Annotated in this window: 50 protein-coding genes, 1 tRNA gene and 2 pseudogenes (2 of these 53 running past the window's edge); 15 read left to right on the top strand and 38 right to left on the bottom strand. The window is 66.7% G+C overall.

Annotated features, from left to right (window positions below; all coding sequences use genetic code 11):
- Positions 1–465 carry the 3' portion of a DUF2780 domain-containing protein gene (locus AVCA_RS21560; RefSeq protein WP_012703189.1) on the top strand. 237 nt of this gene lie to the left of the window's left edge, so only the last 465 of its 702 coding nucleotides appear in the window; its start codon lies beyond the left edge, outside the window; the stop codon is at positions 463–465.
- Between the two features lie 61 nt (positions 466–526).
- On the opposite strand, the gene AVCA_RS21555 is transcribed toward AVCA_RS21560, so the two are convergent.
- Complete coding sequence (locus AVCA_RS21555) at positions 527–1,417, bottom strand: alpha/beta fold hydrolase (protein ID WP_012703188.1); 891 nt, start codon at positions 1,415–1,417, stop codon at positions 527–529.
- Positions 1,418–1,645: 228 nt separating this feature from the next.
- Here AVCA_RS21555 and AVCA_RS21550 point away from each other — a divergent pair, with 228 nt between their 5' ends.
- On the top strand, positions 1,646–2,233 hold the full coding sequence (locus tag AVCA_RS21550; protein ID WP_012703187.1) for a CGNR zinc finger domain-containing protein: 588 nt from the start codon (positions 1,646–1,648) through the stop codon (positions 2,231–2,233).
- Positions 2,234–2,284: 51 nt separating this feature from the next.
- Here AVCA_RS21550 and AVCA_RS26950 read toward each other — a convergent pair.
- Positions 2,285–2,464: pseudogene (locus tag AVCA_RS26950) on the bottom strand (3-oxoacyl-ACP reductase); the annotation flags it as partial.
- Here AVCA_RS26950 and AVCA_RS27310 point away from each other — a divergent pair.
- Positions 2,453–2,548, top strand: a pseudogene (locus AVCA_RS27310) (LysR family transcriptional regulator); the annotation flags it as partial. The pseudogenes AVCA_RS26950 and AVCA_RS27310 overlap by 12 nt on opposite strands.
- Before the next feature lie 55 nt (positions 2,549–2,603).
- Here the strand turns inward: AVCA_RS27310 and fecA are convergent.
- The 8 genes from fecA to AVCA_RS21510 all read right to left on the bottom strand — a co-directional run bounded on the left by fecA (position 2,604) and on the right by AVCA_RS21510 (position 12,796).
- Positions 2,604–4,958: a TonB-dependent Fe(3+) dicitrate receptor FecA gene (fecA, locus tag AVCA_RS21545; protein ID WP_012703186.1), complete on the bottom strand. Its 2,355-nt coding sequence runs from the start codon at positions 4,956–4,958 to the stop codon at positions 2,604–2,606.
- 86 nt (positions 4,959–5,044) lie between these two features.
- Entirely contained in the window at positions 5,045–5,986 is a 942-nt protein-coding gene (locus AVCA_RS21540; protein WP_012703185.1) for a FecR domain-containing protein, read from the bottom strand.
- Entirely contained in the window at positions 5,983–6,465 is a 483-nt protein-coding gene (locus AVCA_RS21535; RefSeq protein WP_012703184.1) for a sigma-70 family RNA polymerase sigma factor, read from the bottom strand. The genes AVCA_RS21540 and AVCA_RS21535 overlap by 4 nt, the downstream gene beginning before the upstream one ends.
- Before the next feature lie 119 nt (positions 6,466–6,584).
- Positions 6,585–7,382, bottom strand: a complete 798-nt coding sequence (locus AVCA_RS21530) for an ABC transporter ATP-binding protein (protein WP_012703183.1) — start codon at positions 7,380–7,382, stop codon at positions 6,585–6,587.
- Between the two features lie 11 nt (positions 7,383–7,393).
- Complete coding sequence (locus tag AVCA_RS21525) at positions 7,394–8,398, bottom strand: FecCD family ABC transporter permease (protein ID WP_012703182.1); 1,005 nt, start codon at positions 8,396–8,398, stop codon at positions 7,394–7,396.
- A gap of 27 nt (positions 8,399–8,425) precedes the next feature.
- On the bottom strand, positions 8,426–9,487 hold the full coding sequence (locus AVCA_RS21520) for an ABC transporter substrate-binding protein (protein WP_012703181.1): 1,062 nt from the start codon (positions 9,485–9,487) through the stop codon (positions 8,426–8,428).
- Positions 9,487–11,559 (bottom strand): TonB-dependent receptor plug domain-containing protein, encoded by a 2,073-nt coding sequence (locus AVCA_RS21515; protein WP_012703180.1) that lies wholly within the window; start codon positions 11,557–11,559, stop codon positions 9,487–9,489. The genes AVCA_RS21520 and AVCA_RS21515 overlap by 1 nt, the downstream gene beginning before the upstream one ends.
- A gap of 640 nt (positions 11,560–12,199) precedes the next feature.
- Entirely contained in the window at positions 12,200–12,796 is a 597-nt protein-coding gene (locus AVCA_RS21510; protein ID WP_012703179.1) for a hypothetical protein, read from the bottom strand.
- A gap of 329 nt (positions 12,797–13,125) precedes the next feature.
- On the opposite strand from AVCA_RS21510, the gene phnD reads away from it, so the two are divergent.
- From phnD to AVCA_RS21485, 4 genes are all read left to right on the top strand, one after another.
- Positions 13,126–14,007 carry a phosphate/phosphite/phosphonate ABC transporter substrate-binding protein gene (gene phnD / locus AVCA_RS21505; protein WP_072432467.1) on the top strand — a complete coding sequence of 294 codons (882 nt, stop codon included), beginning with the start codon at positions 13,126–13,128 and terminating at the stop codon, positions 14,005–14,007.
- Positions 14,004–15,557, top strand: a complete 1,554-nt coding sequence (vnfA3, locus tag AVCA_RS21500) for a vanadium-dependent nitrogenase transcriptional regulator VnfA3 (RefSeq protein WP_012703177.1) — start codon at positions 14,004–14,006, stop codon at positions 15,555–15,557. Before phnD ends, vnfA3 begins: the two co-directional genes overlap by 4 nt.
- Positions 15,558–16,049: 492 nt before the next feature.
- Positions 16,050–16,925: a manganese catalase family protein gene (locus AVCA_RS21490; protein WP_012703175.1), complete on the top strand. Its 876-nt coding sequence runs from the start codon at positions 16,050–16,052 to the stop codon at positions 16,923–16,925.
- A gap of 157 nt (positions 16,926–17,082) precedes the next feature.
- A complete protein-coding gene (locus AVCA_RS21485; RefSeq protein WP_012703174.1) occupies positions 17,083–17,574 on the top strand; it encodes a CinA family protein in 492 nt (163 codons plus the stop codon).
- A 33-nt stretch (positions 17,575–17,607) separates the two neighbouring features.
- Here AVCA_RS21485 and AVCA_RS21480 read toward each other — a convergent pair whose 3' ends face one another.
- The 10 genes from AVCA_RS21480 to rpsU form a co-directional block, all read right to left on the bottom strand.
- Positions 17,608–18,930 carry a PQQ-dependent sugar dehydrogenase gene (locus AVCA_RS21480; protein WP_012703173.1) on the bottom strand — a complete coding sequence of 441 codons (1,323 nt, stop codon included), beginning with the start codon at positions 18,928–18,930 and terminating at the stop codon, positions 17,608–17,610.
- Positions 18,931–19,032: 102 nt separating this feature from the next.
- A complete protein-coding gene (locus AVCA_RS21475; RefSeq protein ID WP_012703172.1) occupies positions 19,033–19,650 on the bottom strand; it encodes a TPM domain-containing protein in 618 nt (205 codons plus the stop codon).
- A gap of 12 nt (positions 19,651–19,662) precedes the next feature.
- Positions 19,663–20,376, bottom strand: coding sequence for a TPM domain-containing protein (locus AVCA_RS21470; protein WP_012703171.1), 714 nt, complete (start codon positions 20,374–20,376; stop codon positions 19,663–19,665).
- Entirely contained in the window at positions 20,373–20,930 is a 558-nt protein-coding gene (locus tag AVCA_RS21465) for a LemA family protein (protein ID WP_373860952.1), read from the bottom strand. Before AVCA_RS21465 ends, AVCA_RS21470 begins: the two co-directional genes overlap by 4 nt.
- A 236-nt stretch (positions 20,931–21,166) precedes the next feature.
- Positions 21,167–21,243: transfer RNA gene (locus AVCA_RS21460), tRNA-Ile, on the bottom strand.
- Positions 21,244–21,348: 105 nt separating this feature from the next.
- A complete protein-coding gene (gene cowN / locus AVCA_RS21455; RefSeq protein WP_012703169.1) occupies positions 21,349–21,642 on the bottom strand; it encodes a N(2)-fixation sustaining protein CowN in 294 nt (97 codons plus the stop codon).
- 72 nt (positions 21,643–21,714) lie between these two features.
- Entirely contained in the window at positions 21,715–22,377 is a 663-nt protein-coding gene (locus AVCA_RS21450; RefSeq protein WP_012703168.1) for a Crp/Fnr family transcriptional regulator, read from the bottom strand.
- A gap of 114 nt (positions 22,378–22,491) precedes the next feature.
- Positions 22,492–24,354: an RNA polymerase sigma factor RpoD gene (rpoD, locus tag AVCA_RS21445; RefSeq protein ID WP_012703167.1), complete on the bottom strand. Its 1,863-nt coding sequence runs from the start codon at positions 24,352–24,354 to the stop codon at positions 22,492–22,494.
- A gap of 64 nt (positions 24,355–24,418) precedes the next feature.
- Positions 24,419–26,335 carry a DNA primase gene (dnaG, locus tag AVCA_RS21440; protein WP_012703166.1) on the bottom strand — a complete coding sequence of 639 codons (1,917 nt, stop codon included), beginning with the start codon at positions 26,333–26,335 and terminating at the stop codon, positions 24,419–24,421.
- Between the two features lie 90 nt (positions 26,336–26,425).
- On the bottom strand, positions 26,426–26,641 hold the full coding sequence (gene rpsU / locus AVCA_RS21435; RefSeq protein ID WP_003085057.1) for a 30S ribosomal protein S21: 216 nt from the start codon (positions 26,639–26,641) through the stop codon (positions 26,426–26,428).
- Positions 26,642–26,846: 205 nt separating this feature from the next.
- On the opposite strand from rpsU, the gene tsaD reads away from it, so the two are divergent.
- Positions 26,847–27,872 (top strand): tRNA (adenosine(37)-N6)-threonylcarbamoyltransferase complex transferase subunit TsaD, encoded by a 1,026-nt coding sequence (tsaD, locus tag AVCA_RS21430; protein WP_012703165.1) that lies wholly within the window; start codon positions 26,847–26,849, stop codon positions 27,870–27,872.
- A 15-nt stretch (positions 27,873–27,887) separates the two neighbouring features.
- Here the strand turns inward: tsaD and plsY are convergent, their stop codons facing one another.
- A complete protein-coding gene (gene plsY / locus AVCA_RS21425) occupies positions 27,888–28,457 on the bottom strand; it encodes a glycerol-3-phosphate 1-O-acyltransferase PlsY (protein WP_012703164.1) in 570 nt (189 codons plus the stop codon).
- A 66-nt stretch (positions 28,458–28,523) separates the two neighbouring features.
- Here plsY and folB point away from each other — a divergent pair, with 66 nt between their 5' ends.
- Both folB and folK read left to right on the top strand, forming a co-directional pair.
- On the top strand, positions 28,524–28,877 hold the full coding sequence (gene folB / locus AVCA_RS21420) for a dihydroneopterin aldolase (RefSeq protein ID WP_012703163.1): 354 nt from the start codon (positions 28,524–28,526) through the stop codon (positions 28,875–28,877).
- Complete coding sequence (gene folK, locus AVCA_RS21415; protein WP_012703162.1) at positions 28,868–29,416, top strand: 2-amino-4-hydroxy-6-hydroxymethyldihydropteridine diphosphokinase; 549 nt, start codon at positions 28,868–28,870, stop codon at positions 29,414–29,416. The genes folB and folK overlap by 10 nt, the downstream gene beginning before the upstream one ends.
- Positions 29,417–29,429: 13 nt before the next feature.
- Here the strand turns inward: folK and AVCA_RS21410 are convergent, their stop codons facing one another.
- From AVCA_RS21410 to AVCA_RS21345, 14 genes are all read right to left on the bottom strand, one after another.
- Positions 29,430–29,810, bottom strand: coding sequence for a rhodanese-like domain-containing protein (locus AVCA_RS21410; protein ID WP_012703161.1), 381 nt, complete (start codon positions 29,808–29,810; stop codon positions 29,430–29,432).
- Positions 29,794–31,611: a SulP family inorganic anion transporter gene (locus AVCA_RS21405; protein ID WP_012703160.1), complete on the bottom strand. Its 1,818-nt coding sequence runs from the start codon at positions 31,609–31,611 to the stop codon at positions 29,794–29,796. The genes AVCA_RS21410 and AVCA_RS21405 overlap by 17 nt, the downstream gene beginning before the upstream one ends.
- Before the next feature lie 8 nt (positions 31,612–31,619).
- The gene (locus AVCA_RS21400; RefSeq protein ID WP_012703159.1) at positions 31,620–32,486 is read right to left on the bottom strand and encodes an MBL fold metallo-hydrolase; all 867 of its coding nucleotides are present in this window, start codon (positions 32,484–32,486) and stop codon (positions 31,620–31,622) included.
- A 200-nt stretch (positions 32,487–32,686) separates the two neighbouring features.
- A complete protein-coding gene (locus AVCA_RS21395) occupies positions 32,687–33,943 on the bottom strand; it encodes a multifunctional CCA addition/repair protein (protein ID WP_012703158.1) in 1,257 nt (418 codons plus the stop codon).
- A 104-nt stretch (positions 33,944–34,047) separates the two neighbouring features.
- Positions 34,048–35,610, bottom strand: a complete 1,563-nt coding sequence (locus tag AVCA_RS21390; RefSeq protein WP_012703157.1) for a SpoVR family protein — start codon at positions 35,608–35,610, stop codon at positions 34,048–34,050.
- Positions 35,607–36,881 carry a YeaH/YhbH family protein gene (locus AVCA_RS21385; protein WP_012703156.1) on the bottom strand — a complete coding sequence of 425 codons (1,275 nt, stop codon included), beginning with the start codon at positions 36,879–36,881 and terminating at the stop codon, positions 35,607–35,609. Before AVCA_RS21385 ends, AVCA_RS21390 begins: the two co-directional genes overlap by 4 nt.
- Positions 36,882–36,986: 105 nt before the next feature.
- Positions 36,987–38,909, bottom strand: a complete 1,923-nt coding sequence (locus tag AVCA_RS21380) for a PrkA family serine protein kinase (protein WP_012703155.1) — start codon at positions 38,907–38,909, stop codon at positions 36,987–36,989.
- A 345-nt stretch (positions 38,910–39,254) separates the two neighbouring features.
- Positions 39,255–39,593 carry a thiosulfate sulfurtransferase GlpE gene (gene glpE, locus AVCA_RS21375; RefSeq protein WP_012703154.1) on the bottom strand — a complete coding sequence of 113 codons (339 nt, stop codon included), beginning with the start codon at positions 39,591–39,593 and terminating at the stop codon, positions 39,255–39,257.
- A 70-nt stretch (positions 39,594–39,663) separates the two neighbouring features.
- Complete coding sequence (locus AVCA_RS21370) at positions 39,664–40,497, bottom strand: symmetrical bis(5'-nucleosyl)-tetraphosphatase (protein ID WP_012703153.1); 834 nt, start codon at positions 40,495–40,497, stop codon at positions 39,664–39,666.
- Positions 40,497–40,877 (bottom strand): Co2+/Mg2+ efflux protein ApaG, encoded by a 381-nt coding sequence (gene apaG / locus AVCA_RS21365; protein ID WP_012703152.1) that lies wholly within the window; start codon positions 40,875–40,877, stop codon positions 40,497–40,499. Before apaG ends, AVCA_RS21370 begins: the two co-directional genes overlap by 1 nt.
- Positions 40,878–40,918: 41 nt before the next feature.
- On the bottom strand, positions 40,919–41,737 hold the full coding sequence (gene rsmA, locus AVCA_RS21360; protein WP_012703151.1) for a 16S rRNA (adenine(1518)-N(6)/adenine(1519)-N(6))-dimethyltransferase RsmA: 819 nt from the start codon (positions 41,735–41,737) through the stop codon (positions 40,919–40,921).
- Positions 41,738–41,872: 135 nt separating this feature from the next.
- The gene (gene pdxA / locus AVCA_RS21355; protein ID WP_175555862.1) at positions 41,873–42,853 is read right to left on the bottom strand and encodes a 4-hydroxythreonine-4-phosphate dehydrogenase PdxA; all 981 of its coding nucleotides are present in this window, start codon (positions 42,851–42,853) and stop codon (positions 41,873–41,875) included.
- A 2-nt stretch (positions 42,854–42,855) separates the two neighbouring features.
- The gene (locus AVCA_RS21350; RefSeq protein ID WP_012703149.1) at positions 42,856–44,154 is read right to left on the bottom strand and encodes a peptidylprolyl isomerase; all 1,299 of its coding nucleotides are present in this window, start codon (positions 44,152–44,154) and stop codon (positions 42,856–42,858) included.
- A complete protein-coding gene (locus AVCA_RS21345; RefSeq protein ID WP_012703148.1) occupies positions 44,129–46,888 on the bottom strand; it encodes an LPS-assembly protein LptD in 2,760 nt (919 codons plus the stop codon). The genes AVCA_RS21350 and AVCA_RS21345 overlap by 26 nt, the downstream gene beginning before the upstream one ends.
- 136 nt (positions 46,889–47,024) lie before the next feature.
- On the opposite strand from AVCA_RS21345, the gene AVCA_RS21340 reads away from it, so the two are divergent.
- The 5 genes from AVCA_RS21340 to AVCA_RS21320 all read left to right on the top strand — a co-directional run bounded on the left by AVCA_RS21340 (position 47,025) and on the right by AVCA_RS21320 (position 51,959).
- Positions 47,025–48,047: an aminoglycoside phosphotransferase family protein gene (locus tag AVCA_RS21340; RefSeq protein ID WP_012703147.1), complete on the top strand. Its 1,023-nt coding sequence runs from the start codon at positions 47,025–47,027 to the stop codon at positions 48,045–48,047.
- Positions 48,044–48,712: an N-acetylmuramate alpha-1-phosphate uridylyltransferase MurU gene (gene murU / locus AVCA_RS21335; RefSeq protein ID WP_012703146.1), complete on the top strand. Its 669-nt coding sequence runs from the start codon at positions 48,044–48,046 to the stop codon at positions 48,710–48,712. The genes AVCA_RS21340 and murU overlap by 4 nt, the downstream gene beginning before the upstream one ends.
- Before the next feature lies 1 nt (position 48,713).
- Positions 48,714–49,475, top strand: coding sequence for a DnaJ domain-containing protein (locus AVCA_RS21330; RefSeq protein ID WP_012703145.1), 762 nt, complete (start codon positions 48,714–48,716; stop codon positions 49,473–49,475).
- Positions 49,476–49,817: 342 nt separating this feature from the next.
- A complete protein-coding gene (locus AVCA_RS21325) occupies positions 49,818–50,591 on the top strand; it encodes an SDR family NAD(P)-dependent oxidoreductase (protein WP_012703143.1) in 774 nt (257 codons plus the stop codon).
- Between the two features lie 45 nt (positions 50,592–50,636).
- The gene (locus tag AVCA_RS21320) at positions 50,637–51,959 is read left to right on the top strand and encodes an MFS transporter (protein ID WP_012703142.1); all 1,323 of its coding nucleotides are present in this window, start codon (positions 50,637–50,639) and stop codon (positions 51,957–51,959) included.
- A 1,180-nt stretch (positions 51,960–53,139) separates the two neighbouring features.
- On the opposite strand, the gene AVCA_RS21315 is transcribed toward AVCA_RS21320, so the two are convergent.
- The 3 genes in view from AVCA_RS21315 to aroE are tightly spaced (at most 54 nt apart) and all read right to left on the bottom strand, a layout consistent with a single transcriptional unit that may run on beyond the window.
- Positions 53,140–53,631, bottom strand: a complete 492-nt coding sequence (locus AVCA_RS21315; RefSeq protein ID WP_012703140.1) for a GlcG/HbpS family heme-binding protein — start codon at positions 53,629–53,631, stop codon at positions 53,140–53,142.
- Between the two features lie 54 nt (positions 53,632–53,685).
- Positions 53,686–55,104 carry an MFS transporter gene (locus AVCA_RS21310; RefSeq protein ID WP_012703139.1) on the bottom strand — a complete coding sequence of 473 codons (1,419 nt, stop codon included), beginning with the start codon at positions 55,102–55,104 and terminating at the stop codon, positions 53,686–53,688.
- Positions 55,105–55,145: 41 nt separating this feature from the next.
- On the bottom strand, positions 55,146–55,508 hold the 3' portion of the coding sequence (gene aroE / locus AVCA_RS21305; RefSeq protein ID WP_012703138.1) for a shikimate dehydrogenase. Its footprint extends 453 nt past the window's final position; the window shows 363 of its 816 coding nt (coding positions 454–816); its start codon lies beyond the right edge, outside the window; its stop codon occupies positions 55,146–55,148.

The raw sequence follows: 55,508 nt of genomic DNA, 5'->3' as shown, positions 1-55,508 counted from the left end.
CTCACCGGGAGCGACTATGCGCAATTGAGCGAGTCGGTTCCGGGTATCGAAAAACTCACCGGCGACAATGCGCTGGACCAGCTCGGCGCCCTCGGCGGCCTCGGCGGCCTCGGCGGTCTCGGCGGCGGTCTCGGCGGCCTGCTCGGCAAGTCCGTCGGGCCCTCCGCCGAACAGTCCGCGCAACTGGAGGAAACCGGCGAACTGCTCGACAACGTGCAGAGCATGCAGGACGTCAACCAGGCCTTCTCGGCCATGGGCATGGATGCCGGCCTGGCCGGCCAGTTCGCGCCCATCCTGCTGCAGTTTCTCGGCAACCAGGGGGTGGCCGCTCCGTTGGTACAGAGTCTGGCCGGCATCTGGGGCGTGAGCGGCGCCGGCGTCATGCCCGGTACGGCAACCGGGGTCGGCACCGGCTCCGTTCCCGCCATGGCGCCGGCTACCGGCGTCGGTGGCGCCGGCTCCTGATCCGCGCGGAACGAGGCCCCTGGCCGGGAGGGCGCCTCGTTCCCGCCCCTGGCGGTATCAATCAGGCGACGGCACTGCCGATCACCTCGCGAATGCGCCGGGCAATGTGGGCGGCATGGGTTTCCAGGGCGAAGTGGCCGGTATCCAGCAACTCCACCACGGCGTCGGGGTTGTCGCGCTTGAACGCTTCGGCACCCGGCGGAATGAAGAAAGGATCGTGCCGGCCCCAGATCACCAGGGTCGGAACCCGACTGGTACGGAAGAACCTTTGGAAGTCCGGGTAACGCTCGAGGTTGTTGGCGTAGTCGAGGAACAGGTCCAACTGGATGTCCTTGTTGCCGGGACGCTCCAGCAGCAAGGCGTCGAGGGTATAGGCCTCGGGGGCGACGAGCGCCGGGTCGTCGACGCCATGCAGGTACTGCCAGCGGGTGCCTTCCAGATGGAGGATGGCGTCGCGGATGGCCTGGCGGTTTTCCGGGCTGGGCTCGCTCCAGTAGGCCCGGATCGGCGCCCAGGCATCGCCCAGGCCTTCCAGATAGGTGTTGCCATTCTGCGAGACGAGGCCGGTGACGCGTTCCGGATGGGCCACGGCCAGGCGCAGTCCGGTCGGTGCGCCGTAATCGAACACGTACAGGGCGTATCGCTTGAGGCCGAGCGCGTCGACGAAGGCGCCGAGGGTCCGGGCGAGGGCGTCGAAGCCGTAGCGGTAGTGGCGCTCGGCCGGCACCTCAGTGAAACCGAAGCCGGGCAGGTCGGGGGCGATGATGCGGAAACGGTCGGCCAGCAGCGGGATCAGCGTGCGGAACTGATGGGACGAGCTCGGGAAACCGTGCAGCAGGAGCAGTACCGGAGCGGCGGGATCGCCGGCTTCGCGATAGAACACGCGGACGCCGTCGGCATCGGCGAAACGGTGATGGATGACGGTTGCGGCGCTGGAAGGGACAGTGGTCATCTGGCGAGTCCTCTGTAACTTTTGATTTTCATTTAAGCGGTTACTGGAGAGTCATTCTGTCCTGTATTTGTAACCTGTCAAATTATTTTTAATGGTTTCATTGCCGTTCGTCGGCTTTTTCCTCCACCTGAACGGGTGGCGGGGATTGTCGGCGCCGGTTCGCTCCTATCGGTAACTTGAAAAAATGTGTATTAAGGTTACGATGGGCCGTCGCGATGGAGAATCGAAATGACCGCGAAACCTGGCGATACTCCGGCCGAGCCCTATGTCCTGGCCGATCATCCGGTGCTCGACATGCTGAATACCGTGGCTCGCGTCGACGGTGTTCCCCATGACTTCTGGCAATCCGACGCGGACGTGCTGCGCTGGCTGGAACGCCTGGGAATGGCCGCCGCGGGCGAGGCGCCGAGCCTGCCGGCAGGGGCCTTGCTGGCAACGGCGCGGGCGTTGCGCGAAGTCGTCCGCGATCTGGTCGAGCGGCGCAAGAACGGCGAGCCCGGCGATCCGACCGAGCTGAACCGCTTCCTGGCGCAGGCCGCCAGCTACCGCCAGGTACGCTGGGATGGCGATGCAGGTCCGCGGCTGGAGACCGTCGGCGAACGCAAGTCCGCCGCCCAGTTCCTGGCGCCCCTGGCCGAGCGGGCGGCTGAGCTGCTGTGCGAGGGCGACTTCTCGCTGATACGGGTCTGCGAGCACCCGCAGTGCATCCTCTGGTTCTACGACCGCACCAAGGCCCATCGCCGGCGCTGGTGCAGCATGGCGCTCTGCGGAAACCGCGCCAAGGTGGCCGAGTTCCGCAAGCGCAAGCAGAAGTGAGCAGCGTTTGCCCGCCACGGGAGCGAAGGACGGCATGCCCGTCGGGAACTGCCAGTTGCCCGAACTCGTGCCGCCATCCATCGGCGGCACCACGCCCGTGGTGAAGTCGGTGTCGCTCGGATGGAGCACGGCATCGGCGCTTTCCTCGACCCGGCCGATCCGTCCGGCCGGTTGCAGGCCTTCGAGAAAACGCCGGGCGTCCGGATCGTGCATCGGCGTGTCGACGATGCCGCGCTGGTGGTCGTCGCGCCAGGCTATCTGGCTCGCGCCGGAATTCCGCAGGCGCTGGACGATCTCGCGCGTCATGAGTGCATCTGCCCGGTAGCGGTCGCGTTGGCGCCATGCCGTCTGGATGGCCGGCAGGCGTCGTTCAGAAGCCCATGGACGTCTGCAGGTATACCGTGCGTGGCTGGCCGAGGTTCTTGCCCTTGTTGTTGTCGTCGTAGGAGCGGGTGAAATACTCGGTGTCGAACAGGTTCTTCACCCCCAGCGCCACCTTGAGGTCGGCGGCCCCGGGGCCGAAGTCGTAGGCCGCGCGGGCGTTCCAGATGACGTGGCCGGGAATCCGCCCGGTGCTGCCGTCGAGGCTTTCCTCGACGGTGTTGGCGTTGTCGGCGTATTGGCTGGACTGGAAGGTGCCGTCCAGGTCGAGGCGCAGCCCGTTGCGCGAATAGCCCAGGCCGAAGGTGCCCTTGTGCTTGGACGAGAAGGGCACGCGGTTGCCCTGATTGGGCCCGGACTCGCGGATGGTCGCGTCGACGTAGGCATAGGTGGCGTAGACATCGAGGCCGGCGAGCGCCGGGTGCAGGTCCGACAGTGCGTAGGCCAGGCTGCCCTCGAAGCCGCGATGGCGGGTTTCGCCGCGGGCGATGATGCTGTCGTTGGTCTGGTTGCTGTCGTACTGGTTGTCGAAGTCGATCAGGAAGGCGCCCAGTTCGGCCTTCAGCACTCCGTCGTCGTAGCGGGCGCCGATCTCCCAGGTGCGGGCCTTTTCCGGCTCGATCTCGTTGGTCTGGGCGCGGTTGGGCATCTGGCTGTACTGGATCGAGCCGAAGGATTCCTCGGTGTTGAAATACAGATTGAGGCTGTCGGTCAGGCGGTACAGCACGTTGAGCGCCGGCAGCGAGGTGTTGTAGTCCGCGTCGTATTCCACTCCGCTGAGCTTGTTGGTCTGTTCCGAACGGATGCGCTCCAGACGCAGGCCGGGGGTGATGGTCCAGCGGCCGATGTCGATGCGGTCGTCGATGTAGAAGGCGTTGGCGTGGGTGTAGCCGCGGGTGTCGCGGTCGTTGCGGCTGCCGGTGTCGGGCAGGCCGTTGCCCTGCGCCTCCCGGTAGCGCAGCTCGTGGGAGGCCTCGCTGATGAAGCGGTGGCCGATGCCGACCTCGTGCCAGCTCTCGCCCAGGGCGAAGCCCTGGGTGAAGCGGGTTTCGATGCCGCGTACCCAGTAGTAGCGCGGCGACAGGGAAACGAAGCTGCCCTGGTCCAGGTAGCCGCTGCGCAGGGTCCGGGTGAAGAAGCCGTTCACCGAGAACTTGCGGGCCTCTCCCGTGTAGTCGTAGCCCAGCCCCACCAGGGTGCGCCTGCCCCAGAATTCGTCGAGCGGACGGCTGGAGCGGTAGGGATTGTCGTCGAAGTCGGCCTTGCTCAGGCCGCCGGGCATCTCGGCCTCGCCGTCGTAGTACTGGACGATGCCATGCAGGCTGTGGGCGCCGTTCGGCTGGTAACGGGCCTTGAGGATCATGTCGTCGATGCGGGTGTCGCTGTGCTCCCGGTAGTCGCTGCCGCGCACCCCGGAGTAGAGCAGCACGCCGCCCAGGCCGTTGTCGCCGGTGCCGCCGAGCAGCAGGTTGCCGGTCCGTTTCCAGGCGTCCTGGCTGGAGGAGGGGCTGACCTCGCTCTGGATGCCGCCCTCGAGGCTGAAGTCCTCGGGAATCGCGCGGGTCACGAAGTTGACGATGCCACCCACGTTCTGCGGTCCGTAGCGGACCGCGCCGCCGCCGCGCACCACGTCCACCGCATCCATGTTGCCCATGGACACGGCCGCCAGCGACAACTGCGGCTGGCCGTAGGGCGCGAAGGGCACCGGGATGCCGTCCATCAGCACCGTGGAGCGGCTGGCCAGGCGCGGATTGAGGCCGCGGATGCCGAAGTTCAGCGCCATGTCGTGGCTGCCGGTGCCGTTGTTCTCCGGCGCGTAGACTCCCGGAATGCGGTTCAGCACTTCCCGCGCGCTGCTGGCGCCGAAGCGCTCGAACTGTTCGCGGCGGATCACGTCGCGCGCACCGGGGTGGTTGAAAACGTCCTCTTCGTCGCCCGCGCCGAGCCAGTCGCCGACCACCGTCTCGGCGCCCAGTTCGAGCGGGGCCCTGGCGGCGGAGGCGGCTTCCGCCGGCCGCAGGCTGAAGCCGGCGCCCTGGGCGACCGCCTGCAGGCCGCTGGTGGCGAGCAGGCGGTCGAGCGCCTCGCGTGGCCCGTATTCGCCCTGCAGGCCCGGACTCCGGCGGCCTTCGGTCTGTTCCGGGGTGAAGGCGATCAGCAGTCCGGCCTGCCGGCCGAACCGGTTCAGCGCCTCGTCCAGCGGGCCGGCCGGAATGGCGAAGGACTGGCGGGCCGCGATGGCCGGTGCCTCGCTCGCGGGCTGGGCTGGAGCGGGCAGGGCGGTGCAGGCGATGGCGCCGAGCAGGACGGGGCGGAGGAGCGGCGAGCGAAAGCGTGAAGGCATGTGACATTCCCGAATAGGTGGTCTCTGCCTTCCTTGTCACGCGAGACGGCGAAACGGCTCAGCCCGGCGGAAGAATTTTTCCGGCCTCAAGCGTGGCGGGGTTGGACGCTGATCCACCAGCGGGTGCGTTGGCTGATCCGCACCGGCAGGGCGACTTCGAGCATGGCGAGGATCGCCAGGCTGTCGCGCAGGGGATAGGTGCCGGACAGGTGCAGGTTGGCGACGCGCGGATCGCAGCCGAGCCAGCCCCGGTGGTAGCGGCCGAGTTCGTCGAGGAAGTCCGCCAGGCGCATGTCGCGGGCCACCAGCATGCCGTCGCGCCAGGCGGCGACGGCGGCGTCCAGGGGCTGCGGTGCGCCGAGCCGCTGACTGTCGAAGCGGATCTGCTGGCCGGCGGCGAGGCTCGCCTGCAGGTCCGGGTGTCCGGCGCAGCGTACCCGTACCGTGCCGTCGAGCACGCCGAGCCGGCAGTGGTCGGCGTACTGGCGCAGGTTGAAGCGGGCCTGCTCGACCAGCAGCGAGCCCTGTGCGGTGGCGATATGGAAGGACGCCGTGCCGGGCGCGACCTCGAGCTGGATCTCGCCGCGCAGCAGTTCGAGCCAGCGCGAGTCGCTCGCCAGGCGCAGGTTGACCGCGCTGTCGGTGTTCAGGCTCAGCCGGCTGCCGTCGGCCAGGCCGATGTCACGGCGCTCGCCCACGGCCGTGCGGTAGTCGGCCAGCCAGGGCCTGGCCCGGCCGCCGGCCAGCCACAGGCCGGGCACGGCGACGGCGGCCAGGCCGAGCATGCCCAGCACCTGGCGGCGGCCGTGTAGCGGTGCGCCCTCCACGGCGGCCCGCGCCGCCGCCGGCGGCAGGCCGCGCAGGCGCCGGTTGACGCTCTCGATGCGCTGCCAGGCGCGTTCGTGTTCGGGGTCGGCCGCGCGCCAGCGCTGCCAGTCCCGGCGCAACAGCTCGTCGGCGTCGTCCTGCAGCTCGACCAGCCAGCGCACCGCCTCCTGCGCGACCCGTTCGGAGACCGGCCCCTTCATTCGTACGACTCGGCGAAGTAGCAGCGCTGCGCCGCCTTGGCGATGTAGCGCTTGACCGTGGCCAGGGAGATGCCGAGGCGCGCGGCGATCTCGGCATAGGACAGGCCGTCGAGCTGGGCGTAGAGGAACGCCTGGCGGACCGGCAGCGGCAGGTCCTCGAGCAGCCGCGCCAGCTCCAACAGGGTCTCCATGGCGATGGCGCGGACTTCCTCGCTCGGCTGCTCCGCCGCGGGAAGCGCGGCCAGGGCTTCGAGATAGGCGCGCTCGATATCCTGGCGGCGGTAGTGGTTGAACAGCAGCCGCTTGGCGATGGTGGTCAGGAAAGCCCGCGGCTGTTCGAGGCGCAGCAGATCGCGGGAGCCCATGACCTGCACGAAGGCGTCCTGGGTCAGGTCGTCGGCGCTGTGCGGGCAGCTCAGGCGGCGCCTGAGCCAGCCGTTGAGCCAGAGGCGATGGTCCAGGTAGAGGCTGTGCAGCACGCTGCGACGATCGGGATGGCCTGTGTCCACGGCGAGGCTCGGTTTCCGACATTAATGATAATAATTCTTATTATGCGGAAAGCGCAGCGGTACGTCACCCCCTTGCCAGATGGAATACCTCAGGGCGGCTCGCCCGGGCCGACGGCCGGCACGCACAGCCGGCTGCGGCCGCCGTCGCGGCGGCGGATGTCGTGGATTTCCGTTTCCACGCCATAGGTCCGGCGCAGGTAGTCCTCGCTGACCACTTCGTCCGCCCGGCCGATGCGCCAGTGCCTTTCCCGGTCCAGGGCCAGGACCCGCGAGGCGTGGAGCAGGGCGTGGTCGGGATGGTGGGTGGTGAGGATGACGCCCATGCGTCCGGCATCGGCGATCCGCCGGACGTGGCCCATGACCTTGAGCTGGTTGCCGTAGTCCAGGTTCGAGGTGGGCTCGTCCATCACCAGGATGCGCGGCTGCTGGGCCAGGGCGCGGGCGATCAGCACCAGTTGCCGTTCGCCGCCGCTGATTTCCGTGTAGCTGGCCTTGGCCAGGGCGCTTATGCCGAGGGTTTCCAGGGCTTCGGCGGCGACTTCCCGGTCCTCCTGGCCGGGACCGGAAAACAGGTTGCCGTGGGCCGTGCGGCCCATGGCGACGACATCCTCGACCTGAAAGGGAAAGGGCGGCGTATGGGCCTGGGGCACGTAGCCCACCCAGCGGGCGAACTCGCGCCGCGACCAGTGGCGGGTCGGCCGGCCGTCGAGGCGGATTTCCCCGGCGCGGGGCGGCAGCAGGCCGAGAATGGTCTTGAACAGGGTGGTCTTGCCGACGCCATTGGGACCCAGCAGGCAGAGCAACTCGCCCACTTCCAGGGTGAAGGAAAGATTCTCGAGTATGCTTCGGTGGCCGTAGCCGCAGGCCAGCGCTTGTACTTCCAGCATGCCCTTCCTCCTCAGGCCCAGGCCTTGCGGCCCTGGTTCATCAGATAGAGGAAGAAGGGCGCGCCGATGATCGAGGTCACGATGCCCAGCGGTACCTCCACCTCGAACAGGGAACGTGCCAGACCGTCCACCAGCAGCAGGAATCCGGCGCCGAGCAGCGCCGAGACGGGCAGCAGGACCCGGTGGTCCGGCCCGACCAGCATGCGCGCCAGGTGCGGCACGATCAGCCCGACCAGGCCGATGATCCCGGCGATGGCCACCGCCGCGGCGGTGACCAGGGTGGCGCTGACGATGATCGCCAGGCGCAGGCGGCCGGTTTCCAGCCCCATGGCCTTGGCTTCCTCGTCGCCGAAGCAGAGCACGTTGAGCGTCCAGGACAGGGCCAGCAGGACCGTCAGGCCGAAGAGGATCGGCGGGCTGGCGATCAGCAGGTCGGGCAGTTCCACCGAGGCCAGGCTGCCCATCAGCCAGAAGGTGATGGCGGGCAGGGTGTTGTAGGGATCGGCGACGAACTTCACCAGCGAGACGAAGGCGGTGAACAGCGTGCCGACGACGATTCCGGCCAGCACCATCACCAGCAGCGGATCGCCCCGCCGGCCCAGGCCGTTGCCGATGATCCAGGTCGTGGCCACGGCGACCAGCCCGCAGGCGAAGGCCAGCACCTGGATGCCGAACATGCCGTAGCCGAGCAGTATGGCCAGGGCCGCCCCCAGGCTGGCCCCGGCGGACACGCCGAGGATGCCGGGCGAGACCATGGGATTGCGGAACAGGCCCTGGTAGCTGGCGCCGGAGACGGTGAGCGCGGCGCCGACCAGCAGGGCGGCGAGGATGCGCGGCAGGCGGATGCCGAGCACCACCGCTTCGGTTTCCGGCGTCCAGTCGGGGGCGATGGGCAGGATCTTCGCGGCGAGGATGGCCAGCACGGTGTCGGGCGGCACGGGATAGCGGCCGATGCCGAAGGAGGCGACGATCAGCGCGGCGAGGGCCAGGGCGAGGAGGAAAAGAAGACGTGGCATTCAGGATCTCCGGGTCGGATTGGCGGACTAGCGTCCGGCCGCTGCCTGGGGGGTGGACAGGCCGAGCAGGTAGCTGACGTCGGCGGCGGAGATTTCCCGGTGATAGAACAGGCGGAAATACTCCCGGGTCAGGCTCGTCAGGTCGAGCGGGAAGACCTCCGGATAGAGGGTCCGGGCCAGCCAGAAGGCGCCGAGGATGCGGTTGCTGCCCGGCGGCCGGTCGAACCAACTGAAGGGAATCCAGGGGATCTGCAGCACCTTGCCTTGTTTCACGGCGTCGACCGGCTGCCAGAGCGGGTTCTCCACGACGGCTTTCCAGGTGGTCGACTGGTCGGCGGCCGGCGTCCAGGTCAGGATCAGATCCGGCTGCCAGAGGTAGAGCTGTTCGAGGGACACGCTGCTCATGCCTTCGTCGGGCAGGTTGACGACTTGGGCGACGTTGAGGCCGCCGACGAAATCGAGGACCTGGGTGTGGCTGGAGCCGGCCGGGTTGGTGGACAGGCCGTCCGGGCCCTCGGCGTAGTAGACCCGCACCCGTTTATCCGCCGGGATGCTCCTGGCCCTTTCCTCGATCGGGTCCAGGTGGGCGGCGACGAAATCGGCCAGGGCCCGGCCCTGTTCCGGGCGTTGCAGCACCTCGCCGAGGAAGGCGAACGCCGGCTTGTAGCTGTGCATGTCCTGGTCGATCAGCAGGACCGGCGCCTGCAGCCGGGCCGACAGGCGATCGGCGCGTTCCGCCGCGCCCGGCATGGCTTCCATGATCACCAGGTCCGGGGCCAGCTTGACCAGCTCCTCGTCGGACAGCATGCGCGAATTCACGCCGGGCACGACCTTGCCTTCGTAGAACTGCGGGGACAGGAAGCGCTTGGCCGTGTCGTTGAGGCGGAAGTTGTTGGCCAGCTTGTCCGGCGCCACGGCGCCGACCATGGGCACGCAATGTCCTACCGCGTAGACCCGCCGGACCTCGTCGGGAATCTTCACCTGACGGCCGGCCATGTCGGTGACCAGGCGTTCGGCGTGCAGCGGGCCGGCGAACAGCAGGGCGGCCAGCAGGCCGACGGCGCCCAGGGTGCGTTGTCGAATGTTCATCAGAAGTGATACCTCAGTTCGGTGCCGAAGGTGCGGCCGACGTCGCGCACGACGCCCCAGTTGGCGGTGGCCGGGTAGCCCTTGTTGTTGGTGCCGTACTCTTCGTCGAGCAGGTTCTGGCCGAACAGGGCGACGCTGAAGCCCTTGCCCAGTTCGCGGCTGAGGTTCAGGTTGACCGTGGTGAAGTCGCCCACGGTGTAGTCGTAGCTCTTGTAGGGCTCGACCCGCACCACGCTGAAGTTGGCGTTCCAGGGGCCGTGGCGCCAGCCGAGGCGGCCGTTGAACTTGTTGTCGGGGACTTCGCTGCCGGTGGTGCCGTTCTCGTCGTTGCCGTCGTAGTAGGTCCAGCCCAACTCGTAGCTCCAGGGGCCGGAATCGCCCTGCAGGCTCACCTCGATACCCTTGCGGATGACCTCGTCGACCGCCTTGTAGATGGTCACGCTGGTCTGGTCGCCGGTGCTCGGGTCGACGATCGGATTGCCCTCGGAGTCGGTGTCGATGGCGCCGTCGGATACCTTGGCGTTGCGCAGCACGTAGTAGAAGGGCGTCAGGCCGAGTCGCAGCGCCCGGCTGAAGTTGGCGTTGATGCCCAGTTCGTAGCGATGGCGCTTCTCGCCGGGCAGGTTCTCGTTGTTGCGGGTGCTGATCTGGTCCGGGGTCGGCGTGAAGTTGAACGAGTAGCGGGCGGAAACCCGCCAGACCGGATCGATCTGCCAGGCGGTGCCCAGGGAGAACAGGGTCGCGTCGTCGGTCCACTCGTCGTCGGAAAGCTCGGTCCTGGTGCCGTTGTCCAGGTACTTGTCGCCGCCCTGGATGATGTGCTTGCGGTCGATGCGGAAGGCGGCGTCCACCGACCAGCCGGGAGTGATGCGATGTTCCAGGGTGGTGTAGAGGCCGTAGACCTTCTCCTCGCGGGAACTGGTGCCGCCTTCGGTGAACTGGTACCACTCCACCGTCTGGCCGCCGAACTTGAGGGTGGTCTTCGCGGTGGCGATGGTGTGCGAGAGGTTCCACTCCTTGGCGCGGTCCTTGGCCTCGCGGCCGGCGACCGTGGATTTGTCGGTGGTCAGGCTGTAGGCGTACTGGGTGCCCTTGGCCTCGGTCCAGCCGTAGGTGAGGCTGGTGGTGTGCACGTCGTTCCAGGGCTTGGCCAGGTTCACCGCGATGACCCTGGTATCCATGGGCGTGTATTTCCAGATGTTCTTGTCCATCACGTGGTTGGGCGTGGGGCCGCTGACCGGGTAGCGGGTGGCGCCCGTGTAGGTCCCCTCGGCGCGCTGGATTTCCCGGGAGGCCTTGTTCAGGAAGAAGGAGGCCGAGGCGATGAAGTTCTCGTCCTTCCAGCCGCCGTTGGCCAGCCATGTATCGGAGTGGTATTCCATGTTCCAGCCCGGCCGGCCGTTGTAGTCGGAGCGCTGGTAGCCGCCGCCCAGGGTGAGCCGGTCGTCCAGCCAGGAGTCGCTGAGAAAGCCCAGGGTCTTGCGGTTGTCGAAACGGGCGTAGCTGGTCTTGAAGTCGCCGCGGTCCTTGCCGGGACCGCCCTTGCGGGTCTCGATGAGGATGAAGCCCTGGTTCGGCGAGCCGGCGTTGGCGGAGCCGAAGTCCATCAGCGGGCTGATGGTGATCACCGAGGAGTCGCGCAGGAAGCGGACCGAATCGATCATCTCCACCGGCAGGTCGCCGAGCACCCGTTGCGCCTCGGTCTGGGTCAGGTAGACGCCGTCGAGGATGATGCTGACCTTGTCGCCGCGGTTGTAGGAGAAGTTGTGCACCCGCGCGCCCTGGCGGCCGATGCTCATGCCCAGCGAGCCTTCGATCAGTTCGCTGACGTCGCGTGGCCGGATGGCCTCGATGTCCTCGCGGTCCAGGGTCTGCACGGCCGCCACGCTGCGCGGCAGGGCGAAGCGCTGGTAGGCGGGGATGGAGGCGCCGACCGGTTCGCTCCACGAGTCGTCCGCATCGTCTTCGACCGGCAGGGCGGCGAGCTTGAGATCGTCGGTTGCCTGGGCTGGGCCGCCGGGCAGGAGAAGTAGGGGGGCGAAGAGTAAGCAGGGGACCTTCAAGCGAGCCATGACGATGTTCCTGAGGCTTGTGGTTGGGATGACGCTTAATGTCAATCCCCGTGCCATGGCTCTGGAGCGTTCGAATGGGTACGGAGTGGGGCTTGGGTTCCTGGATGTCGAAAAAATCGCGGGAAAAGGCGGCATCGCCTGTACTGAAATGTCCTCCGGCGGACAGGGATGTTCGCCTGGGTAATTCGCGCAATGGTGCGAATGTGGTGCGATAAGCCAGGAAAAGATTGATTAACGCAGGTATCTTGCATGTATACGTTCGCCCTTACATGATCGTTCGGCGAGCCGTTCCCGCATGCGATTCGCTGGGTCGTGGGTGATGGCCGGCGGGGCTGGATGGATAGAGGGGCGGGGGAAATCGGGGAGCGTCGCCGGACATGCCTCGAGTCGTCCTGTCGAGGCTCCGCGACGGCGCCTGCCGATGCGTTGCGCATCGGCATCGCAACGGCCTGTAAACGATGCCTCGCCGTTCCGGGAGGATTGCGCGGTGTGGTTCATCGGCGCGACGCAGGGCGGTGCGCCGTGCCGGAACGGCGGTTCGCCCACCGTGGGTGCTTCGGGTCATGGCGGGCCGGAGAATTTCTCCGCGCTCCGCAAGGGCCCGCGATCGGCCGTGTCGACTCGACGGAGGACAGGGCGGTCAGCGTTCGCTCTGCTGCGGCGTTTCCCGCTGCACGAAGCGCCAGTTCTCGAACTCCTTGGGAAAGAGCATGCCGGCGTCGCCGCGCGGACCGCTGAACACCTGGCGCAGGCGGGGCGCGCCCAGCTTGCCGCTGGGGTCCAGTTCCTCCACCTTGTCCAGCGCCTCCAGGGATTCGGTCTCGCGGCCCAGGCGGGCCAGGTTGTAGGCGTAGGCTGTGAGCGACTGCAGCCAGAGGCGGGTGAAGGCGTGCCAGTGGACGAAGTCGGCCATGTCCGGACGGACTTCGCGCCAGTCTGCCGGCAGGCCGAGGCGCCGGGACAGCCACTCTATGCAGGCCAGCGCCCAGTGCGCGGCCTCCAGCGAACGGCGCCGGTAGAAGTAGAAGCGGTAGGCGACGATGCGCACGCCCAGGGTGTCGGGCGCCTGGTCGATGATTTCCCGGACCAGCGTTTCGGCTTTCTCGCTTTCATTCCAGTGGGCGAAGATTTCCTTCAGCTTGGCATGGGTCTCCGGCGGCAGGTTATGGCTGAAGTGATAGGGCTCGAAACGGTAGATCCGGGCGCTGGCTGGCTGCGGCGAAGCGGATTCGGACATGGCGGTTGCTCCTGGACAGGGGGACAGGCGCCCCTCGCAAGATCGGCGCCAGCGTCGCGGCCCTTCGCCCCTGCCGCTCGCCGCGTGGCCGGGGCCGGTGTCCGGCGGGCCTTCGCCGCCGCACTCGGCGGGCTCTTCCCCGCGTGTCGCCGGCCCGGGCTGTTCCGGCCGGTGCGCAATCGGCCGGTGTTTAGTTCGCGTTCGTGCATTCGGTCCCGATCGGCGACCAATCGAGAAGGCACGGCGACTGGAACGGAGCTTGCTGTATCTTCTGCGGATGCCGCCCAGGCGGCGTGAGCCCTGTCCGGAGATGCTTTAATTAACCGATTATGAAAGTTCTCAGATGCGGATTGCTGCCCGGTGAATCCCGGGCGGTGGTGGAACGACTCAACGAGCCCCTGCGCGCCAGTCTGGAGCGCCGCCTGGGTCTGCCGGTGAAGTTGCTGGTCGGTAGCACCTACGTGGCCACCGGCGAGGCCCTGCGCCGGGGGCAACTGGATCTGGCCTATCTCGGTCCGGTGACCTACATCCTGCAGAGTCGCCACGCCGGCCTGGAGCCTTTCGCCCGGCCCACCCACGGCGGCAGCCGGGGGCCGACCTTCCAGGCGGCGGTCATCGTGCCCGCCGACAGCCCGGTGGAAAGCCTCGAACAACTGCGCGGCGCGGAGATCGCCATGGGCGACCTGGCCTCCACGTCCGGCGCCTGGGTGCCCCGGCACATGCTGTTGCGGGCGGGGCTGAGCGCCGACCGGGACTATGTGCGTCGCACCCTCGGTGCCCACGATCAGGTGGCCGCGGCGGTGGCCGCCGGTCATTCGGCGGCCGGCGGATTGTCCCTCCAGGTCTTTCGCCGCCTGCTCGCCGAGGGGCGCCTGGAGCGGCGGGCCGTGCGCATCCTCGCCGAGTCGCCGCCGATTCCCGAATACCTGTGGACCTTCCGCGAAGGGTTGCCGATGGAGTTGCGCGAGGCCATACGCCGAGCCTTCTTCGAACTGCGCGAGCCGGCCGCGCTCGGCGCCTACGCGGCGGAAGCCTTCATTCCCGCGGTGGACGCCGATGTCGACAGGGTTCGCCACTGGATGGAGGAAATCCTCGAGGCCCGTCTGCAACCCGGCGGACTGAAGGCCGCCGAGGAGCAGCCGGCCCAGCCCCTGTCCCAGTTGAAGCTGCCCTGGCGACGCGCCAGCGGCGCATCCGGAGGTCGACCATGAAACCGCATTCGGCGAACGCGCGTCCCGGTCGGGAACTGCCGGTCCAGGACAAGCCCTGCGAATGGGACATGGGTGAATGCCGCACCGATCTGTTGCCGCTGCTCGGCGAACTGGGGCGCATCTCCAGCGAGGGCAGCGACCTGGCCGGCATCCTGCGGGTGCTGCTGGAACTGATGCAGCGCCATCTGAAGGTCGCGCGCGGCATGGTGACCCTGCGCGATCCGGAATCGGGGCGGATCTTCGTCCAGCAGGGCTGCGGCCTGAGCGAGGAGGAGGAGGCCTCGGGCAGCCTCGCCCACGGCGAGGACATCGTCGCCCAAGTGGTGGACAGCGGGCGGACGGTGCTGCTGCCGGGCGAGGCGGGCAGCCAGTCCTTCCTCTGCGTGCCGATCCGCCGCGACCGCAAGGTGCTGGGCGCCATCGTCGCCGAGCGCCACTACGCCAACCGCCAGATGCTCGAGCTGGACGCGGAGATTCTCGCCATTCTCGCCGCCACCACCGCCCAGGCGGTGGAGCTGCACCTGCAGGAGCACGTGCGCAAGGTCGCCCTGGAGGACGAGAACCGCCGCCTGCGCTCGGCCCTGCAGAGTCGCTTCAAGCCCAGCAACATCATCGGCAATTCGCGGCCGCTGCAGGAGGTCTACGGGTTGATCGAGAAGGTCACCCGCTCGCGGACCACGGTACTGATCCTCGGCGAGAACGGCGTGGGCAAGGAACTGGTGGCCAGCGCCATCCACTACAACAGCAGCAGCGCCGAGGGTCCCTTCGTCAAGTTCAACTGCGCCGCCCTGCCGGAGAGCGTCATCGAGAGCGAGCTGTTCGGCCACGAGCGCGGCGCCTTCACCGGGGCGGCGACCCAGCGGCGCGGGCGCTTCGAGGCGGCCGACGGCGGGACCATCTTCCTCGACGAGGTGGGCGAGCTGTCCCTGGCCATGCAGGCCAAGCTGCTGCGGGTGCTGCAGGAGAAGAGCTTCGAACGGGTCGGCGGCAACGTCACCCACCAGGTCGACCTGCGCATCCTCGCCGCCACCAACCGCGACTTGCGGGCGATGGTGGAGCAGGGCCGCTTCCGCGAGGATCTCTACTACCGGCTCAACGTCTTCCCCATCACCGTGCCGCCGCTGCGCGAGCGCGGCTCCGACGTCGCCACCCTGGCGGAGCATTTCGTCGCGCGCTTCTCCGGCGAGATGGGCGTCACAGTGGAGCGCATCTCCGCGCCGGCGATGAGCATGCTGATGTGCTACCACTGGCCGGGCAACGTGCGCGAGCTGGAGAACGTCATCGAGCGGGCGGTCATCCTCTGCGAGGATGCGGTCATCGAACCGCATCACCTGCCGCCTTCGCTGCAGACCCCGGCGGTTTCCGAGAGCCCGTCCGCCGGCGGCATTCTCGATGTCCGCCTGAGGCAGGCCGAGCACGAGATGATCGTCGAGGCGCTCAAGCGGCATAAGGGCAACATGACCGAGGCCGCCACCCATCTGGGTCTGACCCGGCGCATCCTCGGCCTGCGCATGGCCCGGCACAACCTGAACTACAAGGATTTCCGCTGAGGTCCGGCTGTACGGTGCCGTGGCCGCATCAATCCGCCAGCCGGGCGGTGAGTGCGATGATCGGCAGGGCCACCAGCGCCATGGCGGCGGCGGGCAGTGGACCGACCGTCCCGGAGGCGAGGCCCAAGGACTTGTCCGGGCCTGACCGGCGAGATGTCCCGTGGTGCGGTGCAGTCCTTCGACCGGCGCGAACAGGTTGTCCGCTTGACCCGGCGTCTCGTTCTCTGTGCTCTGCTGTCCCGCGCAGGCTTTTTTCGCCAGCAGGCGGTCGAGCAGCACGGGCATGAACATGCCGCCGACGGCGCTGAGGACGCCCGGCGGGCTGGCCAGTCGGCGCATCTTTCCACCATTGGGCATTCTCCCTGAACTATTGGCGATGGACGCCCCTCTACCCCCTGAACGAGGGGCATTCGTGCCACTCGCTTCGACGAAGTCCCGAGACACCGGGGGCGATGGAACAGGAGATTGCGACCAACCGTGTGAGGAGGATTTATGTTTGTCCACAACAAGCGTCTTCAATACACCGTACGGGTTGCGGCACCGAATCCTGGTCTGGCGAATCTGCTGCTGGAGCAGTTCGGCGGGCCACAAGGCGAACTGGCGGCGGCGATGCGCTACTTCACCCAGGGGCTGGCCGAAGATGACGCGGGCCGCAAGGATCTGCTGATGGATATCGCGACCGAGGAACTCAGCCATCTGGAGATCATCGGCTCGATCGTCGGCATGCTGAACAAGGGCGCCAAGGGGCAACTGGCCGAGGGTGTCGAGCAGGAGGCCGAGCTGTACCGTTCGCTGACCGGCGGCGGCAACGACTCCCACATCACCTCCCTGCTGTACGGCGGCGGACCGGCGCTGACCAACTCGGGCGGAATCCCCTGGAGCGCGGCCTACATCGACACCATCGGCGAGCCCACGGCCGACCTGCGCTCGAATATCGCGGCCGAGGCCCGCGCCAAGATCATCTACGAGCGGCTGATCAACGTCACCGACGATCCCGGCATCCAGGATGCGCTGAAGTTCCTGATGACCCGCGAACTGGCCCACCAGAAGTCGTTCGAGAAGGCCCTGCATGCGCTGCAGCCCAACTTCCCGGAAGGGAAGCTGGCGGGCATGCCCGAGTTCACCAACACCTACTTCAACATGTCCCAGGGCGCGGACGATGTGCGGGGGCCGTGGAACCAGGGCGCCGAATGGAAGTTCGTCGAGACGCCGCAGCCGGCTGTCGACGGCGGCGACGGCATGGCCACCGTGAACCTGCCCGACAAGGATGCGCAGGTCTGGAAGCAGATGGCCATGCGCACCCTGTCGAATCCGACTGCCGATCCGCTCACCGGCGCCGATCTCGGTTCCGGCAAGACCCAGCACTGAGGATATCGGCGCGAAAGCCGCACCCTTCGTTCCGGCGCATGCCGGGCCGAGGGCGGCTCGGTGCCGAGCATCTTCCCGCCGTGCACCGACGCCCGCCAAGGCGCCGGTGCCGGATCGTCGATGGCTGTCTTTCGGCGTTTCATCACGGAGAACGAGCATGGAGGATATCGGCGAACTGGTGGCCTTTCTCGAGGCGCGCCAACTGAAGCTGAGTACCGCCGAGTCCTGTACCTGCGGGCTCATGGCCTCGCTGCTGGCGAACGAGCCAGGCTGCGGTCAGGTGCTGGATTGCGGCTTCATCGTCTATTCGCCGCAGTCCAAGCATCGGCTGCTCGGCGTCGATTTCGCCACCATCGAGCGATTCGGCCTGACCAGCGAGGAAGTGGCCTCGGAAATGGCGATCGGCGCGCTTGAGGCCAGCCGCGCCGATCTGGCGGTGGCCAATACCGGCGTGGCCGACGAGTCGGAGGAGGACCCGGGCGGCACCCAGTGCTATGCCTATGCCCTGAGGCGGGGTGAGCGGCTGGCCGTGGTCAGCGAGACGGTGAAATTCGACGGAGACCGCGTCGAGATCCGCAAGCGGGCGGCCCATCACGGTCTGGCCAGGATTCCGGAAAAACTCGAAGCCCTGACGAAAAAACTCGATTGACCGCGATTTCCGCCGGTGGGCTGCCGAGCCCGTTCAGGGCGCCGGCGTGACCCGCCACACGGCATTCCCCACATCGTCGGCCACCAGCAGCGCTCCCGCCTTGTCCACCGTCACGCCGACCGGCCGACCGTAGGCCTCCTCCTTCTCCTCGTCGACGAAGCCGGTGAGGATGTCCTGCGGCGGCCCGGATGGGCGGCCCTGAGCGTCGAAGGGCACGAAGATCACCTTGTAGCCGCTGCGCGGCTTGCGGTTCCAGGAGCCGTGCTGGCCGACGAAGGCGCCGTTGCGATAGTGCTGCGGCAGCAGGTCGCCCTGGTAGAAGGTCAGGCCCAGGGAGGCGGTATGCGCGCCGAGGGCGTAATCCGGCACCAGGGCCTTGGCCACCAGGTCCGGGCGCGGCGGCTGGACGCGCTCGTCGACGTGCTGGCCGTAGTAGCTGTAGGGCCAGCCGTAGAAACCGCCGTCCCGGACCGAAGTCATGTAGTCAGGGACCAGGTCGCTGCCGATCTCGTCGCGTTCGTTGACCGCCACCCAGAGCGCGCCGCTCTGCGGCTGCCAGGCCAGACCGTTGGGGTTGCGTAGGCCGGAGGCGAACAGACGGGTGGCGCCGTTGGCCGGATCGACCTCGAGGATGGCGGCGCGGTTTTCCTCCGCCGCCATGCCGTTCTCGGCGACGTTGCTGTTGGAGCCGACGGTGACGTAGAGCTTGCTGCCGTCGCGGCTGGCGATCAGGTCCTTGGTCCAATGGTGATTCAGCGTTCCGGCCGGCAGATCGGCCACCTTCACGCCGGGCGCGTCGATCCGGGTCGTGCCTTCCTGATAGGGGAAGCGGACGATGGCGTCGGTGTTGGCGACGTAGAGCTGGTCGCCGACCAGCGCCATACCGAACGGCGAGTTGAGGTTCTCCAGCAGTATCGTGCGGATTTCCGCGAATCCGTCGCCGTCGCCGTCGCGCAGCAGGCTGATGCGGTTGGCGCTGGGCACACCGGCGCCGGCGCGGGCCATCGCCTTCTTCATCACCCAGCCGCGGATGCCCTTGCCGTCGTCGGGCTTGGGCGGCGCATTGGTCTCGGTGACCAGCACGTCGCCGTTGGGCAGCGTCAGCAGGGTGCGCGGATGCTCCAGTCCCCTGGCGAAGGCCTTCACCATCAGGCCGCTGGCGGCGGCCGGCATCTCGTCCCGTGGCCAGCCGACCGCCTTGGCGATGTGCACCGTGGGGATCAGAGTCGACTTCGGCTCGGGCAGTTTCGGCTGCGGACCGTAGCCCTCGCCGACCGGCAGTCGGGCGGTGTCGCCGCAACTGCCGAGGAGGAGCAGAAGTGGGGTACCGATGAGCAGGCGAGCGAGGCGCAACATGGTCGGTCTCCGCGTGGACGTTGATTGAAGGTTCGACTCGCGCAGTGCGGAAAGTGCTTCCGGCCCGGACGCCTTCCCGCCCGATGGGCACAGGGGCCGGTTCTAGGAGAGGATCACCAGGCGGTCGGGCAACTCGTTGCGTTCATGGGTGGCGGGCAGGTGTTCCTTGAGCAGCGCGCCGCAGGCCTCGATGCAGGACAGGAACCCCTGCAGCGTTTCGCCGCGCTTCACTTGAGCGGTGAAGGCCTCGACGATGGCCTGCCAGGCGGCGTCGTCCAGGCGGCTGGAGATGCCCCGGTCCACCAGAATCTCCACATAGCGCTCGGCTTCCGCGACGAAGATCAGCATGCCGCTCTGGGCCTCGGTGTGGTGCAGGCCGAGTTCGATGAACTGCCGCCGCGCCAGGTTGCCGGCGCGCCAGTGGCGTATCGGTCTGGGAATCAGCCGGGTGGTGATGGCGGGAAGACGGAACAGCAGGCTGGCCAGGATGAAGGTCGTCCACTGCGCCAGTAGCAGATGCCCGGCGCCCAGCCAGCCGCCGATCAGGTTCAGCGAGCCGGGCAGCAGCAGGGCGAGCAGCCCTGCCCAGAGCAGGGATATGTAGGTGTAGTCGTCGGCCCGCGCCGCCAGCACCGTCACCAGTTCGGCATCCGTCTCGCGCTCGATCCGTTCGATCGCCGCAGCCACCTGCCGTTGTTCGCTTTCGCTCAGCAATGTCATGGCTTCGCATCCTTACCAGCCACCGGAGGCTCCGCCGCCGCCGAAGCCGCCACCGCGCCCGCCGAAACCACCGCCTCCACCCCCACCGCCGCCATGGCGCAGGCTGCCGAGCAGGGCGCCGGCGATCAGCGCTCCTCTGCCGTGCCCGCCACGGAAGAGCAGCAGGATGATCGCCAGCAGCACGAGCAGGAGCAGTGGCGATGGTTCGTCCGCCTCCCGCGTGCCGGGCTCGCCCTGCAGAGGCTCGCCGCCCAGCACCTGGAGCATCGCGGTCACCCCTTCGGTGACGCCGCGGGCGAAGTCGCCCCGCCGGAAGGCCGGAACGATGAGGTTATGGATGATGAGCGCAGACTGGGCATCGGTCAGGCGCCCCTCCAGGCCATAGCCGACTTCGATGCGGACCTGCCGCTCGTCGCGTGCGACGATCAGCAGCGCACCGTTGTCCTTGCCCTTCTGGCCGATACCCCAGCGGCGGCCCAGTTCGACGCCGAACTCTTCGATGCCGCGCCCCTGCAGGTCCGGGACGGTGACCACCACCAACTGATCTCCGCTGGCCTGCTCATGGGCCGCCAGCATCTGCGTCAGGCGCGCCTCGGTTGCCGCATCGAGCAGTCCGGCGCGATCCACCACCCTTCCCGTCAGGGCGGGGAAGCCGGCCTCCTGCGCCTGGACGAGGGCGCAGGCGCAGAGCAGCAGAGCCAGAAAGACCCTGGGCGCCGGTGTCATCGGAACTGAACTTGCGGCGCCTGTTCCGCGCCCTGGGTCGTGGCCTCGAAGCTTTCGCGTACCGGCATGTCGCGGTAGAGCAGGCCGTGCCAGATGCGTCCGGGGAAGGTACGGATCTCGGTGTTGTAACGCTCCACCGCGGCGATGAAGTCGCGCCGCGCCACCGAGATACGGTTTTCCGTGCCTTCGAGCTGGGACTGCAGGGCGAGGAAATTCTGGTTGGCCTTCAGTTCGGGATAGCGCTCCGACACCACCATCAGCCGACTCAACGCGCCGCTCAACTGGTCCTGCGCCTGCTGGTACTGCTGCAGCTTCTGCGGATCGTCCAGCGTGCCGGCATCCACCTGGATGGACGTGGCCTTGGCCCGCGCCTCGATCACCGCCGTCAGAGTTTCCCGCTCGTGCTGCGCGTAGGCCCTGACCGTTTCCACCAGATTGGGAATCAGGTCGGCACGCCGCTGGTACTGGTTCTCCACCTGTCCCCAGGCCGCTTTCACCTGTTCGTCATAGGTGGGAATGTCGTTGATACCGCAGCCCGCCAGGAACCACGACATGAACAGGACCGTGGCCAACCGCCACGGGAGACGGGAGCTTTGTCTGAAATGAGTCATCCGCGTGTTCCGCCTTGCCGATTGACAGGGTGCCTACCGGTTGCGCCGGTCGGTCATTGGTAGTCTAGAGGCTTGCGGAGAGAGGTGTTTGGAAAGGCGTGGATTGGAGGCGGTAGCGCTTGAGGACAGTCGAGAGATTCTTTGCTCGGGAAGAGGAGGGATATTCCCCTGAACAAAGATGGTGGGCCCGCAGGGACTCGAACCCTGGACCAAAGGATTATGAGTCCTCTGCTCTAACCGACTGAGCTACAGGCCCCCAGAAGGCCGGCGGATTATAGCGGTGGCTTTCCGCCCGCGCCAAGCGACGGAGCGGAAAAGGGACGTATCCGCCAGGAAATCACGGCTCGGTCTTGCGGCGGGTTCAGCAGCAGTCGTCTTCGATCCGCTCCAGCAGGGCCAGGGCCTCCTGGTCGGCGTGGCGGGCGAAGAGTTCGTAGACGACGTTCACCTGGGCGTGCAGCAGCAGGCGGGCATCGCTTTCGCTGCCGTCGCGCGAGCCGATCTTTTCGCGGAAATAGGCGCAGATCGGACAATCGCCCCGGTCCTGCTGCACGTAGTGCTGGAGCCGCGCGTAGAGGGCGCGGATGCAGCGGTCGCAGTCGATGTAGGGCAGAGATTCTTCGCCGCAGATGCTGCGATAGGTGGTCGTGGACATGGGCTCCTCCGGCAATCGATGACGGGTGATATCTGGAGCGACCATGCTAGAAACCACGTCGGCGGCTGTCTGTCAGCCAGCGGACACCTGGCTGCGGGCTCGCAGGCGTTCGGCATCGTGGATGTCGAAGACGCCGTTGCCGACACGGCTGAGAATGCCCTCGCGGGCCATCCGGTTGAGCAGGGAGGAGACGGTCTGGCGGGTTGTGCCGAGCAGGCGGGCGATGTCCTCGGTGTTGAGGTCCAGTTCCAGGCGCAGGCTGTCCTGATGGGGGCGGCCCTTGCGCGCCAGCATGCCGTCGAGAAAGCGTGCCAGGCGGCCCTCGACGTCGCGGAAGGCCAGGTCCTCGATGATGCGCATGCAGTTGCCGAGGGTAGCGCCGAGCACGCGGATGATCGCCGGCACGGCGCTCGGCAGCGAGCGGAGGGTAGCTGTCATCTGCGCGGTGTCGCCCATCAGTACCTCGCTCGGGCGCACGGCCTGGACATAGGCCTGGCTGTGGGTGCTGTAGATACCGCCGGCTTCGAGGAAAGTGAGGGTGTATTCCTTGTCCTCGAAGGCGAGGAATACCCGGATGCGTCCGCTGTGCACGATGAACACGCTGTCGCGCTTGCTGTTCGGGCTGCCGAGCAGTTCGCCTTCGATCAGCTGGCGCCGATGAAAGCCCTGTAGCAGCGCTGCCTGGGTCAGTGCGTCCAGGCTGTCGAGCAGATTGCTGGCGTCGGGTCCGTGCATTGGGTCGTATCGCTGAGGTCTGGGCAGTCGGTCGATGCAGTATAAGACAGGACATGGCTACGTCCGCTCGGCGAGCTGGAAAGCAAGACCCCCGGCGAGCCGGGGGTCTTGCTGTCACTCGTCAAGGAAGGAGCGCAGGTGCTCGCTTCGCGAGGGGTGGCGCAGCTTGCGCAGGGCCTTGGCCTCGATCTGACGGATGCGCTCGCGGGTCACGTCGAACTGCTTGCCGACCTCCTCGAGGGTGTGGTCGGTGTTCATGTCGATGCCGAAGCGCATGCGCAGCACCTTGGCTTCCCGGGCGGTGAGGCCGGCGAGGACTTCGCGGGTGGCCTCCTTGAGGCTTTCCACGGTCGCCACCTCGATCGGCGACTGCATGGTCGAGTCCTCGATGAAGTCGCCCAGATGCGAGTCCTCGTCGTCGCCGATCGGGGTTTCCATGGAGATCGGTTCCTTGGCGATCTTCAGCACCTTGCGGATCTTGTCCTCGGGCATGTCCATGCGCTCGCCGAGTTCTTCCGGCGTGGGTTCGCGGCCCATCTCCTGGAGCATCTGGCGGGAGATGCGGTTGAGCTTGTTGATGGTCTCGATCATGTGCACCGGGATGCGGATGGTGCGCGCCTGGTCGGCGATCGAGCGGGTGATCGCCTGGCGGATCCACCAGGTGGCGTAGGTCGAGAACTTGTAGCCGCGGCGGTATTCGAACTTGTCCACCGCCTTCATCAGGCCGATGTTGCCTTCCTGGATCAGATCGAGGAACTGCAGGCCGCGGTTGGTGTATTTCTTGGCGATGGAGATCACCAGGCGCAGGTTGGCCTCGACCATTTCCTTCTTGGCGCGGCGGGCCTTGGCTTCGCCGATGGACATCTGGCGGTTGATGTCCTTGATTTCGGCGATGGTCAGGCCGACCTTCTGCTCGAGGTCGATCAGCTTCTGCTGGCACTGCTTGATGTCGTCGGCCAGATTGCCCAGGGCTTCGGCGTACTTGGCCTTGCCCTTGGCGAGGAGGTCGACCCAGTCCTGATCGGTCTCGTTGCCGGGAAACTGGCGCAGGAAGTCGGCGCGCGGCATGCGCGCATCGCGCACGCACAACTGCATGATCGCGCGTTCCTGGGCGCGCACGCGGGTCAGGGCGTCACGCACCTGCTCGACCAGGGTGTCGTACTGTTTGGGCACCAGCTTGATCGGCATGAACAGGCTGGCCAGCGCCTGCAGCGCCTCAAGGCCCTCGACGCTGTGGCGCCCGTGCCGTTCGAGAGCCACACGGGTCCTGCCCAACTGCTCGGCGACAGCGCCGAAGCGCTGGCGGGCGATCTCCGGGTCGGGACCACCGTCGCCTTCCTCGTCGTCGCTGTCGCTTTCCTCGCTCTCGTCCTCGTCCTCGTCCTCGGATGCGGCGGGGGTCGCGGCGCTCTTGCTCTTGAGATCGACGGGAACCTCGGCCTCGGCAGGCACCGCCGAATCGTCGTCGGGATCGATGTAGCCGCTGAGGATGTCGGACAGGCGGCCGCCTTCGCTGGTGACGCGCTGGTATTCCGCGAGGATGCCGTCCACGGTGCCCGGGAAGTGGGCGATGGCGCTCATCACCTCGCGGATGCCTTCCTCGATGCGCTTGGCGATCTCGATTTCGCCTTCGCGGGTGAGCAGTTCCACGGTACCCATTTCGCGCATGTACATGCGCACCGGGTCGGTGGTACGACCGATGTCGGTTTCCACGGCGGCCAGGGCCGCGGCGGCTTCCTCGGCGGCAGCTTCGTCGGTGTCGGCTTCGGCCAACAACAGGGCATCCGTATCCGGGGCACTTTCGAATACGTTGATCCCCATGTCGTTGATCATGCGGATGATGTCTTCCACCTGTTCCGGATCGGAAATATCCTCGGGCAGGTGGTCGTTGACCTCGGCATAGGTCAGGTAACCCTGTTCGCGGCCGCGAGCGATCAACTCTTTGATGCGAGACTGCTGTTGAGCTTTTACGGACATGACACCCTATCCACTGAATTTTCTGGCGGGCTGAAAAGCTGAATATTATAACGGATGCTTGACCTCACACGCCAGTTGAGGTCGGGGGGATGGGAGATACGTCGCGGCTGAGCAGGTCGCGCAATCGAATCTTCTCTTCGGCGCTCAATTCACCCTGGCGGGCCTTGCGAAGCAACTGTTCGATGCCGCGCTCGCGCTGCCGGGCCGCTAATGTATTTATAGTGTCGAAAAACTGTTGTTCAAGGTTGTCCGTCGAAATCAGCCATTCCTTCTCCGCCAGGGCACGCAGCAGACGGCCCTGTTCGGTGCCGTGCCAGCGGGCGATCAGTTGCAGGCTGCTGCTGCGCGGGTTTTTCTGCAGGGCTTCGAGCAGGGCGACCAGCAACTGGGCGTAGGGGTCCTCCTCGCTGGCGAAATGGCTGGCATCGGCGACTTTCTGCGCCAGTTGCGGATGCTGCAGCAGGGTGCGCAGCGCGCTCAGGTTGGGCGGCTCGACGCTGACGGCGGTACGCGGTCGCGGCGCAAAGTCGTCGCGGCCCTTGCGGTAGCCGCTGCGTCCCTTCCACTGGCCCTTGTCCTGAGCGGTGCGCCCGAAAGCGGAGCGCTCGGGCTCGATGAGGTCGGCGTAGCCGGGGTCGGCCTGGTAGTAGTGGGCATCTTCCACGCGCGGAACCGGGCTGGCGGCCGGTGAGTTCGGACTCGTGCCGGTCAGCCCGGTGATCTCGGCGAGGCGCTGGCGCATCAGGGCGCGCAGGTTGGCGCCGGGGATCTTCTCGATCAGCGGCGCGGCGAGGGTCGCCAGGTGCGCCTTGCCCTCCAGGGTGCCCGGGTCGGCTTCCTCGGTCAGTTGCCGGAAGAAGTAGTCGGCCAGCGGCCGGGCCTGTTGTTCCAGGCGGGCGAGGAAGGCCTCGCGGCCCTCGGCGCGAACCAGGCTGTCCGGGTCCTCGCCTTCGGGCAGGAACAGGAAGCGCGCGCGCCGGCCATCCTGCAGGCTCGGCAGGGTGGCCTCGAGGGCGCGCCAGGCGGCCTTGCGGCCGGCCTGATCGCCATCGAAGCAGAACAGCACGCTGGGCACCAGGCGGAACAGGCGCTTGAGGTGCTCCTCGCTGGTGGCGGTGCCGAGGGTCGCCACCGCGTTGCGCAGGCCCTGCTGGGCCAGGGCGATGACGTCCATGTAGCCCTCGACCACGATGATCTCGTCGAGGTCGCGGTTGTGCCGGCGCGCCTCGAAGAGGCCGTAGAGCTCCTGGCCCTTGTGAAATACCGGGGTCTCCGGGGAGTTCAGATACTTGGGCTTGTCGTCGCCGAGCACCCGGCCGCCGAAGGCGATGACCCGGCCGCGGCTGTCGCGGATCGGGAAGATCACTCGGTCGCGGAAGCGGTCGTAGCGCCTGCCGGTCTCGGCGTTCTCGATCAGGAGACCCGCCTCGATCATCGCCTTCTGCTGCAGGGCATCGCCGCCCAGGTGCTTGAGCAGGTTGTCCCAGCCGGGCGGGGCGAAGCCGAGGGCGAAGTCGCGGGCGATGACGCCGGACAGGCCGCGGCCTTTCAGGTAATCGACGGCGACTTGGCGCGCCGGATGGCTTTTCAGGGCCTGGCGGTAGTAGTCGGCGGCTGTGGCCAGCAGCGGATAGAGTGGCGAATCGGCGCTCTGGCGCGGTTGATGGGGGCCGCCGCGCTCCTCGCGGGGAACCTCCAGGCCGGCGCGCCTGGCCAGTTCCTCGACCGCCTGGGGGAACTCCAGGTGGTCGTGGTCCATGAGAAAGCCCAGCGCGTTGCCACCGGCGCCGCAGCCGAAGCAGTAGTAGAACTGTTTGTCCGGGCTGACGGTGAAGGAGGGGGTCTTTTCCTGGTGGAAGGGGCAGCAGGCGCTGTAGTTCCTGCCGGTCTTCTTCAACTGGACGCGCGAGCCGATCACCTCGACGATGTCGGTGCGGTTCAGCAGGTCGTCGATGAAGCCTTGGGGGATCAGTCCGGCCATGGGTGTTCCGGTTAGGTCGCCGGGTTGGTTCCAGAAACGACGAAAGCCCGGTACGTGGCCGGGCTTTGGGAGGCGGCGAAGCGCTGTAGCTTAGTACAGGCGCTCGCGGCGGCGCTGCTCGCGCTGAACCTTCTTCGCGTGGCGCTTCACGGCGGCGGCGGCTTTGCGCTTGCGCTCGGCGGTGGGCTTCTCGTAGAACTCGCGGCTGCGAACTTCGGCCAGTACGCCGGCTTTTTCGCAGGAGCGCTTGAAGCGACGCAGGGCTACGTCGAAGGGTTCGTTCTCTTTAACTTTGACGGCGGGCATCCAGGGCTACCTTAACTATTGACCGGTGGTGAACGCCCTCTCCGGACTCTGCTCGGGAGAACGTCGATTCTCAAGGGCTGCGGATGTTACCTCATCGGCCGCTTGCAATGCAAAGCCCGCGGCACGAAAAGCGCTGGTCTGCGGGGTGGTCGCCGATTATCATGCGCCCCTCGATTTGCCAGGCTAATCCATAAAGGTCGAACCCATGCTCGTTCTGGGGCTGGAAACCTCCTGCGACGAAACCGGCGTCGCGCTTTACGACAGCCGGCGCGGCCTGCTGGCCGACGCGCTGTTCAGCCAGATCGATCTGCACCGCATCTATGGCGGGGTAGTGCCCGAACTGGCCTCGCGGGATCACGTCAAGCGCATGCTGCCGCTCTTGCGCCAGGTGCTCGACGAATCCGGCTGCCGCACCGGGGACATCGACGGCATCGCCTATACCGCAGGACCCGGCCTGGTCGGCGCGCTGCTGGTCGGCGCCTCCTGCGCCCAGGCGCTGGCGCTGGCCTGGGGGGTTCCGGCGCTCGGCGTGCATCACATGGAGGGTCATCTGCTGGCGCCGATGCTGGAGGAACAGCCGCCGCAGTTTCCCTTCGTCGCCCTGCTGGTTTCCGGCGGTCATACCCAACTGGTGCGGGTCGACGGCATCGGTCGCTACCAGGTGCTCGGCGAGTCGCTGGACGACGCCGCCGGCGAGGCTTTCGATAAGACCGCCAAGCTGCTCGGCCTCGGTTATCCCGGCGGTCCGGAGATCGCCCGCTTGGCACAGGACGGCCGGCCCGGGCGTTTCGTCTTCCCGCGGCCGATGACCGACCGGCCAGGCCTGGAGTTCAGCTTCAGCGGCCTCAAGACCTTCGCCCTGAATACCTGGCAGCACTGCCGGGCGAGCGGCGACGACGGCGAGCAATCGCGCCGCGATATCGCTCTGGCCTTCCAGCAGGCGGTGGTGGAGACGCTGATCATCAAGTGCCGGCGGGCGCTGAAGCAGACCGGCCTGAAGCGTCTGGTCATCGCCGGCGGGGTGAGTGCCAACCAGGCGTTGCGTTCGGCGCTGGAGCGGATGCTCGGCGAACTGGATGGCCAGGTGTTCTACGCCCGGCCGCGCTTCTGCACCGACAACGGCGCGATGATCGCCTATGCTGGCTGCCAGCGTTTGCTGGCCGGCCAGCGGGATGGGCCGGCGATTCAGGTCCATGCGCGCTGGCCGATGGAGACCCTGCCGGCGCTCTGATCCTGCGGCGCAGGGCTAGAAATGTCTTTCCCGGCCGGCGAAGAGAGCATGCAGATTGCCGCGATGGCGCCAGACGATCACCCCATAGAGCAGCAGCATCGGCAGCAGGGCTTCGGGCTGCCGCCAGGCCAGCAGCGGCAGGCACAGCGGCGTGGCGGCCAGGGCGGCGAGAGAACTGGTGCGGGTGAAGGCGAAGACCAGCAGCCAGGCGGCGACGGCCGGCAGCACCGCTGGCGGATAGAGGCCGAGCAGCATTCCGGCGGCGGTGGCCACGCCCTTGCCGCCACGAAAGTTGAAGTACAGGGGATAGAGGTGGCCGGACACCGCGGCGAGGCCGATCCAGGCCTGCTGCTGGACGCCCAGGCCGGCGTGCTGGGCGATCAGTACCGGCAGCAGGCCCTTGCCGAGATCGCCGAGCAGGGTGAGCGCCGCCAGGCGCTTGCCGGCGATACGCAGCATGTTGGTAGTGCCGGGATTGCCCGAGCCGCAGGCACGCGGGTCCGGTCCGCCGCTCAGTTGGCTGAGCAGGATGGCGAAAGACAGCGAACCGAGCAGGTAGGCGAGGATCGCCAGCAGCCAGACCATGGGATCCGTTCCGGGGTGAGGGCGTCCCGATTCTAGCGGGGCCCGGCGCCCTTCGTGGAGATGAATTTGGATAAAGTGTTTATCGAGGGCCTGGAAGTCGACACCCTCATCGGCGTGTTCGACTGGGAGCGCGGCATCCGTCAGTGCCTGCGGCTGGATCTGGAGTGCGCCTGGGATGTCCAGGCGCCCGCCAGCGCGGACGAGCTGTCCCGTGCGCTCGACTATGCGGCGCTGGCGGCACGCATCCAGGCCTTCGCCGGCGAGGCGCGCTTTCTGCTGGTGGAGACCTTCGCCGAACGTCTGGCCGGCGCGCTGATGGCGGAGTTCGGGATTCCCTGGCTGCGCCTGCGGGTGACCAAGCCGGGCGCCGTTCCAGCGGCCGCCGGCGTCGGCGTGGAGATCGAGCGCGGATGTCGCTGACTCCCGTGTTGCTGGGCCTCGGCAGCAATATCGAGCGTGTCGCCCATCTCACCGCCGGCCTCGAAGCGCTGTCCGGCCTTCTGCGGGACATGCGCTGCTCGCCGGTGTTCGAGAGCCTGCCGGTGGGGATCAGAAGCGGTCCCTTCTTCAACCTGGTGGTGGCCGGGCGGACCGAGTTGCCGCTGATCGAGCTGGATCGCCGGCTCAAGTTCATCGAGGCGGACAACGGCCGTTACGCGCCGGAGCGCAAGGGGCTGCCGCTGGATATCGACGTGCTGACCTATGGCGAACGGGTCGGCAACTTCGACGGGCTGGTGCTGCCGCGCGCGGAAATCCTGAAGAACGCCTTCGTGCTCTGGCCGCTGGCGCTGCTGGTGCCGGAGCGGCGCCATCCCGGCGCTGGCCGGACCTTCGCCGAACTGTGGCGGGAGGCGCGGATCGAGCAGGTACTGTGGCCGGTTTCCTTCCACTGGCGCGACGTGCAACTGACCCCTCCGGCACTGAGCCGGGCCTTTCCCGCCCCGCCCTCCGCACCCTAGGCGAAGCGCCCGTCTATTCGAAGCTCGGCAGACTCGGCGTCGTCACCGCCTTGCCGGCCGCGCTCCAGGCATCGAAGCCGCCGGCGATCGAGCGTACTTTCCGGTAGCCCATGTCCTGCAGGGTCGCGGCGGCCAGGGCGGCGCGCCCGCTGGTCTTGCAGTAGAGGACGATGCCGAGGTCGCGGGCGGACAGCTCCGGCGCGTTGTCGATCTTGAATTCCAGTATTCCGCGCGGAATGTTCAGCGCGCCGGGAATGTGCCCGGCCTGGAATTCGTCGGCCTCGCGCACGTCGAGCAGCAGGTCGGCGTTGCGGATGGCCGCCTCGGCGGCCTGGAGTTCGACTTCATGGATGCGGGCCTTGGCTTCGGCCACCAGATCATGGGCGCTTTTCACTGTCGTTTTTCTTCCGTGTCGGTCGAAGGGGGGCGGCCGGGCCCCGGCGGTGCATGCCGAGGGCGCGCCGGGTGGTCTGCGGATCGAGTTCGGCCAGGGCCTCGAACTGGCTGATGAAGACCCGGCCGCCGAAGTGTTCGAGAAAGTCCGAGTGCCTGAGCCGGTCCATCACCGGCCCCTTGACCTCGGAGAGATGCAACTGGATGCCGGCGGCGTGCAGGTGTGCACCGATCTCCTCCAGGCTTTCCAGGGCGCTGGCGTCGATCAGGTTGACCCCCGGGCACATCAGCACCAGGTGTTCGGCCCGGGGATGCTGGCTGACCAGTTCGGCGACGCGGTCTTCCAGATAGCGGGCGTTGGGGAAATACAGGCTCTCGTCGACGCGGATCGACAGTACCTTCGGGCTCTCCACCACGGCGAAGCGTTTGACGTTGCGAAAGTGTTCGCTGCCCGGCAACTGGCCGACCACGGCGATGTGCGGCTGGCTGGTACGCCAGAGGAACAGCAGCAGGGACAGGCCGACCCCGATGAGGATGCCGGCCTCGACGTCGATCAGCAGCACGCCGAGCATGGTCGCCGCCATGGCCGCGGCATCCTGGCGCGAATAGCGCCAGGTGCGCCCGAGCGCGCCGAGATCCACCAGGGTCAGTATCGCGACGATGATGGTGGCCGCCAGCACGGCATGCGGCAGGTTGTGGAACAGCGGAGTGAAGAACAGCACGGTGACGGTGATGCCCACGGCGCTCAGGGCGCCGGCCATGGGCGTCTGCGCGCCGGCATCGAAGTTCACCACCGAGCGCGACAGACCGCCGGTGACCGGGAAGCCGCCGCTCAGCGCCGCAGCCAGATTGGCGGCGCCGAGACCGACCAGTTCCTGGTTCGGCTCGATGCGCTGGCGACGCCTGGCGGCCAGGGTCTGCGCCACCGACACCGATTCGACGAAGCCGATCAGGCTGATCAGGAGCGCCGCCGGCAGCAGTTCGCCGGCCAGCGCCGCATCCAGCGGCGGCAGCGCGAACGATGGCAGGCCCTGGGGCGTCTGGCCGACCACGCGTACCCCGGCGGCATCCAGGCCGAACAGCCAGACCAGTAGCACCGACGCCAGCAGCGCGACCACCGGACCGGTACGGACCAGGGTGCCGGCAATCTTCGCGCCGAAACCGCGGGCGAGTAACCAGCCATGCAGTCGCGAGCGGGCCAGATGGAGGAAAAACAGGCTGCCGATGCCGATGGCCAGGGTCGGCAGGTTGGTTTGTGGCAGGCTCCGGACCAGGGCCCCGAGCAGCTCGATGGCGTTCTCGCCGTCGGCTTCGATGCCGAGGATGTGCTTGAGCTGCCCCAGGGTGATGAGGATGCCCGAAGCGCTCATGAAACCGGAAATCACCGGATGGCTGAGGAAGTTGGCGAGAAACCCCAGGCGCAGCGCCGCCATGGCCAGCAGGACGATTCCGGAGAGCAGCGCCAGCAGCAGGGCGGCGGCGTTGTACTCGGCGCTGCCGGCGGCGAACAGCGGAGCGAGCACGCTGGCGGTGACCAGCGAGAGCACGGCCGCCGGACCGACCGCCAGGGTGCGGCTGGTGCCGAACAGGGTATAGGCCACCAGCGGCAGGATGCTGGCGTACAGTCCGGTGACCGGCGGCAGGCCGGCGAGCATGGCGTAGGCCAGGCTCTGCGGGATCAGCATCAGGGTGACGATCAGCGCGGCCAGGCCGTCCTTGCCCGCGGTTTCGTGGTCGTACCGGCGTGCCCATTCCAGGCACGGCAGGTGGCGGGCGAGCCGCCGTGGCAGCGAGGTATGCATGGCCGGACTCAAAGCGTGTCGAGCGGGATCTTCAGATAGCGGGTGCCGTTGCTTTCGGCCGGCGGCAACTCGCCGGCACGCATGTTGACCTGTACCGAGGGCAGGATCAGCGCCGGCATGTCGAGGGTGGCGTCGCGGGCCTGGCGCATGGCGACGAATTCCTCCTCGCCGATGCCCTCGCGGATATGCACGTTGTGCGCGCGCTCGGCGCCGATGGTCGTCTCGTACTGATGTTCCCGGCGTCCCGGAGCCTTGTAGTCGTGGCACATGAACACGCGGGTCTGGTCCGGCAGCCTGAACAGCTTGGCGTGGATCGAGCGGTACAGGGCGCGTGCGTCGCCGCCGGGGAAGTCGCAGCGGGCGGTACCGTAGTCGGGCATGAACAGGGTGTCGCCGACGAAGGCGGCATCGCCGATCAGGTAGGTCATGCAGGCCGGGGTGTGGCCGGGGGTGTGGAGGGCGCGGGCCTCGATGCTGCCGAGGCTGAAGCCTTCGCTGTCGTGGAACAGGTGATCGAACTGGCGGCCGTCGGTGGCGAACTCCGGCTCCGCGTTGAACAGCTTGCCGAAGGTGTCCTGCACCATGGTGATGCGGTCGCCGATCGCCAACCGGCCGCCGAGCCGTTCCTTGAGGTAATGGCCGGCGCTGAGATGGTCGGCGTGCACATGGGTTTCCAGAATCCACTGCACGCTCAGTTCCCGCTCGCGCACGTGGGCGATCAGGCGGTCGGCGCCCTGGCGCGAGGTTCGGCCTGCGGCGGGATCGTAGTCCAGTACGGGGTCGATCAGCGCGCAGCGGCGGGTTCGCGGATCGCTCACCACATAGCTGTAAGTGGAGGTGGCGGGATCGAAGAAGGCTTCGACATAGGCATTCATGAGGCGACTCTCCGTGCGTGTCCGGGATACCCGGAGACATTTCACGGGAATCAGCTTAATAGCTCGTTTAGGTCTATGAATATATTTTTATTTCATATACAAAATATTTTAAGTATCTCTCGCCAGGTTGGGTGTCCGCTCGGACATCGACGATGGCGGGATAGGCGATGTGCCATCTGCGCAGGTGGCGCGTCCAGCTATCACGAGGTCTCCGGAGGCTCGGCCCGCTCGCCCAGTACGTCGCTCTTGTAGGCCTTCAGTGCCCGCAGTCGCTCGCGCTTGAGCGCTTCGCCCAGGGCCGCGCCCGCGAGCCCCTTTTCCAGCAACGGTTGGACCGCCACTGCCCGGGCCGCGGCGGCGGCTCCGCGCAGGTAGCCGGCCTGTGGGTAATCGCGCCGTTCCAGGCCGAGACGACCGCGGGCATCCATCTCGCAGGCGGCGATGAACTCCTCGAAGCGTTGCGGACGGCGATAGACGTCGAACCGCTGCAGCAGTTCGAGCAGTGTGGCGGGGCGCAGTTCCAGGGCCCGGTGACAATGGCTGTGGTATTCGCCGACCAGCAGGGACAGTTCCTGGCAGTCGCGCGGAGCCTTGCAACGCGTGTTCACTGCGCGGATCAGTTTCAGGCCCTTGCGCTCGTGGGCGATGTGGCGCGGCCATTCCTCGGCGGGCGTCGTTCCCTTGCCCAGGTCATGGAGCAGGCAGGCCCAGCGCACGACCAGGGGCTGCCCGTGTTCGGCGCACTGGCGCAGCACGGCGAGCAGGTGCTCGCCGGTATCGATTTCCGGATGATGGGCGGCCGGCTGTGGAACGCCGAACAGGGCATCGATTTCCGGCAGCAGCTCATGCAGGGCGCCGCAGTCGCGCAGCGTCCGGATGAAGACATCCGGACGCGGCTCCAGCAGGGCGCGGGAGATTTCCTTCCAGCTGCGCTCGGCGGTGAGCGCCTGCAGTTCGCCGGACTCGGCGAGCTGGCGCATCAGCGCCCGGGTCTCCGGAGCCACGCGGAACCCCAGCGGTGCATAGCGGGCGGCGAAGCGCGCCACGCGCAGGACGCGCAGGGGATCTTCGGCGAAGGCGGGAGAGACGTGACGCAGCCACCTTTGCTCGAGATCGCGCCGGCCGTGACAGGGATCGATCAGCCGGCCCTGTTCGTCCTCGGCCATGGCGTTGATGGTCAGGTCGCGGCGCAGCAGGTCCTCTTCCAGGGTCACCTCCGGGCTGGCATGGAAGGTGAAACCGCCATAGCCGCGCCCGCTTTTCCGCTCGGTGCGGGCGAGAGCGTATTCCTCGCCGGTCCGCGGATGGAGGAAGACCGGGAAATCCGCGCCGACCGGGCGGTAGCCCAGGGCCAGCAGTTCTTCGGCGCTGGCGCCGACCACCACCCAGTCGACCTCGCTGACCGGCCGGCCGAGCAGCCGGTCGCGCACCGCGCCGCCCACTTTGTAGATTCGCATGTCCACCTCCTGGGCAGAGCATAGCGGGTAGGGGCGGTCGGGGGAACGATGAGGACGAGTTGCGAAAGGGAGGAGCCGCCGCCTGGAGGCTGGCGGCCGTTCGGTCAGATCGGCGGGATGGCCAGATCCAGGCGCGGGTAGTTTTCCTCGTCGCCGTCGCCCCTGGGCGGCATGTGGTAGCTGTTGACGATCCGGTCGCCCTGCATCGACTCGAGGTGGATATCGAAGCCCCACAGCCGATGCAGGTGCTTGAGTACGTCCTCGGTGGCGTCGCTGAGCGGCTTGCGGTCGTGTTGCTGGTGGCGCAGGGTCAGCGAGCGGTCGCCGCGCCGGTCGACGCTCCAGATCTGCACGTTCGGTTCGCGGTTGCCGAGGTTGTACTGGGCGGCGAGCAGTTCGCGCACGGTGCGGTAGCCGGCATCGTCATGGATGGCGGACACCAGCAGCTCGTCCTTCTGGTCGTCGTCGACGATGCTGAACAGCTTGAGGTCGCGGATCACCTTGGGCGAGAGGAACTGCAGGATGAAGCTCTCGTCCTTGAAGCTCTGCATGGCGAACTTCAGGGTGTTCAGCCAGTCGCTGCCGGCGATGTCGGGGAACCAGCGCTTGTCCTCCTCGGTCGGGTTCTCGCAGATCCGCCGGATGTCGCGGTACATGGCGAAACCCAGCGCATAGGGGTTGATGCCACTGTAGTAGGGGCTGTCGAACGGCGGCTGGTAGACCACGCTGGTGTGCGACTGGAGGAACTCCATCATGAAGCCGTCGGTGACCAGTCCCTCGTCGTAGAGGTCGTTGAGCAGGGTGTAGTGCCAGAAGGTCGCCCAGCCCTCGTTCATCACCTGGGTCTGGCGCTGCGGATAGAAGTACTGGGCGATCTTGCGCACGATGCGCACGACCTCGCGCTGCCAGGGCTCGAGCAGCGGCGCGTGCTTCTCGATGAAGTAGAGGATGTTCTCCTGGGGTTCGGCGGGCCAGCGCGTGCGGTCCTTTTCGCTGCCTTTTTCGGTCGAGCGGGGAATGGTCCGCCAGAGATCGTTGATCTGGCGCTGCAGGTGTTCCTCGCGGTCCTTCTGCCGGCGCCGCTCTTCCTCCGCGGAGATCGGATAGGGGCGTTTGTAGCGGTCGACGCCGTAGTTCATCAGGGCGTGGCAGGAGTCCAGCAACTCCTCCACCGCGTCGATGCCGTGACGCTCCTCGCACTGCATGATGTACTGCTTGGCGAACACCAGGTAGTCGACGATCGAGCTGGCGTCCGTCCAGGTGCGGAACAGGTAGTTGCCCTTGAAGAAGCTGTTGTGCCCGTAGCAGGCGTGGGCGATCACCAGTGCCTGCATGCACATGGTGTTCTCTTCCATCAGGTAGGCGATGCACGGATCGGAGTTGATCACGATCTCGTAGGCCAGCCCCATCTGCCCGCGCTTGTAACCCTTCTCGGTGGCGAGGAAGTGCTTGCCGTACGACCAGTGGTGGTAACCGATGGGCATGCCCACCGAGGCGTAGGCGTCCATCATCTGCTCGGCCGTGATCACCTCGATCTGGTTGGGGTAGGTGTCGAGCGCGTAGCGTTCGGCGATGCGGCCGATTTCCTTGTCGTAGACCTGGATCAGTTCGAAGCTCCACTCCGATCCGGTGGAAATCGGCTGGCCCTTTCTCTCTCTGGGGGTCATGTCGCAAGCCTCCGCTGGAAGAGTTCGCGGAACACCGGATAGATGTCGGCGGCCGACACTATCTGCTGCTGGGCGAAGGAGTCGGGAAACGCCTCGCGGACGCTCTCGTACTCGTACCACAGCGCCTGGTGTTCGCGCGGGGTGATTTCGACGTAGCTGTAGTACTGCACGAACGGCATGATCTGTTTGATCAGGATATCCCGGCAGATCGGCGAGTCGTCGTTCCAGTTGTCGCCGTCCGAAGCCTGGGCGGCATAGATGTTCCATTCGTTGAGCGGGTAGCGCTCGACCATCACCTCCTGCATCATTTTGAGGGCGCTGGAGACGATGGTGCCGCCGGTTTCCCGGGAATAGAAGAATTCTTCCTCGTCAACTTCCTTGGCGCTGGTGTGGTGGCGGATGAACACCACATCGATCTTGTCGTAGCTGCGCTTGAGGAACAGGTAAAGGAGGATGAAGAAGCGCTTGGCGATGTCTTTGGTCGCTTGGGTCATGGAGCCGGAGACGTCCATCAGGCAGAACATCACCGCCTTGGAGCTGGGGTTGGGCTGCTTGACCAGAAGGTTGTACTTGAGGTCGAAGGTGTCGAGGTAGGGCACCCGCTCGATGCGCATGCGCAGGCGGGTGATCTCCGCCTCCAGTTTCTGGATGTCGCCGAAGTTGTCCGGTTCCTCGATCTTCAGCCGCTCCAGTTCGGCCTTGGCCTCGCGCAGCTTGGCGCGGCTGTTGCCGGACAGGGCGATGCGCCGGGCGTGGGCCGAGCGCAGGGTGCGGACGATGTTGATCCGCGAGGGGTTGCCTTCGCTGCTGATGCCGGCGCGGACCGTCTTGAAGGTGTCTGCGCCGGTGATGTGGCGCTTGACCAGGTTGGGCAGTTCGAGGTCCTCGAACATGAAGTCGAGAAACTCTTCCTGGGTGATCTGGAAGACGAAGTCGTCTATGCCCTCGCCGCTGTTGCTGGCCTTGCCGGAGCCGCTGCCGCCGCCCCCGCCGCCTGACGGGCGCGGGATGCGTTCGCCGGCGGTGAATTCCTTGTTGCCCGGGTGGACGATGGTCTGTTTGCCGCCTCGGCCATGATGCAGCACGGGCTCGTCGATATCCCGCCCGGGAATGCTGATCTGCTCGCCATGTTCCATGTCGGTGATGGAGCGGCGGCTGACTGCCTCCTCTACCGCCTTCTTGATGTGATCACGGTAACGCCGCAGGAAGCGCTGGCGGTTCACCGTGCTCTTGTTCTTGCCGTTCAGACGTCGGTCGATCACATAACTCATAGACCCCTCCGGGGAGCTGCCAACCTCAGGCCACAAGCCGCAAGCGGAGCCGAACTCGGGGGCTTGCTTCCGCCTGCAGCTTGAAACATGGGGTTTGCGGCTGGATTACTGCGACTTCCGGACCCGCAGATACCACTCGGAGAGCAGCCTGACCTGCTTCTCGGTGTAGCCGCGTTCGACCATACGCTTGACGAAGTCGTTGTGCTTCTGCTGGTCTTCCTTGCTCGCCTTGGCGTTGAAGCTGATGACCGGCAGCAGGTCTTCGGTATTGGAGAACATCTTCTTCTCGATCACCACGCGCAGCTTCTCGTAGCTGAGCCAACTGGGGTTCTTGCCGTTGTTGTTGGCGCGAGCGCGCAGCACGAAGTTGACGATCTCGTTGCGGAAATCCTTCGGGTTGCTGATGCCGGCCGGCTTCTCGATCTTTTCCAGTTCCTCGTTGAGGGCCATGCGGTTGAGGATCTCGCCGGTTTCCGGATCGCGGTATTCCTGATCCTGAATCCAGAAGTCGGCGTAGAGCACGTAGCGATCGAAGATGTTCTGACCGTACTCGCTGTAGGACTCGAGGTAGGCGGTCTGGATCTCCTTGCCGATGAAGTCGATGTAGCGCGGCGCCAGGTATTCCTTGATGTAGCGCAGGTAGCGCTCGCGCACCTCCGGCGGAAACTGTTCCTGCTCGATCTGCTGCTCCAGTACGTAGAGCAGGTGCACCGGGTTGGCGGCGATCTCGTGCGGGTCGAAGTTGAACACCTTGGAGAGGATTTTGAAGGCGAAGCGGGTCGACAGACCGTTCATGCCCTCATCCACCCCGGCGGTATCGCGGTACTCCTGGATCGACTTGGCCTTGGGATCGGTGTCCTTCAGGTTTTCGCCGTCATAGACGCGCATTTTCGAGTAGATGTTGGAGTTTTCCGGTTCTTTCAGCCGCGAAAGCACGGAGAACTGGGCCAGCATCTTCAGGGTGTCCGGTGCGCAGTGGGCCTTGGCCAGCGAGCTGTGGGTCAGCAGCTTGTCGTAGATCCTGATCTCGTCGGAGACGCGCAGGCAGTAGGGCACCTTGACGATGTAGATACGGTCGATGAACGCCTCGTTGTTCTTGTTGTTGCGGAAGCTGTGCCACTCGGACTCGTTGGAGTGGGCGAGGATGATGCCGCTGTAGGGGATCGCGCCGAGGCCCTCGGTACTGTTGTAGTTGCCTTCCTGGGTGGCGGTCAGCAACGGGTGGAGCACCTTGATCGGCGCCTTGAACATCTCGACGAATTCCATCAGGCCCTGGTTGGCGCGGCACAGCGCGCCGGAGTAGCTGTAGGCGTCGGCGTCGTTCTGCGGGAATTCTTCCAGTTTGCGGATATCGACCTTGCCGACCAGGGCGGAGATGTCCTGGTTGTTCTCGTCACCCGGCTCGGTCTTGGCCACCGCGATCTGGTTGAGGATCGAGGGATACAGCTTGACCACGCGGAACTGGCTGATGTCTCCGCCGAACTCGTTGAGCCGTTTGGTCGCCCAGGGCGACATGATGGTGGAGAGGTAGCGGCGCGGAATACCGAAATCCTCTTCGAGGATCTCGCCGTCCTCGGCGGCGTTGAACAGCCCCAGGGGCGATTCGAACACCGGCGAGCCCTTGATCGCGTAGAAGGGCACCTTCTCTATCAGTTGCTTGAGCTTCTCGGCCAGGGAGGACTTGCCGCCACCCACCGGACCCAGTAGGTAGAGGATCTGCTTCTTCTCTTCCAGGCCCTGGGCCGCATGGCGGAAGTAGGAGACGATCTGCTCGATACTGTCTTCCATGCCATGGAAATCGGCGAAGGCCGGATAGCGGCGAATGACCTTGTTGGAGAAGATCCGCGACAGCCGGGAGTCGGTGGAGGTGTCCACCAGTTCCGGCTCGCCGATGGCCATCAGCATCCGTTCGGCTGCGGTGGCATAGGCGCTACGGTCCTGCTTGCACAGTTCGAGGTACTCCTGGAGGGAGTACTCTTCCTGACGCGTCGTTTCATAGCGTTGTTGAAAGTGGCTGAAGATACTCATGTCGTCACCTCGTTCGATGCTCGGAGCCGGCTTTGGTTTGAAGCTTTTGGGTGTTGGCGGTTCGCTGGCGTGGGCCAGCCGATGAAATCCCCCATGCCCGAAGGTCATTGCCTGGATAATTAATAGCAAGCCGTGTGCCGGCTTTGCCTTGATCTGGGTGGCTTAGGAACAAGAATAGTTCGGTATCGACAGTAGCACGGTTGCGCAAGCAAATGACAAGGGGATGCGCGATTGCCCGAGGCCCGTGGATGACGGTCCGACGAGAGGGGAAGGAAGGCGTCTGCCGCGTGTGGGGAGGCGTCCGGCCCGCCCTGCGGGCCGGGCCCGGAACGGTTCGGGCAGGGCTCAGCCGGGCTGGCCCGCCGTGCCTGGCGCGACCTCGTCGGGGAAGGTGGCGCGCCACAACTCGAAGCCGCCATCCAGGCTGTAGACCTCGGTGAAGCCCTGCTGGGCCAGGTAGGCCGCAGCGCCCTGGCTGGAGTTGCCATGGTAGCAGGCGACGATCAGCGGCCGCTGGAAATCCGCCTGGGCCATGAAGTCGGCGAGGGACTGATTGTCCAGATGGCGCGCGCCGGCGATATGGCCCTGGGCGTAGCTCTGCGGGTCGCGGATGTCCACCACCACGGCGCCCTGGCTGCGCAGGACCTGGGCCTGCTGGGGCGGGATACGACGGAATTCGCTCATGTTTGCACCTCGATGGCTGGAACGGGTCGCTCGTCAACGGGAAAAGGCTAACCGATCCGCAACCGCCCCTCTAGCCGGCGTCGCCCTTGGCGCCGTCGCAGGCGCAGCGGTGATATTCGCCGGTATCCAGGTTGAGCAGGGTCAGCGCGCCGCCCCAGACGCAGCCGGTGTCCAGGGCGATCACTCCGGGTTCGTCGCAGTGGCCTTCCAGGGCGGCCCAGTGGCCGAAGAGGATCTTCTGGCCGCGGGTCTTGCGCCGGGGATGGCTGAACCAGGGGGTGAAGCCGGACGGTGCGCTGCCAAGCCCCTCCTTGCTCTTCAGGTCGAGGGTGCCGTCGGCGGTGCAGAAGCGCATCCGCGTGAAGTAGTTGGTGATCGCCCGCAGACGCGCCGTACCGCGCAGCCGGCCGTTCCAGCGCAGGGGGTCGTTGCCGTACATGCCATCGAGAAATTGCGGTAGCCGGCTGTCGTCGCGGAGGGCTTCCTCGACCTCGGCGGCCAGGCGCAATGCCTTTTTCAACGACCATTGCGGCGGGATGCCGGCATGCACCAGGACGATGCCGCGTTCGCCATCGTGGTGCAGTAGTTTCTGCCAGCGCAGCCAGTCGAGTAGCAGGTCGCGATCGGGCGCCTCGAGGATCTCCCGCAGCGTGTCGCTCTTCTTCAGGCGTTCGATGTCGTGCGCCACGGCCAGCAGGTGCAGGTCGTGGTTGCCCAGCACCGTGGTCACCGAGTCACGCATGCCGTGGATGAAGCGCAGGGTTTCCAGTGACTGGGGACCGCGGTTGACCAGGTCTCCGGTCAGCCACAGGCGATCCCGGCCGGGCTCGAAGGCAACCCTGTCCAGCAGGCATTTCAGGGGCTCCAGGCAACCCTGCAGGTCGCCGGTCGCATACACGGCCATCAGTGCAGGGCCCCGGGCACGGCCAGGCGGAACGGACGGATCGGGGCGTCGAAAGCGTGCCCGTCCTCGGCGACCATCTGGTAGCTGCCCTGCATGGTGCCGACCTGGGTGGCGAGCAGCGTGCTGCTGTCGTAGTTGTGGCTCTGCCCCGGGCCGAGCAGCGGCTGCGTGCCGATCACGCCGGGGCCGCGAACCTCCTGGACATGGCCGTCGCCGTCGGTGATCAGCCAGTGGCGCGACAGCAGTTGGGCCGGCAGCAGGCCGTTGTTGCGGATGGTCACGCTGTAGGCGAAGACATAGCGGTTCTGCTCCGGCTGCGACTGCTCCGGCAGGTAACGGGTCTCGACGCTGACGTCGATCTGATAGCGGGGATCTGACATGCGTTGGGCTCTGTTGACGGATGGCTGAATGGGGTTCGGACTCATTCGGGCGGGCGGTGTTCCTCCGTCCGCGCGTGCAGATGATCGGCTAGGCGGACGAAGGCGGCCAGGTCCAGTTGCTCGGGACGCAGGCTGCCATCGACGCCGGCGGCTTCTATATCCGTGGCGGCGAGCAGACCCTTGAGGGTATTGCGCAGGGTCTTGCGCCGCTGGTTGAAGGCCTCGCGGACGATGCGCTCGAGCAGGGCGGGGTCCCTGGCCGGATGCGGCAGGGTCTCGTGGGGGACCAGGCGGACGATCGCCGAGTCGACCTTCGGCGGCGGGTTGAAGGCACCCGGGCCGACATTGAACAGGTGTTCCACCCGGCAATGGTACTGGACCATGATCGACAACCGTCCCCAGTCGCCGCCGCCCGGCTCGGCGGCCAGGCGCTCGACCACTTCCTTCTGCAGCATGAAATGCATGTCGCGGATCAGGCCGGCATGTTCCAGCAGATGGAAGATCAGCGGCGTGGAAATGTTGTAGGGAAGGTTGCCGACGATGCGCAGGCTGTGCGGCGTGCCGCACAGGCGGGCGAAGTCGAACTTCAGCGCATCGCCCTGATGCAGGTGGAAGCGTGGCTCGAGGCCGAACTTCAGTTTGAGCAGCGGGATCAGGTCGAGGTCCAGCTCGATGACGTCGAGTCGTGCACCACTACCGAGCAAACCCTCGGTCAGGGCGCCCTGGCCTGGACCGATCTCGACCAGGCGCTCGTCGGCGCGGGGATGGATGGCGCGCAGGATGCGGTGGATGACGCCGGCATCGTGCAGGAAGTTCTGGCCGAAGCGCTTGCGTGCGCGGTGCTGGTACAGCTCGGACATGGGGCGGGCTCCAAGCTTCAAGCCACAAGCTCAAAGCGAATGCAAAAAGACGCAGTTTAGCAGCGAGGCGCGCCGGGCCTGAATCCATGGGCGGCTGGACGGCCACGACGGCTTCGCCCGGGACGGCGGTCGAGGCTACCGGCCGGTGCTCATCCGGTAGGCGGTTTCCAGCGCCACCTGCAGGCTGCCGGTGTCGACCCGGCCGCTGCCGGCCAGATCCAGCGCGGTGCCGTGATCGACCGAGGTGCGCACGATCGGCAGGCCGAGAGTGACGTTGACCGCGGCGCCGAAGCCCTTGTACTTGAGCACCGGCAGGCCCTGGTCGTGGTACATCGCCAGCACCGCGTCGCAATCCTCGAGGTGCCTGGGGGTGAACAGGGTATCGGCCGGCAGCGGGCCGACCAGATCCAGGCCTTCGCCGCGCAGACGCTCCAGCACGGGTTCGATCACCTCGATTTCCTCGCGGCCCAGGTGGCCGCCTTCGCCGGCATGCGGATTCAGGCCGCAGACCAGGATGCGCGGGCGGGCGATGCCGAACTTGCCGAGCAGGTCGGCGTGCAGGATGCGGATCACCCGCTCCAGGCGTTCGGCGGTGATGGCGTCGGCCACCGCGCGCAGCGGCAGGTGGGTGGTGACCAGGGCCACGCGCAGGCCGGTGGTGGCGAGCATCATCACCACCTGTTCGGTGCCGGTCAGCTCGGCGAGGAATTCGGTGTGCCCGGAGAAGGGAATGCCGGCCTCGTTGATCACGCCCTTGTGCACCGGCGCGGTGATCATCCCGGCGAAGTCGCCGGCCAGGCAGCCGCGGCCGGCGCGGTCCAGGGTTTCCAGGACGTAGGCGGCGTTCGCCGGATCGAGATGGCCGGCGCGCACCGCGGCACGCAGTGGCGTGTCCCATACGTACAGGCTGCCGGCCGCGGCGGGGGCGGTCGGCCAGGCTTCCGGCGCGACGGGGATCAGCTCGATGTCGAGGCCCAGCAGGGCGGCGCGCTCCGCGAGCAGCGCACGGCTGGCGATGGCGACCAGTGCCTGGGGCTGGGCCTGGCGGGCCAGCAGCAGGCACAGGTCGGGGCCTATGCCGGCCGGCTCGCCGGGCGTGAGGGCGAAGCGCCGCACGCTCACAGCTTGGTTTCCACGTAAGCCTCGTCGCGGATCTGGCGCAGCCAGGACTGCAGTTCCTCGTCGTACTTGCGGTTGCGCAGCACGTTCATCGCCTGCTGTTCGCGGACCTGGGTACTGCTGTCGGTGGCGCGCCGGCCGAGCACTTCCAGCACGTGCCAGCCGAACGGGCTCTTGAACGGCGGCGACAGCTCGCCGGCGGGCGTCTTGGCCATCATCTCGCGGAATTCCGGCACCAGGGCGTTCGGGTCGATCCAGTTGAGATCGCCGCCGTTCAGCGCCGATCCCGGGTCTTCCGAGAAGCTCTTCGCCAGTTCGGCGAAGTCCTCGCCGTTGAGAATGCGCTCGTGGATGCGTTCGATCAGGCGCCTGGCATCGATATCGGTGCGGATTTCGCTCGGCTTGATCAGGATGTGGCGAACGTGCACCTCGTCGCGGATCTGGGCGCTGCCGCCGCGCTTTTCCAGCAGCTTGATAATGATGTAGCCGCCCGGCGTACGCACCGGCTCGGTGACGCCGCCGACCGGCAACTGACTGACCAGGTTGTCGAACGGCGGCGGCAACTGGGCCGCCCTGCGCCAGCCGATCTCGCCGCCTTCCAGGGCGGTTTCGCCGGCCGAGCGGGTGATCGCCAGTTGGGCGAAGTCGGCGCCGTCGCTCAGTTGGCGGTAGATCTCCAGCACCTGCTGCTCGGCGGCCTGGATCTGCTCGGGCGGGGCGCCGTCGGGCAGCGGAATGGTGATGTTGGCCAGGCGGAACTCCTCCGACAACTGCAGCTTGCCGAGATCCGAGGCGAGGAAGTTCTGCACTTCGTGATCGCTGATCTGGATGCGGTCGGCCACCACGCGCTGGCGGACGCGGCTGATGATCATCTCGCGGCGCACCTGCTCGCGGGCCTCGTCGAAGGACAGGCCGTCGCGGGCCAGGGCGGCCTGGAACTGTTCGAGGGTCAGGCCGTTGCGCTGGGCGATGGTGGCCATCGCCTGGGCGAGTTCCTCGTCGCCGATGCGGATGCCGGCGCGCGAGCCCATCTGCAACTGGATGCTTTCCAGGATCAGCCGCTCCAGCACCTGGGAGACGAGTTGGTCCCGTGGCGGCAACTGGGCGCCGCGCTTGGCGATGGTCTGCTCGACCTCGCGCAGGCGCCGGTCGAGCTGGGTCTGCATGACCACATCGTTGTCGATGATGGCGACGATACGGTCCAGCGGGCGTACTTCGCCCTGTGCCGCGCTGCCGAGCAGCAGGGTCGCCAGCAGCAGCGAGCGCAGGCGTTCAGTGAGCTTTTTGTTGCTGTTCACGTTCGAGGTAACCTTCGATGCCTTGGTCGAGGAACGCCTCCACCTTGTTGCCCATCACGCCGCCGAGGCCCTTGAACACCACCTGCAGGAAGAGGCCCTTGTCGGCGTCGTCGTTCTGATCCGGGTTGAGTTCGTTCTCGTCGTAGCCGATCCAGTAGCGGCTGATCAGGCGCAGCTTCCAGCAACAACTGTCGTACTCGAAGCCGCCGAAGGCTTCCAGGGTGCGATCGCGGCTGTAGTCGTACTGCCAGCGGGCGATGGCGCTCCAGTGCGGGGCGAGCGGCCAGATGGTCGAGAAGTCGTGCTGGTCGATCTTGTAGTAGTCCTTGATGCAGTCCGGGTCGGTGTCGCAGTTGCCGAAGTCGGTACTGTAGTCCCAGGTGCCGGTGGACTGGTTGTAGCGCATCACGTCGTTGCGGTAGCGATAGCCCAGGTTGACGATCTTGTTCGGATTGTCGGCCGGCTGGTAATGGAACATGACGTTGCTGGAGCGGGGATGGTGCTCGTCCGGGTCCCAGTTGAACTCGGAGGTCAGGCGCCAGTCGTGGTTGAAGCGGTACACATATTCCAGCGCGTAGGGCGAGACCTTGGACTCGGAGTCGTCGCGTTTCTCGTAGTCCACGCGCGGCATCTGCACCCGGCGATCCTGGAAGTAGAAGGTCTGGCCGAAGCTGATGCGCTGGCGTTCGAAGCCGTTGGCTTCGATCCAGCGGCTGGTCACGCCGAGCGACAACTGGTTGGCGTCGCCGATGCGGTCCTTGCCGGTGAAGCGGTTGTCGCGCCACAGCGAGGCGTAGCTGAAGACGTGCTCGCCGGTATCGAATACCGGTATGTCCTCCTGGTCGCGGTACGGCACGTAGAGGTAGTACATGCGCGGCTCCAGGGTCTGCCGGAAGCCCTTGCCGAACCAGTTGACGTTGCGGTCGAAGTAGAGGCCGCCCTCCAGGCTGTAGAGCGGCACGGTGCGGTCCGGGCTGTCGTCGAAGTGCTGGCCGCCGAGTGTGGTCTTGCCCTGGGCGTCCAGATCCAGGTCGTAGCGGGTATGGGCGATCTTGACCGAGGGCTTGAGGTAGCCCCAGGTCCACTCCAGCGGCAGGCTGACGCCCGGCTCCAGGTGGGTGCGGTCGCCTTCGGCGCGATCCAGCCCGGTAATGTATTCGTCGTACCAGCGTTCGTCCGTGTTGCCGTCCTCGTCGGTGAAGAAGCCGGTGCGCAGGTCGCGCTCGAACTTGGCGTACTCGGTGCCGTAGGTGAAGTACAGGCCGTACGGGCGGTACGGCAGGAAGCCGTCGAGGCTGACCTGCGGCAGGATGTCGTAGGGCGTGCGGTCGGCGATCGTGGTGCGCTCGAAGGCGTGCGCGTTGAGGCGCGCGGTGAAGGTGTCGCCGCGCCAGCTCAGGGTGCCGCGCTGGTTGAGGAAGTCCGGCTGGTTGATGCCCAGGTCGGTGCGCAGGTCCTGGAAGTAGTAGGGGTCGCTGATGTCGGTGAAGTCGACCTCGGCCATCAGGCGCGAGTTCAGCCCGCCGATGTGCTGCCAGCTGTACATCCAGCGCTGGTCCTCGTAGTCCGACTGCAGCTCGCGCTCGTCTTCCTTGTCGTCGATGTAGGCCGCGCCGACCTGGCCTTCGCTGGTCTTGGTCAGGTAGCGGAACTCGCCTTCCAGCAGCAGGCCGCGGTCGGTCATGTAGGTCGGGTAGAGCGTGGCGTCGTAGTTCGGCGCCAGGTTGAAGTAGTAGGGCGCCTGCAGGGAGAGGCCGCTGCTGCCCGAACTGCTGAAGCCCGGCGTCAGGAAACCGGACTGGCGGCGGTTGTCGATCGGGAACTGGATGTACGGGGTGTAGAACACCGGCAGGTCGTGTACCCGCAGCGTCACGTGGGTGGCAGTGCCGCGGCCGCTGACCGGGTCCAGCTTGATGTTCTTGCCGCTCAGGGTCCAGGTGTTGCTGCCCGGCTCGCAGGTGGTGTAGGTACCGTCCTTGAGGCGGATGATCGAGGTTTCCTCGCGCTTGGCCTTGAGCGCGCTGCCGCGAGCGTGGGCGCTGTGGACGACGTACTCGGCGTTCTCCACTTGCGCCTCGCCGTTTTCCATCAGCAGCTCGGCGCGGTCGCCGACGACCAAAAAGCCCTTGTCGCGCAGCCTGACGTTGCCGAGCACCTCGCCCCGGCTTTCCTGCTGGTGCAGGCGCGCCTCGTCGGCCTCCACCTGCATGCTGCCCTGGCGCAGCACCACGTCGCCGGCGATCGAGGCGATCTGCTTCTCCTGGTCGTAGCGCGACGCGCGGGCGGAGACGTAGGTCGGCGCGTCGCGCATCGGCGTGCTGTCGTCCATGCCCACTCGTGGCGGCTCGACGTAGGTGCCGGTGCAGTAGGGACTGATTTCGGCCAGTTGCGCCGGGCTCAGCTTCTCCCTCGGTACCCAGTCCAGGTGGCTGTAGTCGGCGCTGCGCGAAGCCAGGGCGAAGCCTTCGCTCTCGGTGACCAGGGTCGGCGCGGCCTTCTCCTTGCCGGCGGGCTGCGCGCCGGGAGCGGCCGCCGCGCTGGCGGCTTCGTGCGGGCGCGGCGGCAGGGGTTGGGCGCTGGCCTTGGGGGCGCAGTCCCAGCCACCCGCGGCGGAGGGCCGGCAGTCGAACTGCTCGGCGGCCAGCAGGCGAGCCGAGCCCAGAACCAACAGGCTACCGGTGACCAGAAGAGGAAACTTTCTGCGGAACAACGAGCGGGGAGGAGTGAGGGCCATCTGAGTTTATGTCCGGGCTTCCTGTCTGTGCGCCAACAGCCGGTACGGCACAGCCTGCGCTAGGCTGGGGTAAGATCGACCATAATAAATCAATGCGTCTGACAACGGCTAGGTCCGTGGGAGTAGGGGGTCGTAGATGTCTGTGGATGGTCGATTGGAAAACCTCGAGCGCTGGCTGGAGCGTTGCCTGCCGGCGCTGTTCGCCGAGTACGGCTGGGGGACGCCCGGGCCGGCGAGCCTGACCCCGGCGAGCAGCGATGCCAGCTTCCGCCGCTATTTCCGCTGGCAGGACGGCGAACGCAGCCTGATCGCCATGGATGCGCCGCCGCCCCAGGAGGATTGCCGGCCGTTCGTCAAGGTCGCCGGGCTGCTCGCCGCAGCCGGCGTGCACGTGCCGGAAGTGCTCGCCGCCGATCTCGAACGGGGCTTCCTGCTGCTGACCGACCTCGGCCGGCAGACCTACCTGGAGGTCATCGACGAACGCAACGCCGACGCGCTGTTCGGGGGCGCGCTCCAGGCCCTGCTGGCCTTCCAGCGCCTGCCGCTGGACGCCGGCCTGCCGGACTACGACGAGGCCCTGCTGCGCCGCGAACTGCAACTGTTCCCCGACTGGTACCTGCAGCGCCACCTCGGCATCGCGCTGGAGGGCGCGCAACTGGCGGTCTGGCAGCGCGTCTGCGACCTGCTGGTGGACAGCGCCCTGGCCCAGCCGAAGGTGCTGGTGCATCGCGACTACATGCCGCGCAACCTGATGTCGAGCGAGCCCAATCCCGGCGTGCTGGATTTTCAGGACGCGGTTTACGGCCCGGTCACCTACGACGTCACCTGCCTGTTCAAGGACGCCTTCCTCAGTTGGCCCGAGGCGCGCGTGCGCGCCTGGCTGGAGCGCTACTGGAGCCTGGCCCGCGCGGCCGGCGTCCCGGTCCAGGCGGAGCTGGAGGACTTCCTGCGCGCCAGCGACCTGATGGGCGTGCAGCGCCACCTCAAGGTGATCGGCATCTTCGCGCGCATCCGTCACCGCGACGGCAAACCCAGGTACCTCGCCGACGTGCCGCGCTTCTTCCGCTATATCGAGGCGGTGCTGGCGCGGCGGCCGGAGCTGGCCGAACTCGGCGCGCTGCTCGCCGCCCTGCCGCGAGCCGCGGAGCAGCCGGCATGAAGGCGATGATCCTGGCCGCCGGCAAGGGCGAGCGCCTGCGCCCGCTGACCCTGCACACCCCCAAGCCGCTGGTGCGCGCCGGCGGCGTGCCGCTGATCGAGTACCACGTGCGCGCCCTGGCCGCCGCGGGCTTTCGCGAGCTGGTGATCAACCACGCCTGGCTCGGCGCGCAGATCGAGGACTGCCTGGGCGACGGCGCGCGCTTCGGGGTGCGCATCGCCTGGTCGGCCGAGGGCGAGCCGCTGGAGACCGGCGGCGGCATCCAGCGTGCCCTGCCGCTGCTCGGCGACGAACCCTTCCTGCTGGTCAACGGCGACATCTGGACCGACTACGACTTCGCCGGCCTGCGCGACATCCCGGTGGCGTTGGCCCATCTGGTGCTGGTGGACAACCCGGCGCACCATCCCGAAGGCGACTTTCGCCTCGAAGAGGGCCGGGTCGGCGCCCGCGGCGAACGGCCCGGCCTGACCTACAGCGGCATCGCCGTGCTCGATCCGGCGCTGTTCGCCGCTTGCCGGCCGGGGGCTTTCAAGCTGGCGCCGCTGCTGCTCGCCGCGATGGCCGAGGGGCGGGTCAGCGGCGAGCATTTCCGCGGGCGCTGGGTGGACGTCGGCACCCACGAGCGGCTCGCCGAGGTCGAGCGGCTGCTGGCGGAGCCCCGCTGAGATGGTCCGGCCGTTCGCCCCGCTGGGCGCCCTGGCCGGCCTGCTGGTGAGCGGTCTGCCCGGGGGCGTGGTGGGCGTCTTGCTCGGCTTGGCGCTGGATCGCCGTCTGAAACTGCGCTCCTGGCGGCAACTGGTCGAGCGCCTGGGCCTGCGTCCGGCGGAGGGCGACCATGAACTGCTGTTCCACCTGCTCGGCCGCCTGGCGCGGCGCGAGGGCCCTGTGCAGGAGGCTCATCTGCGCCAGGCCTGTCGCGAGATGGGCGCCCTCGGACTGGATGCGCGGGCGCGGCAGGCCGCCAGCCGGATCTTCGCCCACGGCATGCTCGGCATCGACGGCCTGCGCCGTTCGCTGCAGCGCCTGAGTGGCCAGGCCGAACGGGTCGAGCACCTGTTGCGCGCGTGCTGGCGGATGGCCTGGGCCGACGGCCGGGTGGGGCCGGCCGAGCGCGAACTGCTGCTGCTCTGGGGACGCTGGCTGGGGCGCAGCAACGCCCAGGTCGAGGCGCTCGGGCACGACTGCGCACCGCTGCCGGCGCCGTCCGAGGCCGACGGCTACCCGCGGGCCCTGCGCCTGCTCGGCATCCGCCCCGACAGCGATCCGGCGGCCATCAAGCACGCCTATCGGCGCCTGCTCAGCCGGCATCACCCGGACAAGCTGGGCCGCGCCGGGGCGAGTCCGGCGCGGCTGCGCGCGGCCACGGCGCGGACCCGCGAGCTGCACGAGGCCTATCGGCTGGTCCGCGATCGCCACGGATTCCGTTAGCGCCCGCGTGTCACCGCGGGCGTCGGCCCGGCAGGCTTTCCGCGGCATGCACTGCGGGCCCTGGCGCAGAGCAGGTACTCCCGCTCGGATGCAGCCCGGCAGGCCGGTGCAGGAAGGGTTCCCGCTGCCTGGAAGGCGGGCCGGACAAAAGTTCGGTTCCGAAGTATCGATTCCGTGGATCGACATCGATATCCGCTAGTTGCATTCGTCCTTTGTCCATCATTTTTGTGATCAAGGTTTCTGATTATTAGATCAGGCATGACAATTGGACGACTTCTGAAAGGTTGCGCTGAAATTGCTGCGAGCAATACGAAACTTCCAATAGCAATATAGGGAACTTTTATGTCGACTCGCATCAATCCGTTTTGTCTCGATGGCCGGCAGGCTCTTCTGACGGGTTCCTGTCGCGGTATCGGCTTCGAACTGGCTCGCGGTTTGGGACGGGCCGGAGCAAAAGTGCTTATCAATGGCCGCGATAACGAGCGCACTCATGCCGCCTGCGCGAAACTTCGCGATGAAGGCCTCATGGCGGAAGCGGTAGTTTTCGACGTGACCGATTACCGACAATCCGAAACCGCGATCGACGATGTGGAAAACCGCCTCGGTCCCATCGATATATTGGTCAACAATGCCGGCATTCAGCATCGTGCCCCATTGGAAGAGTTCGCCCATGAAAAATGGCGTGAACTCATGCAGACCAATCTCGATGCGGTCTTCTACGTATCTCAGGCGGTCGCCCGTCATATGATCGGCCGCAAACGCGGCAAGATCATCAACATCGGTTCGGTGCAAAGCGAACTGGCACGCCCCTCGATCACACCTTATGCGGCCAGCAAAGGTGCGGTGCGCATGCTTACGCGGGGCATGTGCGCGGATTGGGCGCGTTATGGCATTCAAACCAATGGTCTTGCTCCGGGGTATTTCCAGACGGAACTCAACCGCGCTTTGGTGGAGGACCGGGAATTCTCCGATTGGTTATGCAAACGCACACCGGCCGGCCGTTGGGGCCAGGTCGAGGAGTTGTGCGGCGCCGCGATTTTCCTCGCCTCGTCCGCCTCCGATTTCGTCAACGGCCAGATGCTCTATGTCGATGGCGGTCTGACCAGCGTGGTTTGAATACTTCGCTACGAACGGCATATCTATAAAAACAAGGAAACTCACATGGCCGACTTCAAAGAGGCAATGCTCGGCGGCATCGATATCGACAGAAATCCGCCCCTTGCCAGCAATGTCCGAACTCCCCGTTCGGAATCCTTGGCGCCGAAGCGTTGGTTATATCTGATTCCGCTGATTTTCATCACTTACAGTCTCGCCTATCTGGATCGGGCCAATTATGGTTTCGCCAGTGCCGCCGGTATCGAACAGGATCTGGGGATCACGCATGGCATGTCCTCACTGATCGGTTCGCTGTTCTTTTTCGGCTACTTTTTCTTTCAAGTGCCAGGCGCCATTTATGCACAGAAGTACAGCGTGCGTAAGTTGCTATTCTGGAGCCTGATTCTATGGGGCCTGTGCGCCGTGGCCACGGGGTTGGTCACCAGTATCCCCATGCTGATGGTGATCCGGGTTTTGTTGGGAATCGTCGAAGCGTCGGTCATGCCGGCGATGCTGATTCTCATCAGTAACTGGTTCACTCGGCAGGAGCGTTCTCGCGCCAATACTTTTCTGCTACTGGGCAATCCGATCACCGTATTGTGGATGTCGGTGGTTTCCGGGTACCTGATCGATGCCTGGGGCTGGCGCGAAATGTTCGTGATCGAGGGCGCGCCGGCGATTCTCTGGGCCTTTATCTGGTGGCGCCAGGTACGTGACCGTCCGACACAGGTCGACTGGCTGACCGATCAGGAGAAGGCACGACTGACGGGCATTCTGGAGAATGAACGGAAAAGCATGCCGGTGATCCGTAATTACCGCCAGGCCTTCATGACTCCTGTGGTCATCCGACTCTGTCTGGTACATGCACTCTGGAGCGTGGGCATGTACGGCTTCATCATGTGGCTGCCATCGATCATCAAGCAGGCGGCGGCCATCGATATCGTGACGGTGGGTTGGTTGAGCGCCGTTCCGTACATGGTTGCCGTAATGACGATGCTGGCGGTGTCGTGGGCTTCGGACCGGTCGCAACGGCGCAAGATCTTCGTCTGGCCGCTATTGGGTATCGGCGCGCTGGCCTTTTTGCTTTCCTATCTGCTCGGTGCCGACCACTTCTGGATGTCGTTCATTCTGCTGAGCGTCGCCGGTGCGGCAATGTATGCTCCCTACGGTCCCTTCTTCGCGCTGATTCCAGAAATTTTGCCGGCGAATGTATTCGGTGGAGCCATGGGGCTGATTAACGCCTGTGGTGCGCTCGGTGCGTTTCTGGGGTCGTGGATAGTCGGTTACCTCATCGGCCTGACAGGCAATCCGGGGGCGGCCTATATATTCATGACGGTCTGTGTCCTGTCGTCGGCGGTGCTGATGGCCATTGTCAAGGTGCGTTCATAAGGCGGCAGGCGTTTCGGCCGCTATCCGGAAAGCTCGGGAAATCCCGCTCGACGGACTGCGTGAAAACCTGGCAGTCGGCGCAGCGGATGAGGACGACGCCCGTATCGTGAGATACGGGCGTCGTCTTTTCCTGGCTTGTATCCGCGCCCGATCGCCCGGCCAGGGGGCCGCTTCCCCATCGGCCGCGATGAGCCGGTCCCCGACGAACGCCAGATGCGCGTCAGCGCTGCCCACGATCCGCTCGGCCTGCTCGAGCGCCTTCCGTGCGATTGTTTCCGGCGTGTCCGTTTCTCCCGTCGCCAGGAGGCCGGGTGCCGGCGCGATGTCGAATCGGCCCGATTGCCGGCGAGCTGGAAGCCATCGAGCGCCGCGAGTTCCAGGCGACGGCCTCGGCGCGTCGGCAGGCGGCTCAGTGAGCGGTCGCGCTGCCGGCGGGCCGACAACCCCCCCCGTCGGGTCCTGATGGCGGCGCAGCGGTCGGCGGCGTTAGCCGGATGCGCGGACGGTGCGTACTCGCCAGCGCGCGGGGCCTAGGATATCCGGGGCGCCGTCGATGCCGGGCATGTCCGATCGCGCGCACGGCCGATATCTATAGGGCGCCGGCGATTCGGCGGCCGGTCGTCTCGATCCGCTTCGGTGTCCTGGTATCCGGGGGCCGTGTCCCGCCTGGGTGCCCGTGTTCGTGGCGCACGACGGCGGGGAAGCTGCAGGGGGAGGTAATGGGTTCGGCCCCGAGCGGCAGCTCTTTCAAGGTGTCGCACGCCTCTCCGGTCAGCGGACCAAGGGCGCGCGGTCGATAGCGCTTGGGGGAGCGAATTCGTTCGCGATACTTCGGCTTCGATCGCCACCTGTCGCAGACGAATCCACGCCTTGCCGCCCTTGCCACCCTTACCGGCAAGCGGCCGAGGCGTTCAGCCGAAGCCCTGGAAAGGATGGGTTCAGAATGGCCGGAGCGCGATGAGCCCTGGAGCCGATCGGCAACTTCGCGGATCGCCCGCCGCGCAGCGCCGAAGCGCTTTGGCGCTGCGTGGGCGTCGATACGGTACGCATTCGGTGGGGAGGCTGGCGAGCCCCGAGGGACCTCGGCGCCGCGTCGGAATCGGACCTTTCGCTGGAAGGCGGCCGCGCAGCGGACCGCCGTCTTCCGCCGCATTCACAGCATGTACGACCTATCGAGTCTTCACGCCCGGTCTTCGCCGGCGGCCCGCTGCGAAGGTTGGTCCAGCAGGCTCGCCACGGCGTGCACCGCGGCCATGGCGCAGAGCACGTCCTCCTGCTCGGAGGCCCCCGAGACGCCGATGGCGCCCAGGGTCGCGCCCTGCTGCAGGAAGGGTTCCCCGCCACCGAACAGGGCCATGCGCGGCTGCAGCGGCAGGCCCTGGCGGACCGCCGCCGAGCGGCTTTCCAGGCGCGCTTCCCAGGCACTGGTGGAGAAGCCGAAGCCGACGGCCGTCAGCGCCTTGTTCAGTGCGATGTCGCGGCTCTGCAGTGTCGCGCCATCCATGTGCGCCAGGTGGATCAGATGGCCCGCCGCGTCGACCACGGAGACGCTGATTCGCACCGACAGTTCGGCCGCCTTGTCCAGCGCCGCCTGCAGGGCGTGCCTGGCCAGCGGCAGGGTGATGCTGCCGACCTGGCGTAGATAGGGTGTATGCGTCGTCTTGCCGTTCACGATGAAACCTCCGGGTAATAAGGCAGTGACGGGGGCCATGGCCCCCGTGTCGGTTCAGAACGCGGCCGGCGAGGCGTGTGCCGCGTCGCGCGGGTCGTCCAGGTCCCGGTTGAGCGTCTCCGGGGTCTTGAAGGTCGTGTAGATGGTCGTCAGGGTCAGCAGCGCCAAGTAGCAGGCGATGGGGAACCAGGCGCCGGTCGCCGCCTGCGGATCGTCGGGGTTCAGGGCGACGACCGCGGCGATGATTCCCGCGCCGACCATGGGCGCGATGCCGCCGGCGACGGCCGCGGAGGCCTCGCGGGCGACGGACACCCCCATGTAGCGATGGCCGGCGCCGAACAGTTCCGGCATGAGCGCGGCCTGGGTGCCGAACATGCCCCAGGTACCGATCCCGAGCGCGATGGAAATGGCGATCACGCTGGCGACGACCTCGCCCTGGCTCAGCACCCACCAGACCGGGAAGGCCAGCGCCAGTTGCAGGAACGCGAAGGCGCGGTAGACGGCGACGCGCCCGAACCTGTCGCTCAGCTTGCCGGCGATCGGCACGGTGCAGGCGCCGACGGCGGCCGCGCAGATCAGGGTGATCACCCCGACCGGCCCTTCGAGGCCGATGACGCCGACGATGAAGCTCACCGCCAGGGCCTGGTAGATGGACGAGCCGCCGTTTTCCGCGAGGCGCAGGCCGACGCCGATGAGCAGGGTGCGCCTGGAGTGGGTGAGCACGGTTTTCAGCGGGTTGTCGAGGGTGCGTTTGTGCTCCTGCATCCTGACGAAGGTCGGCGACTCCTTCAGGCGCAGGCGCATGTAGAGGCCGACGCCGATGATGATGACGCTGAGCAGGAACGGCAGTCGCCACAGCCAGCTTTCCGTGATGCGTTCGGGGTCGCTGACCATCAGCAGGTACACCGCGGCGGCGAGCAGCGTGCCCATCTGGATGCCGAGGAAGGGCAGCGCCGCGTAGAAACCGCGCCGGCCCGGCGGTGCGTACTCGGTCATCATGACCGCGGCGCCGGCCTGTTCCGCGCCCGCGCCGAGCCCCTGCAGCAGGCGCAGGACGACGAGCAGCACCGGCGCCAGATAGCCCGCCGTCTGGAAGGTCGGCAGGGCCCCGATCAGCGCGCTCGACACGCCCATCAGCAGGACGGTGGCGGAGAGCACGAACTTGCGTCCGAGCCGGTCGCCGAGCATGCCGAACAGGATGCCGCCGACCGGCCGCACGGCGAAGCCCAGGAAGTAGGTTCCGAAACTGGCGATCAGGCGCATTTCCGGCGTCTGCTCGGGAAAGAACAACGGACCGAAGATGAGCGCCGACGCCAGGGTGTACAGGGCGAAGTCGTAGTATTCGAGGGCGCTGCCCACGGAGCAGGCCCAGGCGGCGCGGCGCAGGTCCTTCGCCTGGATGCCGTCGTCGTGTCGTGCCGCCGCTTCGGTGGCGTGCAGTGAATCGACTATTGTTGGATTTGTCGTCGTCATGGTGTTTCCTCAAGGTGCCTTGGCGGGGATTCTTGCGGGGGTCACAGGCGCAGGCGCTCGATCTCCTGCAGCATCGCGCGTTCCATCACCGCGATGGGCGCGTCCTGACCCGTGTAGAGTTCGATCTGCCGGCAGGCCTGGTGCACGAGCATGCGGGTGCCGGCGACGGTCGTGCAGCCGAGCTGCCGCGCCTGGCGCAGCAGCGCCGTCTCGACCGGAATGAAGGCGACATCCATCACCACCAGGTGGGAGGCCAGCCGGCCGTCCAGGGGATTCGTCCCGGGCTGGCGGAAGCCGGCCGAGGTCGCGTTGATGACGACGTCGAAGGCGTCGGCCGCGAAGTCGTCGATGCTGCCGCCGAATCCGACTTCCAGCGATTCGGCGAGCGTCCTGCCGCGTTCCGC

It is taken from the genome of Azotobacter vinelandii CA (genome assembly GCF_000380335.1).
GTDB classification, from domain to species: domain Bacteria; phylum Pseudomonadota; class Gammaproteobacteria; order Pseudomonadales; family Pseudomonadaceae; genus Azotobacter; species Azotobacter vinelandii.
The sequence above is the reverse complement of the archived record's forward strand: the minus strand, read 5'-3'. Positions and strand labels throughout refer to the sequence as shown.

Coding starts and splice junctions, on each gene's coding strand:
- AVCA_RS21555 (WP_012703188.1), bottom strand. CDS start 1,417: ATGACCACTGTCCCTTCCAGCGCCGCAACCGTCATCCATCACCGTTTC.
- AVCA_RS21550 (WP_012703187.1), top strand. CDS start 1,646: ATGACCGCGAAACCTGGCGATACTCCGGCCGAGCCCTATGTCCTGGCC.
- fecA (WP_012703186.1), bottom strand. CDS start 4,958: ATGCCTTCACGCTTTCGCTCGCCGCTCCTCCGCCCCGTCCTGCTCGGC.
- AVCA_RS21540 (WP_012703185.1), bottom strand. CDS start 5,986: ATGAAGGGGCCGGTCTCCGAACGGGTCGCGCAGGAGGCGGTGCGCTGG.
- AVCA_RS21530 (WP_012703183.1), bottom strand. CDS start 7,382: ATGCTGGAAGTACAAGCGCTGGCCTGCGGCTACGGCCACCGAAGCATA.
- AVCA_RS21525 (WP_012703182.1), bottom strand. CDS start 8,398: ATGCCACGTCTTCTTTTCCTCCTCGCCCTGGCCCTCGCCGCGCTGATC.
- AVCA_RS21520 (WP_012703181.1), bottom strand. CDS start 9,487: ATGAACATTCGACAACGCACCCTGGGCGCCGTCGGCCTGCTGGCCGCC.
- AVCA_RS21515 (WP_012703180.1), bottom strand. CDS start 11,559: ATGGCTCGCTTGAAGGTCCCCTGCTTACTCTTCGCCCCCCTACTTCTC.
- AVCA_RS21510 (WP_012703179.1), bottom strand. CDS start 12,796: ATGTCCGAATCCGCTTCGCCGCAGCCAGCCAGCGCCCGGATCTACCGT.
- phnD (WP_072432467.1), top strand. CDS start 13,126: ATGAAAGTTCTCAGATGCGGATTGCTGCCCGGTGAATCCCGGGCGGTG.
- vnfA3 (WP_012703177.1), top strand. CDS start 14,004: ATGAAACCGCATTCGGCGAACGCGCGTCCCGGTCGGGAACTGCCGGTC.
- AVCA_RS21490 (WP_012703175.1), top strand. CDS start 16,050: ATGTTTGTCCACAACAAGCGTCTTCAATACACCGTACGGGTTGCGGCA.
- AVCA_RS21485 (WP_012703174.1), top strand. CDS start 17,083: ATGGAGGATATCGGCGAACTGGTGGCCTTTCTCGAGGCGCGCCAACTG.
- AVCA_RS21480 (WP_012703173.1), bottom strand. CDS start 18,930: ATGTTGCGCCTCGCTCGCCTGCTCATCGGTACCCCACTTCTGCTCCTC.
- AVCA_RS21475 (WP_012703172.1), bottom strand. CDS start 19,650: ATGACATTGCTGAGCGAAAGCGAACAACGGCAGGTGGCTGCGGCGATC.
- AVCA_RS21470 (WP_012703171.1), bottom strand. CDS start 20,376: ATGACACCGGCGCCCAGGGTCTTTCTGGCTCTGCTGCTCTGCGCCTGC.
- AVCA_RS21465 (WP_373860952.1), bottom strand. CDS start 20,930: ATGTCGTGGTTCCTGGCGGGCTGCGGTATCAACGACATTCCCACCTAT.
- cowN (WP_012703169.1), bottom strand. CDS start 21,642: ATGTCCACGACCACCTATCGCAGCATCTGCGGCGAAGAATCTCTGCCC.
- AVCA_RS21450 (WP_012703168.1), bottom strand. CDS start 22,377: ATGCACGGACCCGACGCCAGCAATCTGCTCGACAGCCTGGACGCACTG.
- rpoD (WP_012703167.1), bottom strand. CDS start 24,354: ATGTCCGTAAAAGCTCAACAGCAGTCTCGCATCAAAGAGTTGATCGCT.
- dnaG (WP_012703166.1), bottom strand. CDS start 26,335: ATGGCCGGACTGATCCCCCAAGGCTTCATCGACGACCTGCTGAACCGC.
- rpsU (WP_003085057.1), bottom strand. CDS start 26,641: ATGCCCGCCGTCAAAGTTAAAGAGAACGAACCCTTCGACGTAGCCCTG.
- tsaD (WP_012703165.1), top strand. CDS start 26,847: ATGCTCGTTCTGGGGCTGGAAACCTCCTGCGACGAAACCGGCGTCGCG.
- plsY (WP_012703164.1), bottom strand. CDS start 28,457: ATGGTCTGGCTGCTGGCGATCCTCGCCTACCTGCTCGGTTCGCTGTCT.
- folK (WP_012703162.1), top strand. CDS start 28,868: ATGTCGCTGACTCCCGTGTTGCTGGGCCTCGGCAGCAATATCGAGCGT.
- AVCA_RS21405 (WP_012703160.1), bottom strand. CDS start 31,611: ATGCATACCTCGCTGCCACGGCGGCTCGCCCGCCACCTGCCGTGCCTG.
- AVCA_RS21400 (WP_012703159.1), bottom strand. CDS start 32,486: ATGAATGCCTATGTCGAAGCCTTCTTCGATCCCGCCACCTCCACTTAC.
- AVCA_RS21395 (WP_012703158.1), bottom strand. CDS start 33,943: ATGCGAATCTACAAAGTGGGCGGCGCGGTGCGCGACCGGCTGCTCGGC.
- AVCA_RS21390 (WP_012703157.1), bottom strand. CDS start 35,610: ATGACCCCCAGAGAGAGAAAGGGCCAGCCGATTTCCACCGGATCGGAG.
- AVCA_RS21385 (WP_012703156.1), bottom strand. CDS start 36,881: ATGAGTTATGTGATCGACCGACGTCTGAACGGCAAGAACAAGAGCACG.
- AVCA_RS21380 (WP_012703155.1), bottom strand. CDS start 38,909: ATGAGTATCTTCAGCCACTTTCAACAACGCTATGAAACGACGCGTCAG.
- glpE (WP_012703154.1), bottom strand. CDS start 39,593: ATGAGCGAATTCCGTCGTATCCCGCCCCAGCAGGCCCAGGTCCTGCGC.
- AVCA_RS21370 (WP_012703153.1), bottom strand. CDS start 40,497: ATGGCCGTGTATGCGACCGGCGACCTGCAGGGTTGCCTGGAGCCCCTG.
- apaG (WP_012703152.1), bottom strand. CDS start 40,877: ATGTCAGATCCCCGCTATCAGATCGACGTCAGCGTCGAGACCCGTTAC.
- rsmA (WP_012703151.1), bottom strand. CDS start 41,737: ATGTCCGAGCTGTACCAGCACCGCGCACGCAAGCGCTTCGGCCAGAAC.
- AVCA_RS21345 (WP_012703148.1), bottom strand. CDS start 46,888: ATGGCCCTCACTCCTCCCCGCTCGTTGTTCCGCAGAAAGTTTCCTCTT.
- AVCA_RS21340 (WP_012703147.1), top strand. CDS start 47,025: ATGTCTGTGGATGGTCGATTGGAAAACCTCGAGCGCTGGCTGGAGCGT.
- murU (WP_012703146.1), top strand. CDS start 48,044: ATGAAGGCGATGATCCTGGCCGCCGGCAAGGGCGAGCGCCTGCGCCCG.
- AVCA_RS21330 (WP_012703145.1), top strand. CDS start 48,714: ATGGTCCGGCCGTTCGCCCCGCTGGGCGCCCTGGCCGGCCTGCTGGTG.
- AVCA_RS21325 (WP_012703143.1), top strand. CDS start 49,818: ATGTCGACTCGCATCAATCCGTTTTGTCTCGATGGCCGGCAGGCTCTT.
- AVCA_RS21320 (WP_012703142.1), top strand. CDS start 50,637: ATGGCCGACTTCAAAGAGGCAATGCTCGGCGGCATCGATATCGACAGA.
- AVCA_RS21310 (WP_012703139.1), bottom strand. CDS start 55,104: ATGACGACGACAAATCCAACAATAGTCGATTCACTGCACGCCACCGAA.